Below are 57,081 nucleotides of genomic sequence, written 5' to 3'. Positions count from 1 at the left end.
CATCCCACATTGGATCTCCATTGGTGCGGAGATCGTGTTACAGGATCCGCACACGCAACGAGCGGCCTTTGATCTTGCCGTCGTTCAAGCGCTGCAACGCCTGCTTGGCGATGCCGCGTTCCACGGCCACGAAGGCCTGGAAGTCGAAGATCGCGATTTTGCCGACCTGGGCACCCGGGATGCCGGCTTCGCCGGTCAATGCGCCGAGGATGTCGCCTGGGCGCACCTTGTCTTTGCGTCCGGCGGCGATGCACAGGGTGCTCATCACCGGCAGCAGCGGACCACCGCTTTGCGGCTTGAGGTTGTCCAGTTGGTCCCAGTTCAGCGGCGACTTCTGCAGTTGCTCGATGGCTTGGGCGCGGTGTGCTTCGGACGGCGCCACCAGGCTGATGGCGATGCCGGTCTCACCGGCGCGACCGGTACGGCCCACGCGGTGGATGTGGATTTCCGAGTCGCGGGCCAGTTCGACGTTGATGACCATGTCCAGCGCGTCGATGTCCAGGCCGCGGGCGGCGACGTCGGTGGCCACCAGCACCGAGGTACTGCGGTTGGCGAACATCGCCAATACCTGGTCACGGTCGCGCTGTTCCAGGTCGCCATGCAGGCCGACGGCGGAAATGCCCTTGGCCGTCAGGTGGTCGACGGTTTCCTGCACTTGCTGCTTGGTGAAGCAGAACGCCACGCAGGAGGCCGGGCGGAAATGCGCCAGTACCTTGGTCACGGCGTCCATGCGTTCTTCCGGGGAGATCTCGTAGAAACGCTGCTCGATCTGGTCGTCGGAGTGGAACGCTTCGGCTTTCACTTGCTGCGGCGCGCGCATGAATTTCGAGGCCAGTTGCTTGATGCTCACCGGGTAGGTGGCCGAGAACAGCAGGGTCTGGCGGCGCGGCGGGGTCTTGCTGATGATGTCTTCGATGGCGTCGTAGAAGCCCATGTCGAGCATGCGGTCGGCTTCGTCGAGGATCAGGGTGTTCAAGCCGTCCAGCACCAGCGAACCCTTGCGCAGGTGTTGCTGGATACGGCCCGGGGTGCCGACGATCACGTGGGCGCCGTGCTCCAGGGAAGCGATCTGCGGGCCGAGGGACACGCCGCCGCACAGGGTCAGGACCTTGATGTTGTCTTCGGCGCGGGCCAGGCGGCGGATTTCCTTGGCGACCTGGTCGGCCAGCTCACGGGTCGGGCACATCACCAGGGCCTGGCAGCCGAAGTAGCGCGGGTTGATCGGGTTCAGCAGGCCAATGCCGAACGCCGCGGTCTTGCCGCTGCCGGTCTTGGCCTGGGCAATCAGGTCCAGCCCCTTGAGGATCACCGGCAAGCTTTGCGCCTGGATCTGCGTCATCTCGACATAACCCAGCGAGTCGAGGTTAGCCAGCATGGCGGCGGACAGGGGCAAAGTATTAAAAGCGGTGGCGATGGTAGTCACGGGACTGGCTCTGCAAAACAAAATGTCGCGCAGTGTACCAGCCCTGTGGGAATTTCCCCGCAAGTTCTAGACGAGACGCCGGTTAATGCTCGATATGCTGTTCCGGGCTGGCCGCCCGTTTGCCGTCTTGGGGCGACAGTTGCAGGAAGATCGCCGCCGCCAGCATTGCCATGATGCCCACGGTGAGGAAGGTCAGCTGGAACGCGCCGAGCACCGTGCTCACGCCGTCGTTGCCCGACTCGGCGGTAAACCCGCCGAGCAATGCACCGGCGCAGGCCACCCCCAGGCTCAGGGACAGTTGCGCCACCACCGACAGCAGACTGTTGCCGCTGCTGGCCTGGGCGTCATCGAGGTCGATGAGGGTGACGGTGTTCATCGCAGTAAATTGCAGCGAGTTGATCGCCCCCAGCACCGCCAGCATGGCCAGCAGCAGCGGGTAGGGCGTCTGTTCGCTGACCAGGCCCATGCTCGCCAGCATGATGCCCAGGGCCAGGGTGTTGCCGGTCAGTACGACGCGATAACCCAGGCGCTCGATCAACGGACGCGCCACCGACTTGGCGAACATCGCCGCCGCCGCCAGGGGCAGCATGCTCATGCCGGCCTGGGACGGCGAGTACCCCAGGGCCACCTGCAGCAGCAACGGCACCAAGAACGGCAAGGCACCGCTGCCCAGGCGCGCGAACAGGTTGCCGAGGATGCCCACCGCGAAGGTGCGGGTCTTGAACAGCGCCGGTGAAAACAGCGGGTTATCGATATGCCCGGCGCGCAGCCAGTACGCCGCCAGGCACGCCAACCCGCCGAACAGCAGCAGCATCACCCGCAGGTGCGGCAGGTGCAGCTCGCCCAGGCCTTCCATGGCAATGGTGATCAGCACCATCGCCGCGCCGAACAACAGAAAGCCGAGGCCATCGAAGCGTGTGCGCTCGCTGCCGCGCAGGTCGGGGATGAATTTCCACACGGCGTAGCAACCGATCATGCCCACCGGCAGGTTGATCAGGAAGATCCAGTGCCAGGTCAGGTATTGCACCATCCAGCCGCCCATGGTCGGGCCGAGCAAGGGCCCGAGCAGACCGGGGATGGTGATGAAGCCCATGATCCGCACCAGTTCGGAGCGGGGGTAGGCACGTAGCACCACGAGCCGCCCGACCGGCAGCATCAGCGCACCGCCGAGGCCCTGGATGACCCGCGCGCCCACCAGCATGGTCAGGCTGCTGGACAGGGCGCACAGCAAGGAGCCGATGCTGAACAGCATGATCGCGCCAAAGAAGATTTTTTTGGTACCGAAGCGGTCGGCGATCCAGCCCGAGGCCGGGATCAGCAAGGCGACGGTGAGCATGTAGGCGATCACCACCCCTTGCATGCGCAGCGGGTTTTCTGCCAGGTCCCGGGCCATGGCCGGCAGTGCCGTGTTGAGAATCGTCCCATCCAGCGATTGCATGAAGAAGGCAATCGCGACCACCCAGGGGAGCCAGCGGGCGGTCTTGGCATCGAGAGGGGCACGATCTGGCATGGGGTACCTTTTTGTTAGCCGGCTATGTGTCGGCGATTATGCGCCATTCGTCGCTCCTTTTCCCACTGGCGGTTCATCTAAGTCCGACAAGTTCGCGTGCTCTCCCACCAGGAAATCCAACAACGCCCGGTGCACCGCCAAAGCCGCCTCGCGGGACTCCAGGTCGAGTAAATGCCCAGTGTGTTCGGCCACCGCAAAGCTGCTGTGGCCCACGTACTGTTTGAACAGTCGGGCCTCGGCGGCGGGGGTGTATTCGTCCAGCGCACCATTGAGAAAGTGCACCGGGGTTTCGATCTGCCGCAGCGCCGGCAGGTAGTTGCCATCACCCAATGCCAGCACCTGGTGGATATGAAAGCGCGCCTGACGGTACTCGGTGGTGGCCATGTTCGACAGGTGCCGATGGTTGTTGCGCTTGAGGCGTGGCGACAGGTATTTGCCGACGGTCTCGTTCAGCAGGTGGCCGACGGCGGATTTGTCATCGGCCTCGATCAGCACCCGCACGCGCTCCACATAGTCGAGCATGGCCTGGTTGAGGTTGGGCGCCAGGGCCATCACCACCGAGCTTTCGATCGACGGCGGGTTGTGCGCCAGGGTCAGCAGCGTGGAGATGCCGCCCCAGGAGGCCGAGACCAGGTGGTTGACCTGGAAGCGCTCGACCAGGGCGCGCAGGATTTGCACCTCGTCATCCTTGGTCACCAGATCCAGGTCGGTGTTGTGTTCGCGGGAATAGCCCGAGAAGGGCAGGTCGAACAACAACACATTGAAATGCTCGGCCAGGCATTTGCTGGTACGGGCGAATGAGCGTGTGGTGGACAGTGCGCCATTGACCATCAGGATGGTCTTCTTTTCCGAATCGTTTCCCAACTGCTCAACATGAACGTTGTAGTGCTTGAACAGCTTTTCTATGACAAAACTTCCATGGTTCATGTCAACGCTCCAGCTTGCCCTTCCCGGGCAAGGTCGTGCTCTCGTGGGTGAGGTGGCGGGGTGCCACTAACCGTTATAACGAGGTTTTCCGCAGGCGACAACAGGCTGCCCGTGCAGACTGGGAGGAAGAGAATCTACGGTAGGAAGGGCTGAAACCGGGATGTCTGAAATCAGCACAGGACAAGGTGGGAGAGGGCAAGCCCGCTCCCACAGGGGGGTGTATCTACAGGGTCAGGGTCAGGCGTTTAACCAGGGCACCCGGTAACAGGTTGGATGCGGTATTGCGCTGGCTATAAGTGCTGGCCGACAGCAGCAGTTCCCGCTCGGCGGTCAGCGCTTCCAGTTGCGAACCGAGCAACTGGTAGACGCTGTCATCAAAACGCATGGTGCTGACCGGCGCCTTGATCTCGCCGTCTTCCACCCAGAACGTGGCGAAGCGCGTCATGCCGGTCAGGCGTGCGGCGGGCAGGTCGGAGTAGTTCAGGTACCACAGGTTGCTGATGTAGAGCCCGGTGCCCAGTTGCTTGAGGATCTCGGCCTGGGCCAGGTTGCCCGCCGCGATCTGCAAGGCGCTCGGTGACTCATCGCCGCTGGCGCCGTTGGCGCTGAGGCCATATTCGGCGGCGCTGCGGGAGTTCACCAGTTGGCCCTCGGCCTGGCCGGCATTGATCAGGGTGACGTCACTGCGCGGGTAGCCTTCGCTGGAGAACGCCTGGCTCAGGGAGTCGGTGATATGTTCTTTCACCGTCACCAGGGGGCTCAAGGACTGCTCGCGGGCATACAGCCGTTGCAACGAGCTGCCTTTGCTGGCGATGGCCTGGGCGGAAAAACCACCCCAGGTGATGATGCTGATGATTTCTTCCAACGCCGCCGGCGCGAGGTAGGCGCGGTACTGCCCGGGCGCCACGGTGTGCAGCGGGCGGCCGAGGAATTCCAGCTGTTCACGCGCCAGCTGGAAGCGCCGGGCGAACTCGGCGCTGTCCCAGGCGTCGCCGGCGTAGCTGGCTTTTACCGCCTCGCCATTGGCGTGGAACAGGCTGAAATCGAAGTTGAAGCTATTGGCCTGATGCCAGCCAAACGCACCGTCCGAACTGGCGAAGCCCCGGCTGATCGGGCCGGCGGCATAGAAGCCGACCAGGTCGAGGCCATCGGCGGCCTGGCTGATTTCTTCCAGTACCTGGGCCAGGTCGGGCAAGGGGCGGGCCTGTTCGTGGTGGCTTTGCCAGGCGTTGTGGTTGAGCAGCAGGTACGGGTCATGGGGCAGCAGCGGCAGGGTTTCGCGCAATTGCCGCAGGCCGTCGGCGAGGCGCTGGAGATCCAGCTCGGGCTCGCCGGCCAGGGTGATGCCGAGGTCGGCATGGCGGCCATCGTTGATCAGCTTGAGGTTGAGGCTGGCCTGCTGCACGTGCCCGGCCTGACGCACCTTGGCGTGGTTGAAGCGCACGAACTCGGACGATTCTGCCGCATAGCCCAGGTGGAATTGTTCCTTGTCGGTGATGGCCTGCTTGAGCCACTGCACCAATGCCTTGAAGGTGTTCATTCGGCATCTCCTCCAAATACGTCAACGTTGCTGAACACACAGGCCGGCGACGCATGGCCGACGCGGATCACCTGGTTGGGCTCGCCCTTGCCGCAGTTCGGCGTGCCCAGCACCTTGAAGGTGCTGGCGTCGCCCACGGCGCTGAGGTTGCGCCAGAACTGCGCGGAAATCGCCCGGTAGTTGGGGTTCTTTACCACGCCCTTGAGCTCGCCGTTTTCAATCAACTGGCCCCACTCGCAGCCGAACTGGAACTTGTTGCGCGCATCGTCGATGGACCACGAGCGGTTGGTCGACATCAGGATGCCGCTGTCGATGCCGCCGATCAGTTGCGCCAGGCTCTTATCGCCGGCTTCGATATTCAGGTTGGCCATGCGGTCGATCGGCGCGCGGTTCCAGCTGCTGGCGCGGCTGTTGGCCACGCCGCCCATGCCCGAACGGAACTGCGACAACGCCCCACCCAGCGGCTTGAGCAGCAGCCCTTCGCGGATCAGGAATTGCTTGCTGGCGGCGGTGCCGTCGTCGTCATGGCCGTAGCTGGCCAGTTGCTCGGGAATGTCCGGGTCGAACGTCACGTTCAACAGCTTGGAGCCGTATTGCAGCTGGCCGAAGTCGCTGGCCTTCACAAAACTGGTGCCGGCGTAATTGCGCTCGTCGCCGAGAATGCGGTCGAGTTCCAGGGGGTGGCCGATGGACTCGTGGATCTGCAGGATCATCTGGTCGGGCATCAGCAGCAGGTCGCGCGGGCCCTGGGGCGTGTTGGGCGCCAGCAGCAGTTGCAGGGCTTCGTCGGCAATGCGCGGCGCGGCGCCCACCAGGCCGAAGCGGCTGATCACGTCAAACCCGCCTTGCTGGCCGAAGTTACTGCCGCCGAGGGTGCGCGATTGGCTGTCGGTGCCGTCGTAGGCGGTGACGTTGACGCCGGGGAACACAAACCGCTGGGCCTGGCGCAGTTCGGCGCCGGCACTGTTGAGGTAGATCTGCTCGACATGGGTCAGGCCGAGGCTGACTTCCCAGTTCACCAGGCGCTCGTCCTGGGGCACCGCAGAGGACTCATCGCCGAGCAGTTGGTAGCAGTCGCTCAAGGACGGGAAGGCGTGCTCGAGGTGCGGCGACAGGTAGTCGGCGACGTCGCTGGACACCGGTTGGTCGCGCAGGTCGAGCAGGGCGTGAGGTTTTATCAGGCGTGCTTGCTGTTCGGCGCGCTCGAGGGCGGCTTGCAGGCCAGGCAGGGAAATATCGTGGGTCGCGGCGTAGGTTTCCACACCGTTCAAACGCACGGTGAGCATGGCGCCTTCGTCGTGGTTCAGGTGCGGCGGTTCGGCGACGTTCTTGCGCACCGACAGGTACTGGCCGGACTCGCGCACGTAACGCAGGGAGAAAAATTCGGCGGTGGTGCGCAGGGCACTGAAGTGCTGCTTGAGTGTGGCGTGGTGTTCGAACATGGGGCCTTCCTTGTGGGCGGCTCAGCGCGGGCAGGCACACAGAGTAGGCCGGGGCTGGGGAGCGATCAAGGAGAGGTGATTCTTTGTGGCAAGTGCCCCTGTGGCGAGCGGGCTTGCCCCGCGTTGGGCTGCGCGGCGGCCCCCAAAATCTTGGGAGCGCTGCGCACTCCAGCGCGGGGCAAGCCCGCTCACCACAGAGTTTGGCGTTATTGCGCCAATGGTCCCACTTCACGCAACGGCTTGCCACGTACCGGCGCATCGCCGGCCACGTAGTAGTCGGCGGTGCTGCGCGGCAGCGGCTGGCGGCCACGGATCTTGTCGGCGATTTTCTCGGCGATCATGATCGTCGGTGCGTTCAGGTTGCCGGTGGTGATGATCGGCATGATCGACGCATCGACTACGCGCAGGCCCTGCATGCCATGCACGCGGCCTTCGCCATCGACCACGGCCATCTCGTCGTCGCCCATCTTGCATGAGCAGGACGGGTGGAACGCGGTCTCGGCGTGCTCGCGGATGAACTTGTCCAACTGCTCATCGGTTTGCACCTCGATGCCCGGGCTGATTTCGCGGCCACGGTACGGGTCCAGTGCCGGCTGCTGCATGATTTCACGGGTCAGGCGGATGCCGTCGCGGAATTCCTGCCAGTCCTGCTCGGTGGCCATGTAGTTGAAGAGGATGCTCGGGTAGTCCCGTGGGTTCTTCGACTTCAGTTGCACGCGGCCACGGCTCGGCGAGCGCATGGAGCCCATGTGCGCCTGGAAGCCGTGCTCTTTCACTCCGTTGCTGCCGTTGTAGTTAATCGCGACCGGCAGGAAGTGGTACTGGATGTTCGGCCATTCGAATTCTTCACGGGTACGGATAAAACCACCCGCTTCGAACTGGTTGCTGGCGCCGATGCCGGTGCCGTTGAACAGCCACTCTGCACCGATGGCCGGCTGGTTGTACCAGAGCAGCGACGGGTACAGCGACACCGGCTGGGTGCATGCATATTGCAGGTACAGCTCAAGGTGGTCCTGCAGGTTTTCGCCGACGCCGGGCAGGTCGTGGACCACCGGGATGTCGAGGCTTTCCAGCAGCTTGGCCGGGCCGACGCCGGAGCGTTGCAGCAGCTGCGGCGAAGCGATTGCGCCGCTGCACACCAGCACTTCTTTACGCGCACGGGCTTCCACGCGCTCTTCGGCGGCACCGATCAGGTAACGCACGCCAACGGCACGCTTGCCTTCGAACAACACCTTGTCGGTGAGGGCGTGGGTGACGATGGTCAGTGTGGAGCGCTTCTTGGCTATGTCCAGGTAACCGCGCGCGGTGCTGGCGCGACGGCCGTTAGGCGTGACGGTGCGGTCCATCGGGCCGAAGCCTTCCTGCTGGTAGCCGTTCAAGTCTTCGGTGCGCGGGTAACCGGCCTGCACGCCCGCTTCCACCATGGCGTGGAACAGCGGGTTGTTGCCGGCTTTAGGCGTGGTCACGCTGACCGGGCCATCGCCGCCGTGCCAGTCGTTGGGGCCGATGTCGCGGGTTTCGGCCTTGCGGAAATACGGCAGGCAGTCGAGGTAGCTCCAGTCTTCCAGGCCTGGCAGTTTCGACCAGTTGTCGTAGTCCATGGCGTTGCCACGGATGTAGCACATGCCGTTGATCAGCGAAGAACCACCCAGGCCCTTGCCGCGACCGCATTCCATCCGGCGGCCGTCCATGTGTGGCTCCGGATCAGTTTCGTAGGCCCAGTTGTAGCGCCGGCCTTGCAGCGGGAAGGCCAGGGCGGCGGGCATCTGGGTACGGAAGTCGAGGCGGTAGTCGGGGCCGCCGGCTTCCAGCAGCAGGACGGTGACGCCTTCGTCTTCGGTCAGGCGGGTTGCCAGGGTGTTACCGGCGGAGCCGGCACCCACAATGATGTAGTCGTATTCTTGGGACATAAATGCACCCTCTTTGAAGTGTGGTCAGCAGGTCGGGCCTCATCGGGGGCCTGCCCCGATGACGGCCTCAAAGGCACGACAAAACCCGGGTCTTAGAACACCGAGGCGTAGTCGCCCAGCTCAACCTGTACCGATTTGATGCGGGTGAAGTTGTTCAGCGAGCTGATGCCGTTTTCACGGCCCACACCGGATTGCTTGTAGCCACCCACCGGCATCTTCGCGTCGGATTCGCCCCAGGCGTTGATCCAGCAGATGCCCGCTTCCAGCTGGTGAATCACGCGGTGGGCGCGGTTCAGGTCCTTGGTCACAAGGCCCGCAGCCAGGCCGAAGTCGGTGTCGTTGGCGCGGCGGATCACTTCTTCTTCGGTTTCGTAGGTGAGGATGCTCATCACCGGGCCGAAGATTTCTTCACGGACGATGGTCATCTCGTCGGTGCAGTCAGTGAACACGGTCGGGGCCACAAAGGCGCCTTTGGCCAGGTCGCCGTCGGTCAGGCGGTCGCCGCCGCACAGCACGCGGGCGCCTTCTTCCTTGCCTTTGGCGATGTAGCCCAGCACGCTTTCCATGTGGGCGAAGCTGACCAGCGGACCGAAGTTGGTGTTGGCGTCCTGCGGGTCGCCAACGCGGATGCGCGCAACACGCTCAACGATCTTGGCTTCGAATGCCGCTTGCAGGTGCTTGGGCACGAACACGCGGGTGCCATTGGTGCAGACCTGGCCGGAGCTGTAGAAGTTGGCCATCATCGCGATGTCGGCCGCACGATCCAGGTCGGCGTCTTCGAACACGATCAGCGGCGACTTGCCGCCCAGTTCCATGGTCACTTCCTTGAGCGACGAGCTCGAAGCGCTGGCCATGACTTTCTTGCCGGTGTCGGTGCCGCCGGTGAACGAGACTTTCTCGATGCGCGGGTGCTCGGTCAGCCAGGTGCCGACTTCACGGCCGCTGCCGGTCAAGACGTTGAACACGCCTGCTGGAACGCCGGCTTCGGTGTAGATCTCGGCCAGTTTCAGGGTGGTCAGCGAGGTGACTTCGCTTGGCTTGAAGATCATCGCGTTGCCGGCGGCCAGGGCCGGTGCGGATTTCCACAGGGCGATCTGGATCGGGTAGTTCCAGGCGCCGATACCGGCGACCACGCCCAGGGGCTCGCGGCGGGTGTAGACGAACGAGGTGTCGCGCAGCGGGATCTGCTCGCCTTCGATGGCCGGTACCAGGCCTGCGTAGTATTCCAGCACGTCGGCGCCGGTGACGATGTCGACGTACTGGGTTTCGGAGAAGGCTTTACCGGTGTCCAGGGTTTCCAGGGCGGCCAGTTCGTCGTTGCGCTCGCGCAGGATGTCGACGGCACGACGCAGGATGCGCGAACGCTCCATGGCGGTCATGGCGGCCCAGATTTTCTGGCCTTTTTCCGCGCTGACCACGGCACGTTCAACGTCGTCGAACGTGGCGCGTTGCACTTGGGCGAGAACTTCACCGTTAGCCGGGTTGATGGCGTCGAAGGTGGCATCGCTGCCAGCGTCGCTGTAGCCGCCGTCAATGTAGAGTTTTTGCAGGTCGAAACGGGCCATAAAGTCCTCGCAAGTGCATAAGTGGTTGGCGTTACCCACCGCAAAGTGGGCCATGAGGGTGTGGCAACACTGGGCGGCGGACGTTCAGGGGTTGAGCGTTTATAAGGGCTCTAACTCACCTGCTTGGCCAATTGGAAATCCATGTATTCGTAAGCGATCCGTTGCGCCTGCGCCGTGTCGAAAGCGTCCCCCGACAGGGCACCGCGCAACCACAAACCGTCGATCAGGGCCGCCAGGCCTCTGGCTGCTTTGCGTGCGTGCGGCAGCGGCAGCACTCGGCGGAACTGGCAGCACAGGTTGGAATACAGACGTTGATCGTTGATCCGCTGCAACCTGTGCAATGACGGGTGATGCATGCTGGTGGCCCAGAAGGCCAGCCAGGTTTTCATTGCCGGGCCATTGACCTGGCTGGCGTCGAAGTTGCCCTCGATGATCACCCGAAGGTGCGCCCGTGGGCTGTCGTCCTTCAGCGCAAGCCTGCGTTCGTGGACGTTCTCGATCAGCATGTTCATCAGGTAGCGCATCGTCGCGGCGATCAGGCCGTTCTTGTCCTGAAAGTAGTGACTGATGATGCCGTTCGAGACCCCGGCCAAACGGGCGATCAGCGCAATGCTGGCATCTCCCATTCCGACCTGGTCGATGGCCGTCAACGTGGCTTCGATCAACTGTTGGCGGCGTATGGGTTGCATACCGACCTTGGGCATGTAGCACCTCTCCTTAGGCCTGCCGACGGGCGATGAACGTTCGTCGACTTGAAGGCCAGTCTATTTTGTTTTGATTGAACGTTCAATCAACAAAGAATAAGCTCTGCGACAAATGGTCGCTGTCTACAGGTATTTCCTACGTGAGGGCCGCGACATCCGGCACCTGCAAAAACCTTTGAAACAGGCGGTATCAAGGCCTGCCCACTGCCTGGTGGGGCTCAAGGATTTTCGGGGTGTCTTTATAACACCCGTCCGTCGACTGCCGAAAAATCGATAGGTCGGGATAACCGCTGCCTTGTGTTTCTCTCTCGCACTGCCCGGAGCATCTGCGCCATGAGTTCTGCCTCTCTTATAAAGACCCCGCCGGAAAAGGTACGGGTCAACGGTTGGGTGTTCTACACCTCCACCGCACTGATTCTGTTGTTGACCGCCATTCTGATCATCGCCCCGCAGGAGGCCGGGCGCATGCTCGGCGTAGCCCAGGCCTGGCTTTCCAAAAGCTTCGGCTGGTACTACATGGTGGTCATCGCCGCTTACCTGGTGTTTGTGGTCGGCCTGGCGTTTTCGTCCTATGGCAAGTTGAAACTGGGCAGCAAGGACGACACCCCGGACTTCAGCTACGGCGCCTGGGCCGGCATGCTGTTCTCGTCGGGCATCGGTATCTCGTTGCTGTACTTCGGTGCCTCCGAGCCGCTGGATCACTACTTCAACCCGCCCGAAGGCGCCGCCGCCAGCAATGGCGCGGCACGCCAGGCGTTGCAGTTGACCTTTTTGCACTGGGGCCTGCATGGCTGGGCGATCTATGCGCTGGTCGGCCTGGCGGTGGCGTACTTCGCCTACCGGCATAACCAGCCGCTGGCCTTGCGTTCGGCGTTGTACCCGCTGGTGGGTGAGCGTTGGGTGAAGGGCGCGGCCGGTCACGCGGTGGACGGTTTCGGCATGTTCGTGACCCTGCTGGGCCTGGTAACGAACCTGGGCATCGGTTCGATGCAGGTGTCGTCCGGCCTGGAAAACCTGTTCGGCATGGCGCACAGCAACACCAACCTGCTGATCGTAATCATTGTGATGAGCACCGTGGCGACCATCGCCGCCGTGTCGGGCGTGGAGAACGGCATCCGCCGCCTGTCCAACCTCAACATCGTGCTGTTCAGCGGCTTGCTGATCTTCGTGCTGCTGTTCGGCCCGACCCTGCACCTGCTCAATGGCCTGGTGCAGAACACCGGCGACTACCTCAACGGCATCGTGCTGAAAACCTTCGACCTCTATGTGTACGAAGGCGACGGTGACAAGACCGAACGCTGGATGGGCCTGTGGACCCTGTTCTACTGGGCCTGGTGGATTTCCTGGGCGCCATTCGTAGGCATGTTCATCGCGCGGATTTCCCGTGGCCGCACGGTGCGTGAACTGGTGGCCGGCGTGTTGCTGATTCCCCTGGGCTTTACCCTGGCGTGGCTGTCGATCTTCGGTAACTCGGCGCTGGACCTGGTGTTGAACCATGGTGCGGTGGAGTTGGGCAAGACGGCGCTGGAACAACCGTCCATGGCTATCTACCAGTTGCTGGAGCATTACCCGGCGTCGAAAATCGTTATCGGCGTGTCGATCTTCGTGGGCTTTGTGCTGTTCCTGACCCCGGCGGATTCCGGCGCGGTGATGATGGCCAACCTTTCCTGCAAAGGCGGCAATGTGGATGAAGATGCGCCGCACTGGCTGCGCATCTTCTGGTCGGCTGTGATCACCCTGGTGACCATCGGCCTGCTGTTTGCCGGCAACTTCGAAGCCATGCAAACCATGGTGGTGCTGGCGGGGCTGCCGTTCTCGGTGGTGCTGATTTTCTTTATGTTCGGTTTGCACAAGGCGATGCGCCAGGACGTGGCGATCGAACAGGAGCAGGCGCAACTGGCTGAACGCGGGCGTCGTGGCTTCAGCGAGCGCTTGACGGCACTCGACCTGCAACCGAGCCAGGGCACTGTGCAGCGCTTTATGGACAAGCACGTCACGCCGGCGCTGGAAGAAGCGGCGACGGCGTTGCGTGAACAAGGTTTGGAAGTGCAGACGCTGCTGGGTAAATCCAAGCGCTGCATCGGTGTTCGCATCGAGATGGAAGAGGGCAACCCCTTCGTTTATGAGGTGAGCCTGGATGCTTACTCGTCGGCACCGAGCGACCTGCCCGAAGAAGAACGCACCCGCTATTACCGGGCCGAGGTGTACCTGCACAACGGGCCTCAGGAATACGACCTGATGGGCTTCGCCCAGGAACAGATCACCCGGGACGTGCTCGATCAGTTTGAAAGCCATCGGCAGCTCCTTGGCCGTGTCTATAGCTGATGCGTTGAAAGCCCGGTGGTGTCACTGACGCCACTGGGGCAAAAAATGTGGGAGGGGGCTTGCCCCCGATTGCAGTGTGTCAGTCAGTCCATCTGTTACTGATCCACCGCTATCGGGGGCAAGCCCCCTCCCACAGTTGTTTTGCAGTGTGTGTTAGCCCAGGTTTTTGCCCAACAGGGCGTGGTAGAGCTCACTGTCGCCGAGGATCCCCACCACCTGGTTGTTGTCATGCAACACCAGCTTGTTCCCCGTCTGGTAACGAATCTGCAGCGCATCACGCATGCCGATATTCGAATCCACCAGGGTCGGTACCCGGCCCAAACCTTCCACCGGTTGCCCCGGTGCCCAGTTTTGCAGGTTCATCACCACGCCATTCTGGCGGGCGCCCTGGATGGTGTTGCCTTCGGACAGGTCCAGCCACGAATCGCCGCCCGGGTCGAGGCACACCGAGCCGTTGACGCGTTTGCAGTTGTCCAGCGTGCGCATCAGGCTGCGGCCGCACAGCACGTTCAGCGGGTTGGTATGGGCGACGAAGGTGCGTACGTAGTCGTCCGCCGGGTTCAGCACGATCTCTTCCGGCACGCTGTACTGGATGATCTTGCCGTCTTTCATGATCGCGATGCGGCTGCCCAGCTTGAGTGCCTCGTCGAGGTCGTGGCTGACGAACACGATGGTCTTGCTCAGTTTGCTTTGCAGTTCCAGCAACTCGTCCTGCAGGCCCTGGCGGATCAGCGGGTCGAGGGCGGAGAAGGGCTCGTCCATCAGCAGGATGTCGGCATCCATCGCCAACGCGCGGGCCAGGCCGACGCGTTGTTGCATGCCGCCGGACAGCTCATCGGGCTTCTTGTTGCGCCACTGGGTCAGGCCCACCAGCTCGAGTTTCTCGTCCACCAGCTTGCGCCGTTCTTTTTCCGGGCGGCCCTGCATTTCCAGACCAAAGCTGATGTTCTCGCGCACCGTCAGCCAGGGCATCAGGGCAAACTTCTGGAACACCATGGCGATGCGCTTGGTGCGCATCATTTTCAGCTCGGCGGGGCTGCAGGAGGCGATGTCGATCTGGCGACCTTCATGCTCGACGAACAGCTGGCCACGGCTGACGGTGTTGAGGCCGTTGATGCAGCGCAGCAGGCTCGACTTGCCGGAGCCCGACAGGCCCATCAGCACGCAGATCTCGCCTTTTTCCACATCCAGGCTGGCCTTTTCAACGCCGACAATCTGCCCGGTCTTTTTCAGGATTTCGTTACGGCTCATGCCCTGGTCCAGCAGCTTGAGCGCTTCGCGTGGGTCTTTGGAGAAGATCACGTCGACATTGTCGAATCGGATAATGCTCATGCATCACCCCCTACTTTGGCGTCGGGTTGTTTGCAGATGCGGTCGAGCATGATGGCCAGCAGCACAATCGCCAGGCCGGCTTCGAAGCCCAGGGCGATATCGGCGGTGTTCAGCGCGTTGACCACCGGCTTGCCGAGGCCGTCGGCGCCCACCAGGGCGGCGATCACCACCATCGACAACGACAGCATGATGCATTGGGTAATACCGGCAGCGATGCTCGGCATGGCGTGGGGCAGTTCAATGCGCGAGAGCAACTGACGGCGCGAGCAGCCAAAGGCCTTGCCGGCGTCCATCAACTCTTGCGGTACATCACGGATACCCAGGTAGGTCAGGCGGATCGGCGCGGCAATCGCGAACACCACCGTGGAAATCAACCCAGGCACCACACCCAGCCCGAAGAGGGTCAGGGTAGGGATGAGGTAGACGAAGGTCGGTACGGTCTGCATCAGATCGAGCACCGGCCGCATCATGGTGTAGAACAGCGGTTTGTGCGCGGCAACAATGCCCAGCGGCACACCGATGACCACGCAGACCAGGGTGGCGAACAGCACCTGCGCGAGGGTCTCCATGGTTTCCTGCCAGTACCCCAGGTTGAGGATCAGCAGGAAGGAGGCGATGACAAAAACAGTCAGTCCCCATTTACGTTGAATAAAGTGAGCCAGCAGCGCAATCAGACCGATCAATGCCAGCGGATTGAACCAGGTCAGCGCGAACGTCACGCCGTGGATCATCGTTTCCAGTGTCGATGCGATTGCGTCGAAGTAGTTGGCGCCGTGTTGGGTCAACCATTCGACGAAGGCAGCGATGTACTGGCCTAGTGGGATTTTCTGTTCAGTCAGCATGGTAGTGAATGTCCACATGCGAAGAGGGAAAACATCCCGGGGCAGCGCACCGCCCCGGGGTCAGCGGGATTACTTGGCGAGATACGCTTTGACGGCCTCCAGGCCTGGTTTGCCATCGACGGTATTGACTCCGGCGAGCCAGGTGTCGAGGACTTGCGGGTTCTTTTTCAGCCAGGCCTTGGCGGCGGCATCGGGCTTCATCTTGTCGTCCAGGACGTTACCCATCAGGGTGCTTTCCATGTTCAAGGTGAACACCAGGTTTTTCAGCAACTGACCGACGTTGCTGCATTCCTCGGTGTAGCCCTTGCGGGTGTTGGTGTAGATGGTGGCCTGGCCGTAGTTGGGGCCGAACGAATCGTCACCCCCGGTCAGGTACTTCATCTTGAAGCGGGTGTTCATCGGGTGCGGTTCCCAGCCGAGGAACACGATGGCCTGGTCACGCTTGGTGGCGCGCTCAACCTGGGAAAGCATCCCGGCTTCGCTGGATTCGACCACTTTGAAACCGGCGGTCTTGAGGCCGAAGGCGTCTTTGTCGATCAGCGTCTGGATGGTGCGGTTGCCGTCGTTACCCGGCTCGATGCCGTAGATCTTGCCGCCCAGCTCATCCTTGAATTTGGCGATATCGGCGAAGTCTTTCAGGCCCTTGTTGTACAGCGCCTCGGGTACCGCCAGGGTGTACTTGGCGTTTTCCAGGTTGGCGCGCACGGTTTCCACGGTGCCGGCATCACGGTACTGCTTGATGTCGTTTTCCATGGTCGGCATCCAGTTGCCGAGGAACACGTCCATGTTCTTGCCGTCGGCCAGGGACTTGTAGGTCACAGGAACGGAAATCATCGTGGTCTTGGTCTTGTAGCCCAGGCCCTTGAGGATTTCGCTGGTGGTCGCGGTCGTGACGGTGATGTCGGTCCAGCCGACATCGGAGAAGTTGACGGTCTTGCACTGTTCCGGTTCTGCGGCGTGCGCCATGACTGGCAGACTCAGCATGGCGGCCAACAACAACGAGGGTGAACCTTTCATCTGGGTAGACTCCTGTGTTTTTTCTGGCGGCATTCGCCGCGCTTTATAAGTGTTGCGGTTGGAGCGTGCGGCAACAGCTCTGCCACGGTGCCTTGCAAACGAGTCGAGACTGATCATGTACCAGTGAAAATCTGACGCCTACAGGGGGCGTCGTATCCAGTACAGGGAGGGTCGTATCCAGTGTCGGTGACGTCGCTTACAGGTTTTTCCCAAGGTAAAACCGCTGTTTTTGCCCATCTGCACCGCTAAAAACGGCTGAAACAGGCGATCGCACGGGAGCGACGCTGGTGAGCATGGGTGCGTCGGTGTGAGACGCCGTGAGCGACAGCAAAAGCTTGATGATGCCGCCATCTGGGCGATCTGAGCGTAGCACCTCGTTCAAGCCTGGCCGTGCTTATCGAGGAGTTCTACCGCAATGGCTATCAGTGTTTTCGACCTGTTCAAGATCGGCATCGGGCCTTCCAGTTCTCACACCGTCGGCCCTATGCGCGCCGCGGCGTTGTTCGTCCAGGGGTTACGTGAACGTGAACTGTTGGAACAAGTCAGGCGTGTCGAAGTTCAGCTGTACGGTTCGCTGTCCGCCACCGGCATCGGCCACGGCAGCGACACCGCCACCATCATGGGCTTGATGGGCGAGTGGCCGGACGCGATCGATCCGTCGCAGATCGGCCTGCGCATCCACACCCTGCGCGAAACCGACACATTGCTGCTCGACGGGCGTTTGCCCGTGCCGTTCGTGTGGGCCCGGGACATGCGCCTGCTCGACGAAAACCTGCCGTTCCACCCCAACGCCATGACCCTGCTGGTGTACGGCGATGAAGGCGAGCTGCACCGCGACACCTACTACTCAGTGGGCGGTGGTTTCGTGGTGGATGAATCCCAGGCGCAGAGCGGCGTGGCAGACATGGACCGCACCGAGTTGCCCTATGATTTCTCCAGCGCGGTGGAACTGCTGCACTTGTGCAAGACCCACAACCTGCGCGTTGCCGAGTTGATGCTGGCCAATGAAAAAGTCTGGCGCTCCGAAGACGAAATCCGCAGTGGTCTGATGAAACTCTGGCGCGCTATGCAGGCGTGCGTGGAGGAGGGCCTCAAGCACGAAGGCATCCTGCCCGGCGGCCTCAATGTGCGCCGTCGCGCCGCCAAGTTGCACCGCAGTCTGCAGGAGTTGAACAAGCCCAATGTGATCGGCTCGACCTTGAGTGCGATGGAGTGGGTCAACCTGTTCGCCCTGGCGGTGAATGAAGAAAACGCCGCCGGTGGACGCATGGTCACGGCGCCCACCAACGGTGCGGCGGGGATCATTCCGGCGGTGCTGCACTACTTCATGAAGTTCAGCGACGAAGTCACCGAAGCCAACGTGGTCGACTACCTGCTCAGTGCGGCGGCGGTGGGGATCCTGTGCAAGAAGAACGCCTCGATCTCCGGCGCCGAAGTCGGTTGCCAGGGTGAAGTGGGTTCGGCCTGCGCCATGGCCGCTGCCGGGCTGGCGGAGATCCTCGGCGCAACCCCGGAGCAACTGTGCAACGCCGCCGAGATCGGCCTTGAGCACAACCTCGGCCTGACCTGCGACCCGGTGGGCGGGCTGGTGCAAGTGCCGTGCATCGAGCGCAATGCGATTGCCGCGGTGAAGGCGATCAACGCGGCGCAGATGGCCCTGCGCGGTGATGGCCAGCACTTTATCTCCCTGGACCGCGTGATCCGCACCATGCGCGATACCGGGGCGGATATGCATGACAAGTACAAGGAGACGTCCCGGGGCGGGTTGGCGGTCAGTGCGGTGGAGTGCTGATTAGCTTGTTGTGATGAACAGGGCCTTTGTGGTGAGCGGGCTTGCCCCGCGCTGGGTAAAGGCACCACATAGTTTCAGATAAAACCCGGTCGCCTGATTTTGGGGCGGCTTCGCCACCCAGCGCGGGGCGAGCCCGCTCACTACAAGTGAACACACCAACCAAAATCGCCACCTTTTAGCGCGTCGCAAACAGATAAGTAGCTTCCAAACGATTTTCCCCTCGACCACCCGTCACCTGTGCGTGCGGTGACAGACTTTTCCTACGCGCTGAAAGCGCCTTCCCACAAGTGATACCGAACTGCTCACACACCTTGAGCAGGGCCGCTCCGACGTCTATTTCAGCCATATCCCGTACTCCTCGCGTGGGCTTATTTAGACGCGTCATCAGGTCGTTTTCAGGATTTGTTGAATGGCCATTCAAATTTAGGCATGGCATTTGCTCTACCAATTCAAAGCCTCTCGCCTTGCCGGATGAAGAGCGCAATAACAAGAGCCTCGCCTGAGGCCATCACCCGCTTTGTGTGAGGAGATACCGCGATGACGTCGTTCAACTCAGGGGCCCAACCCCAGAACCGTGCGCCTCAATCCATCGGCTTTTTGCTGCTGGACAATTTCACGCTGATTTCCCTGGCGTCGGCCGTGGAACCGCTGCGCATGGCCAACCAGCTGTCCGGCCGCGAGCTGTATCGCTGGACAACCCTGAGTGTCGACGGCAACCAGGTATGGGCCAGCGACGGTCTGCAAATCACCCCCGATGCCTCCATGCACAAAGCCCCGGCCCTGGACACTGTGATTGTGTGCGGCGGCGTGGGTATCCAGCGTACCGTGACCCGTGAGCATGTGTCGTGGCTGCAAAGCCAGGCGCGCCAGTCCCGTCGCCTTGGCGCGGTGTGCACCGGCAGCTGGGCCCTGGCCTGTGCCGGTCTGCTCGACGGCTTCGATTGCAGCGTGCACTGGGAATGCCTGGCGTCGATGCAGGAAGCCTTCCCGCGTGTGTCGATGAGCACCCGTTTGTTCACCCTCGACCGCAACCGCTTCACCAGTTCGGGCGGCACCGCGCCGCTGGACATGATGCTGCACCTGATCAGCCGCGACCACGGCCGCGAACTGTCGGCGGCTATCTCCGAGATGTTCGTGTACGAGCGCATCCGCAACGAACAGGATCACCAGCGTGTGCCGCTCAAGCACATGCTGGGCACCAACCAGCCGAAGCTGCAGGAAATCGTCGCGCTGATGGAAGCCAACCTCGAAGAGCCGATCGACCTCGACGAACTGGCGGTGTACGTCGCCGTGTCGCGTCGCCAGCTGGAGCGGCTGTTCCAGAAATACCTGCACTGCTCGCCGTCGCGCTATTACCTCAAGCTGCGCCTGATTCGCGCGCGGCAGTTGCTCAAGCAAACGCCGATGTCGATCATCGAAGTGGCCTCGGTGTGCGGGTTTGTCTCCACGCCACACTTCTCCAAGTGCTACCGCGAATACTTCGGCATTCCGCCACGGGATGAGCGCGTAGGCTCCAACACCACCCAGCAGGTGGCGATGATGCCGATTCCGCAGGCGCTGGTGTTGTCACCGCTGTCGGGACCGATGGCGGCGCTGAGCCAGGCGCGCAATGAGTCGACGTTTGCGAGCGTACGGCTCTAAACCGAGTTGACTGCATCGGGGGCAAGCCCCCTCCCACACTTGACCGAGTTGTCATGACGAACATGGCCAGATGTGGGAGGGGGCTTGCCCCCTGATAGCGGTCTGTCAGGCGCCGGAGTTCTGCTTGAACTGCATCAGCGCTGGTAACAACTGCTTGTCGATCGCCTGGCGCACCGCCGGCAAAATCGTCGCACTGCCAGTGTACATCTGCTCAACCATACCCTTGAGGGCCTTGGCCCGCGCTTCGCTCAAACCGCGTACCGCGCACTCGCAAGCCTGTTCGGCGCTGGCGCCGCTGGACACCTCGAAACCCAGGGAGCGCAGTTGGCTCAGCAGGTCATCCTGGTCAATCAAATCCGCATGCATCATGACGTTTATCCTGGTGAAGGGAGCGGGGATCGACTTGGATTCTGGTAGGCCCCCGGCCGGTCGGCAAGGGCAGAATGCACGAATGGCTCAGATGGCTATGAGCGTGTCGTTTTCGGGCCATTTACCCACTGAAGTAATAGGCACACTGTCCATCAGCAAGCAGCTTGAAGGTTTGGTCACCCTCGGGATGTACGGCTCACACAAGGCACTCTGCCCCGATCCAGTCACGGCTGGACCGGGGCTTTTTTAGCGCTGCAGCACCAGGATTCGTGAAAGCAGTTCGTCCCGGTCGATATAGCAACCCTGAAAGTGCCGCGCCCCGGAGGTGGGATCAAACGCATTGCGCGCATGCAACGTGCGGCGGTTATCGAAGCACCACAGCTCGCCCGGGTCCAGGCGCTTGACCAGCCGAAAGCGCGCCTCGCGCGTCATCGCGATAAAGCGTCGATAAGCCCGATACAGCAACGGCATCTGCGCCACCGACGTCTCGAACGGCCCACGCAAGAAGTTGGCCATGCGAATCTCTGCCACATCCCCCAAGGCGTCCAATGCGATGATCGGCGCGAGGCGACGATAGTCGCTGTGGCGGTCTTTGTTGCGAAACTCCACGGGTATTTCACACAAGGCACGAAACGCTTCGGGATCTTCCTCGCGCAGGGCATTGGCGATGGCAAACCCATCGACAAAAATACTTTCGCCCCCGTCGGCATCGTTGACCAGGCAATGCAGGAATTGCAGCCCCGGTTGCAGCTCCCGGGTCGGCAAATCACTGTGCAAGGGCAGGTTGAAAGCGGTGTAGGCATTGCTGTCGGCATCGGCCTTGGATTGCACGTTGAACAGCACGCCGAAATTGCTCTCGCGGATAAATGAAATACGCTGGGCGACACGCGCCAGGGAGCCGGGTTCGGTGGGTACGCCGCGCATTTGCGTCAGGCCCGCGTCACGCAAGGCCAGCAGCCATTGCAGCAGCGCCGCAGGGTCTTGCATGACCGCCGCGTAGTCGAATATAGGCAGTTCGAAGGTGTTGTCCCAGAGCCGCGATTTTGCTTTCGCCGCCCGGCGTTCGGCGCGGGATTCATCGTCGTAGGCATGGGCCCGCAGCCAGCCGGGATCGTACCGGCTGCGATGACCGCCGTGCCATTCCACGCTGAGGAGGCCCTGGTCGATACGCACGCTGATGGCGCCGAGGTTTTCATCCACATCGACAATTTCCAGCACTTGCTCGCGGGTCACGCTGTACACGCATTGCGTGCACGGGCAGTTGTCCCGCAGCCACTGATGGTGAAACGGGCTGACCCGACCATCGGCCCATATCACGCGAACCTGATCGTCCAGCACCTGTGCATCGGAGAGGTCGCAGAGTTTCGGGTAAGTACGGAAATCGGCAACAGCGGCGGCGGTTTGCATGATGGTTCCTTATTTTTTCGGGGGCAGTCCAATCACTCGGCCGAGGAGGGCGGGCCTTGGCAGGTCGGCTTGCTCAGCGCTGATCGCAATGAGTTTCTCCAATGTCGCCTCGGCAAACGGGGCCGAATGCGGACCGGCCAGGTCGACGTGCAGCAGCATCTGTTCGTTGCCGGCCAGTTCTTTCTCATCGCCCACTAAATGCAGGCTGTGATAAAGGTGCAGGCGCTTGGCATCGTGGGCGATCAGTTGCGTGTGCACCTCCACTTCGGCACCGAGTTTCACTTCGTGCAGGTAGTTCAGGTGCAGTTCCAGGGTGAACAGCGAATGGCCGCTGGCTTCGCGGTTTTCGCTGTCCAGGCCGAGGGTGTCCATCAGCGCGTCGGTGGCGTAGCTGAAGATCAGCAGGTAGAACGCGTCGCGCAGGTGGCCGTTGTAGTCCACCCAGTCGGCAAGGACTGGGGTGGTGTAGGTGGTCAGTGCAGGCATGGTGAGGGTTCCGTTATTCGGCGAAGGTCATGCCGTGCTTGGCTTTGGTGGTTTTCACCGCTTCCAGCACCGCCAGCAGGCAATCATCACGATAGCGTTCCAGCGCCGAAATGCTGTGTTTGCCCAGCTGGTCGCTGGTGCCATCGACCACATCGTCGATCAACTTATCGGTCAACTCCGGAGCCGGCAGGTAGGTCCACGGCAATTGCAACGCCGGGCCGAACTGCGCCATGAAGTGGCGCATGCCCGCATCGCCACCCGCCAGGGTGTAGGTGAGGAAGGTGCCCATGAACGACCAGCGCAGGCCGGCGCCAAAGCGGATGGCATCGTCGATCTCGCCAGTGGTGGCCACGCCGTCATTGACCAGGTGCAACGCCTCGCGCCACAGGGCTTCGAGCAAGCGGTCGGCGATAAACCCGGGGACCTCCTTGCGCACATGCAGCGGGCGCATGCCGAGGGATTCATACACCTTGATCGCGGCCTGGATCGCTTCCGGCGCGGTGTGCTTGCCGCCGACCACTTCCACCAGCGGCAGCAGATAGACCGGGTTGAACGGATGGCCGACCACACAGCGTTCCGGATGGGTCGAGCCCTCGTAGAACTCACTCGGCAACAGCCCCGAGGTACTTGAACCGATCAATGCGTCGGGCTTGGCCGCGGCGCTGATCCTGCTGTGCAATTCCAGCTTCAGTTCCAGGCGTTCCGGGGCGCTTTCCTGGATGAAGTCGGCGTCTTTCACGCATTCTTCGATGGTGGCCACAAAGCGCAGGCGGTCTTGGGATGCGCCGGGTGCCAGGCCCTGTTTTTCCAGGGCGCCCCAGGCATTGGAGACGCGCTTGCGCAGCGCCGCTTCGGCACCCGGCGCCGGGTCCCAGGCCACCACATCCAGGCCGTGGGCCAGCGCGCGGGACACCCAGCCGCTGCCGATGACACCGCTGCCCAGGGCGGCGAAGGTTTTGATCTCAGTGATAAAGCGCATGGCAAATTCCTAAAGCGTTCGGTGGTTCCCTGTGGGAGGGGGCAAGCTCCTCCCACATTTTTTGATTCGGTTAGCCGCGTTTGGTCAGGCCCATCTTGATGCGACCCTCCGCCGGGGTCATGACCCGCGCGCCCAGGCGACTGAGGATTTCGCCGGCGCGTTCCACCAGTTGACCGTTGGTGGCGAGTACGCCCTTGTCCAGCCACAGGTTGTCCTCCAGGCCGACCCGCACGTTGCCGCCCAGCAGCACCGCTTGCGCGGCCATGGGCATTTGCATGCGGCCGATCCCGAACCCGGCCCACACCGCATCGGCCGGCAGGTTGTCGACCATGGCCTTCATGGTGGTGGTGTCGGCCGGCGCGCCCCATGGGATGCCCAGGCACAGTTGGAACAGCGGGTTGTCGAGCAGGCCTTCCTTGATCATCTGCTTGGCGAACCACAGGTGGCCGGTGTCGAAGATCTCCAGCTCGGCCTTCACGCCCAGTTCCTGGATGCGCTTGGCGCCCGCACGCAACTGCGCCGGGGTGGAGACGTAAATCGTGTCGCCGTCACCGAAGTTCAGGGTGCCGCAGTCCAGGGTGCAGATTTCCGGCAGCAGCTCTTCCACATGGGCCAGGCGGGTCAGCGGGCCGACCAGGTCGGTATTGGGACCGAATTCCATCGGGTGCTCGCCGCCGCCGATCTCGAGATCGCCGCCCATGCCGGCGGTGAGGTTGACGATGATGTCGATGTCGGCCTCGCGGATGCGCTCCATCACCTCGCGGTACAGGGCGACGTCGCGGCTGAACTTGCCGGTCTCGGGGTCGCGCACATGGCAGTGCACCACGGTGGCGCCCGCCTTGGCGGCTTCCACCGCAGCGGCGGCGATTTGCTTGGGGGTGACCGGCACGTGTGGGCTTCTGGCGGTCGTGTCGCCAGCACCGGTGAGTGCGCAGGTGATGATGACGTCGTGGTTCATGAGGCAGGTTCCTTACAGGCGTGGTGATGCCGTTCGCGGTCGGTAGTGACCGCGAAACGGTGATTCGAAGAAGGTTATTTGCTGGTCAATTGCAGGTTGGCCGCCGCCGGTTTGCCGTCGAAGGTGGTCACGCCTTCGAGCCAGCGCGCCTGGTCCTGGGGGTGATCCTTGAGCCACTGCCGGGCGGACTCGAGGGCGTCCTTGTGATCCAGCAACGGCTGCATCATCCGGCTCTCGTCGGCGGCGGTGAAGGTCAGGTTGGTCAACAGCTTGTGCACGTTGGGGCACTGTTCGGCGTAGGTCGGCGCGGTGACCGTCCACACGCTGGCCATGCCTTCGTTCGGGCCCAGGGCGTCGTCGCTGCCGGTGAGGTAGGTCATCGCGATATTGACGTTCATCGGGTGCGGCGCCCAGCCGAAGAACACCACGGCTTCCTTGCGGCGTACCGCACGGTCCACGGCGGCGAGCATGCCGGCCTCGCTGGATTCCACCAGTTGGAACTTGCCCAGGCCGAACTGGTTCTTGGCGATCATTGCCTTGATCTGGGTGTTGGCCCCCGAGCCCGGCTCGATGCCGTAGATCTTGCCGCCCAGCTCCTTCTCGAATTTGGCGATGTCGGCAAAGGTCTTCAGGCCTTTGTCCGCCAGGTAAGTCGGCACCGCGAGGGTCGCGCGGGCGTCTTCCAGGCTGGGTTTGTCGAGGACTTTGATTTGCTTGGCGTCGACGAACGGCGTGATGGTCTGGGTCATCAGCGGGTTCCAGTAGCCGAGGAACAGGTCCAGGCGCTGGTCACGGATACCGGCGAAGATGATTTGCTGGGAGGCGCTGGTTTGTTTGGTCTTGTAGCCGAGGCCGTCGAGCAGCACTTGGGTCATGGCGCTGGTGGCGATGACGTCGGTCCAGTTCACCACGCCCATGCGCACGTTCTGGCAGGATGCCGCGTCGGCAGCCCATACGTTCGTGCTCAAGATCGCGCTGGCGCTGAGTGCAAGCACGCAGCGGCGAATCAGTCGGTTCATGGTGGATCCCTCGGCAGGTCGTTATTGTGGGGGCCGGCGTCTTTGTGCGCCGTGAGGCCAAGTTACGTAGCTTTGGAGGCGACAAAACGCACGGCGGCGACCAGCTCTTGCACTGCAGCGACCTGCCCCCTTGAATCCACCCGAGAACGGGAGTATCACAGTGCCACGCTGCCCGTCCTACGAGAGCGCCACCATGTCCCAGGATTTCTACTTTCTGCTGATGCCGGGGTTCTCGGCCATCGGTTTTATTTCTGCACTGGAACCTTTACGCGTGGCCAACCGCTTTCGTGGCGAGTTGTACCGCTGGCATGTGCTGAGCGCCGATGGCGGCGCGGTGCTGGCGAGCAATGGCATGTCGGTCAACGCCGACGCCGCGCTGGAACCGCTGAAAAAGGGTGCGACGCTGTTGGTGGTGGCCGGCTTCGAACCGCTGCAGTTCGCCACGCCGGCGCTGGAGCACTGGCTGCGCCGTCTGGACCATGACGGCGTGACCCTCGGCGCCATCGACACCGGCGCCTGCGTGCTCGCCGAAGCCGGCCTGCTCGACGGTCATCGCCTGACCCTGCACTGGGAAGCCATCGATGCCTTCAAGGAGTCGTACCCGCACCTGAGCGTGACCCAGGAACTGTTCGAAATCGACCGCCGCCGCATCACCTGCGCCGGCGGTACCGCCTCCATCGACCTGATGCTCGACCTGATCGCCCAGGCCCACGGCGCCGACCTGGCGATCCAGGTCTCCGAACAGTTCGTACTCGGCCGCATCCGCCCGCGCAAGGACCACCAGCGCATGCAGATCGCCACGCGCTACGGCATCAACAACAAGAAGCTGGTGCAAGTGATCGGCGAGATGGAGCAGCACACCGAACCGCCCCTGAGCACCTTGGCGTTGGCCGACGCGATCAAAGTTACCCGGCGCCAGTTGGAGCGTCTGTTTCGCCTGCATTTGAACGATACCCCGAGCAACTTCTACCTTGGCCTGCGCCTGGAAAAAGCCCGGCAGCTGCTGCGCCAGAGCGATATGAGCGTGCTGGAGGTGAGCATTGCCTGCGGGTTCGAGTCGCCGTCGTATTTCACCCGGAGTTATCGGGCGAGGTTTGCCAAGTGTCCGAGGGAGGATCGGCGACGGGAGGTGGTTTGACGAACAATTATAGTGAATTATACTCATCACTATAATTTATAGTTATTTTCATAATTGAGTATAAATCCATGTCCAAGCACAGCGGCTTCGTGTTCCGTCGCCCCGCCCTGGCAAGCAGTATTGCCGATGGCCTGGTGGGCGCCGGTATTCAGGATTTCACCTCTGGCCTGTTCCTCGCGGCGCCCCGTCGCACCGGCAAAAGCACTTTCCTGCGCGAAGACCTGATTCCGGAATGTCAGCTCCGGGGTTGGCTGGCGGTGTATGTGGATCTCTGGGCTGACAAGGAGAAAGATCCTGCGGAGTTGATTGCCAGTGCTATTGCGGCTGCCCTGGTTCCCTATGAAAAGGGCATCCGCAAACTGGCCAAGAATATTGGCATCGAGAAACTGAGCTTTCTGCGGACGCTCTCCTGGGACTTTACCCAGCCACAATTGCCTGTCGGTGCGACGCTGACCCAAGCCCTGGAATTGCTCCACAGTGCTGCAGAAAAACCCGTTGTGCTGGTGATTGACGAAGCGCAGCACGCCTTGACCACCGAGTCGGGTATCAATGCGATGTTCGCGTTGAAGGCTGCCCGGGATCAGCTCAACCAGGGCCGTGACGAAGAGGGCAGCGGCTTGCGCCTGGTGTTTACCGGTTCCAATCGCGACAAACTCGCCCATTTGGTATTGGGTAAAAGCCAGCCGTTCTTCGGTTCCAGCATCACGCCGTTTCCGCTGCTGGGTAAAGAGTTCACCCAAGCCTACACTGTGCACCTCAACGCGCACCTGGCCGAGACCAACCAGTTCAACGCGGCTGATATTGATGAGGCGTTTGAGCTGGTAGGCCGGCGTCCCGAGATGTTGCGCACGATCATCGGTGAAGTCGCGTTGGAACTGGGCGAGGCGAGCAATCTGGGCCAATTGCTGCACAGTCGCGCCGAACTGCTGCGCGCGGGTGTATGGACCGAGTTCGAAAGCGCCTGGAACGCCCTGACCATCCCGCAGCGCGCCGTGCTGGAGGTGATGGTGGAGCGCTCCCAGAACAACGAACCCTTCGCGCCCTTCACCGACAGCACCCTCACGGCTGTCAGCAAGGCGCTGGAAGCCATGGGCAGTGACGTGGTGCCGGGTACCCAGACCGTCCAGGCCTGCATCGATGCCTTGCGCGACAAGGAGTTGGTGTGGAAGTCGGGCCGCGGTGGTTATGCCCTGGAAGACAAGTCGTTCGGGGATTGGCTGCGGCACAAGCGCCATACACCCCACTGAAAACACCCCACATCTAATGTGGGGGCTTGCTCCCGATGACGGACTGTCAGTTGATACAGCTTTGGCTGACTCACCGCTATCGGGGGCAAGCCCCCTCCCACATAGGATTGTGGTGTAGCTTACTTCTTCAGCAGTGCCGAACACGCCGCCTTGAAGGCCTCATGCTGATATTTGTTCAACGTCGCCGGCAGTTCAAAGTTGTGCTTCTTGTTCTGCGCATTGATGGTCTGCGGCGACAGCAACGTCACCTCAACCCCCTCCAGCAATTGAAACACCCCTTCAATCTTGAACGTGGTCGGGCCACCGGCGAATTCGCCTTTTTTGCTGCGCTTCTTGATCGCGATGCGAGTGACGGCGTTGGCCTGCACGAAGGCCTTCACCTGGGCGGCAAAGGCTTTGACGTTGGCCGCTTCATCATCGTCTTCAAGGGCGATTTTCTTGGTAGCCAGGGCGACGTGGCTCAGCGCCTGGTTGTCCAGGGAGGCGACAGCGATGATGGCTTCGCTGCCTTTGATTTCGATGCCACAGATAGTCATGAAGGGCCTTGGTTCAAAGAGAAAGTGGCCGGATTGTCGCTTATTCCTGCCCAATCGACTCCAAAAACTCCGACCGCTCATCACTCATCCGCGCCAGGCAGTCATTTTGCGCAATCGCATAGGCTTTGGTGCCGGTCACTGCCGGGAAGGTGTCCACCGCGCAGTCGGCGTCACGCAGTTTTTCCCATTTCTGCTGGGCATCCTTCAGACGAGCGGTAATGTCGGCGAGCTTGGTCTTGTCGCTGCCATAGGTGGAATGCATGCGTTCCAGCAGGCCTTGATAATTATCCTTGAGCAATTGCTCGGCAGTGGTTTTGTTATAGGTGGCGCATTCCAGGGTTTGCTTGTCGTTTTCGATGCCATCGCACGGCGTGCTGTCGGTGTCTTCGGCCGCGTGGACGCCGGTTGCGATGAGTGCCAAAGCCAGGAAAATCGATTTCATTGCGCCGTCTCATATCAGGTGATGCGGGAATTCTGGCTCAAGCGTAAGACAAATAACAGCCGCCAGTCAGACCACTCATAACAGCCTTTGTCGTGGATTGACGCTTTCGGCAATTCCCCTGTCGTTTTTGCACCCGGCTCGGTCGGCCCCTGGGCATATGCTGGCCCCAAAGCGCCGGCAGACGATTCGGCGCATGAATCGCCAAAATAAGGGGACGCCTGATGAGCCCAGCCGAATTGCACGCCGACAGCATCGTTATCGACGGGCTGATCATTGCCAAGTGGAACCGCGACCTGTTCGAGGACATGCGCAAAGGTGGCCTCACCGCCGCGAACTGCACCGTGTCGGTGTGGGAAGGGTTCCAGGCCACGATCAACAACATCGTCGCCAGCCAGACCCTGATCCGCGAGAACAGCGACCTGGTGATCCCAGTGAAAACCACCGCCGACATCCGCAAGGCCAAGGAACAGGGCAAGACCGGCATCATCTTCGGCTTCCAGAACGCCCATGCATTTGAAGACCAGCTCGGGTATGTGGAGATCTTCAAGCAGCTCGGCGTCGGTGTGGTGCAGATGTGCTACAACACCCAGAACCTGGTCGGCACCGGTTGCTACGAGCGCGACGGCGGCCTGTCGGGCTTCGGGCGCGAGATCGTCGCCGAGATGAACCGCGTCGGCATCATGTGCGACCTGTCCCACGTCGGCTCCAAGACCAGCGAAGAAGTCATCCTCGAATCGAAAAAACCGGTGTGCTACTCCCACTGCCTGCCGTCCGGCCTTAAAGAACACCCGCGCAACAAGTCCGATGAAGAGCTGAAGTTCATCGCCGACCACGGCGGTTTTGTCGGCGTGACCATGTTCGCGCCGTTCCTGGCCAAGGGCATCGATTCGACCATCGACGACTACGCCGAAGCCATCGAATACACCATGAATATCGTCGGCGAGGACGCCATCGGCATCGGCACCGACTTCACCCAGGGCCATGGCCAGGATTTCTTTGAAATGCTGACCCATGACAAGGGCTACGCCCGCCGCCTGACCAGCTTCGGCAAGATCATCAACCCGCTGGGCATCCGCACCGTCGGCGAGTTCCCCAACCTGACAGAGACCCTGCTCAAGCGCGGCCACCCCGAGCGTGTGGTGCGCAAGATCATGGGCGAGAACTGGGTCAACGTCTTGAAGGACGTTTGGGGCGAATAAGCCAAGCACCCACGGGCTACACCACAACGAATTTTTCTGGAGTTAAGTTTCCATGGCCAAGATCGCCCCGCAATTGCCTATTGAAGTCGACAGCGAAACCGGTGTCTGGACGTCCGACGCCCTGCCGATGCTGTACGTGCCGCGTCATTTCTTCGTCAACAACCACATGGGTATCGAAGAGGTGCTGGGCGCCGAGGCCTACGCCGAGATCCTCTACAAGGCCGGCTACAAATCCGCCTGGCACTGGTGTGAAAAAGAAGCCGAATGCCATGGCCTGGAAGGCGTCGCGGTGTTCGAGCACTACATGAAGCGCCTGTCGCAACGCGGCTGGGGCCTGTTCAAGATCCAGGACATCGACCTGGATAAAGGCACCGCCAGCGTCAAGCTCGAACACTCGGCCTTCGTCTATGTGTACGGCAAGGTCGGGCGCAAGGTCGACTACATGTTCACCGGCTGGTTTGCCGGCGCCATGGACCAGATTCTGCAAGCCCGTGGCAGCCAGATCCGCACCGTGGCCGAACAAGTCTACGGAGGCTCCGAAGAGGGCCACGATGACGGCTTGTTCACCGTCAAGCCGTTGTAAGCCGAGGACCGTGCCATGGCTTTCGAAGCAATGTTCCAGCCGATCCAGATCGGCAAACTGACCATCCGCAACCGCGTGCTCAGTACCGCCCACGCCGAGGTGTATGCCACCGACGGCGGCATGACCACCGACCGCTATGTGAAGTACTACGAAGAGAAAGCCAAGGGCGGTATCGGCCTGGCGATCTGCGGCGGTTCCTCGGTGGTCGCCATCGACAGCCCCCAGGAATGGTGGAGCTCGGTGAACTTGTCCACCGACCGCATCATCCCGCACTTCCAGAACCTGGCGGATGCCATGCATAAGCATGGCGCCAAGATCATGATCCAGATTACCCACATGGGTCGTCGCTCCCGTTGGGATGGCTTTAACTGGCCGACCCTGATGTCGCCGTCCGGCGTGCGCGAGCCGGTGCACCGTGCCACCTGCAAGACCATCGAGCCGGAAGAAATCTGGCGCGTGATCGGCAACTACGCCCAGGCCGCGCGGCGTGCCAAGGCCGGTGGCCTGGACGGTGTGGAACTGTCCGCCGTGCACCAGCACATGATCGACCAGTTCTGGAGCCCACGGGTCAACAAGCGTACCGACGAGTGGGGCGGCACCTTCGAAGGCCGCATGAAGTTCGGCCTCGAAGTGTTGAAGGCCGTGCGTGCCGAAGTCGGTGACGACTTCTGCGTGGGCATGCGCCTGTGCGGTGACGAGTTCCATCCGGACGGCCTGTCCCACGAGGACATGAAGCAGATCGCCAAGTATTACGACGACACCGGCATGCTCGATTTCATCGGCGTGGTGGGCTCGGGTTGCGACACCCACAACACCCTGGCCAACGTGATCCCCAACATGAGCTATCCGCCGGAGCCGTTCCTGCACCTGGCGGCCGGTATCAAGGAAGTGGTCAAGGTTCCGGTGCTGCACGCACAGAACATCAAGGACCCGAACCAGGCCACGCGCATCCTCGAAGGCGGCTATGTGGACATGGTCGGCATGACCCGTGCGCACATCGCCGACCCGCACCTGATCGCCAAGATCAAGATGGGCCAGATCGACCAGATCAAACAGTGCGTCGGCGCCAACTATTGCATCGACCGCCAGTACCAGGGCCTGGATGTGCTGTGCATCCAGAACGCCGCGACGTCCCGTGAGTACATGGGCGTGCCGCATATCATCGAGAAGTCCACCGGGCCGAAACGCAAGGTGGTGGTGGTCGGTGCCGGCCCTGCCGGGATGGAAGCCGCGCGGGTGGCCGCCGAACGTGGCCACGACGTGACCCTGTTCGAGAAGAAAGAATTTATCGGCGGGCAAATCACCACCGCCTCCAAGGCGCCGCAACGCGACCAGATCGCCGGTATCACCCGCTGGTTCCAGCTGGAGCTGGCGCGTTTGAAAGTCGACCTGCGCCTGGGCGTGGCCGCCGATGCCGAGACCATCCTGGACCTGCGTCCGGACGTGGTGGTGCTGGCGGTCGGCGGGCATCCGTTTATCGAACAGAACGAACACTGGGGTGCCGCCGAAGGCCTGGTGGTGAGCAGCTGGGACGTGCTCGACGGCAAGGTCGCACCGGGCAAGAATGTATTGGTGTACGACACCATTTGCGAATTCACCGGCATGTCGGTGGCGGACTTCCTGGCCGACAAAGGCTGCCAGGTGGAAATCGTCACCGATGACATCAAGCCGGGCGTAGCCATCGGCGGTACGTCGTTCCCGACCTACTACCGCAGCATGTACCCCAAGGAAGTGATCATGACCGGCGACATGATGCTGGAAAAGGTCTACCGCGAGGGCGACAAGCTGGTGGCGGTGCTGGAGAACGAATACACCGGCGCCAAAGAGGAGCGGGTAGTGGACCAGGTGGTGGTGGAAAACGGCGTGCGTCCGGACGAAGCCATTTACTACGGGCTCAAGGAAGGTTCGCGCAACAAGGGCCAGATCGACGTCGAAGCGCTGTTCGCGATCAAGCCGCAGCCATGCTTGAGCGAGGCGGGCGAGGGGTACTTGCTGTTCCGTATCGGTGACTGTGTGGCGCAGCGCAATACCCACGCTGCCATCTATGACGCCCTGCGCCTGTGCAAAGACTTTTGATGAGGTGAACACGGTCAAATGTGGGAGGGGGCTTGCCCCCGATAGCGGTGGTTCAGCGACAACTGTACCAACTGACAGTCCGCCATCGGGAGCAAGCCCCCTCCCACATTCGGGCCAGTTTCACAGTAGACCTGTGCGGTCTGTGGGAGCTTCACCATGTTGAACACCTTGCTGCCTATTCTCTTATTTACCGCCCTGGGCCTTGCCGTCCTCGGCGCCCTGCGCCGTGTGAACATGTGGCGCCGCGGCCGAGCCTCCAAGGTCGACCTGCTGGGCGGCCTGCTGGCCATGCCCAAGCGCTACATGGTCGACCTGCACCACGTGGTCGCCCGCGACAAATACATCGCCAACACCCACGTCGCCACGGCCCTGGGCTTTGTGCTGTCGGCGCTGCTGGCAATCCTGGTGCACGGCTTCGGCCTGCATAACCGTATCCTCGGCTACGCCTTGCTGCTGGCGTCAGTGTTGATGTTTGTCGGCGCCACCTTCGTTTACCTGCGGCGGCGCAATCCACCGTCGCGCCTGTCCAAGGGCCCGTGGATGCGCCTGCCGAAAAGCCTGATGGCGTTCTCGGTGAGTTTCTTCCTGGTGACGCTGCCGGTGGCGGGGATCCTGCCCGCCGACTTCGGTGGCTGGCTGCTGGCCGCGCTGCTGAGTGTGGGTGTGCTGTGGGGCGTGTCCGAGATGTTCTTCGGCATGACCTGGGGCGGCCCGATGAAACACGCCTTCGCCGGTGCCCTGCACCTGGCCTGGCACCGTCGCGCCGAACGCTTTGGCGGTGGTCGTTCCACTGGTTTGAAACCCCTGGACCTGAGCGACAAGAGCGCCCCCCTGGGCGTGGAAAAACCCAAGGATTTCACCTGGAACCAACTGCTCGGTTTCGACGCCTGCGTGCAGTGCGGCAAGTGCGAAGCGGCGTGCCCGGCCTTCGCCGCCGGCCAGCCGCTGAACCCGAAAAAGCTGATCCAGGACATGGTGGTCGGCCTGGCCGGCGGCACCGATGCCAAGTTCGCCGGCAGCCCTTATCCAGGTAAACCGATTGGCGAGCACAGCGGCAACCCGCACCAGCCGATCGTCAACGGCCTGGTGGACGCCGAGACCCTGTGGTCGTGCACCACCTGCCGCGCCTGCGTGGAAGAGTGCCCGATGATGATCGAGCACGTCGACGCCATCGTCGACATGCGCCGCTACCTCACCCTGGAAAAAGGCGCGACCCCGAACAAGGGCGCCGAAGTCCTGGAAAACCTGATCGCCACTGACAACCCCGGCGGCTTTGCGCCGGGCGGTCGCCTGAACTGGGCGGCGGACTTGAACCTGCCGTTGCTCAGCGAAAAAGGCAGTGCCGACGTGGTGTTCTGGGTCGGCGACGGTGCCTTCGACATGCGCAACCAGCGCACCCTGCGGGCGTTCGTCAAAGTGCTCAAGGCGGCCAAGGTCGACTTCGCCGTACTGGGCCTGGAAGAGCGCGACAGCGGTGACGTCGCACGGCGCCTGGGCGATGAAGCAACGTTCCAGCTGCTGGCCTCGCGCAATATCCAGACGCTGGCCAAGTACAGCTTCAAGCGCATCGTCACCTGCGATCCCCACAGCTTCCATGTGCTGAAAAACGAATACGGCGCCTTCAACGGCAACTATCTTGTGCAGCACCACAGCACCTTCATGGCCGAGCTGATCGGCGAAGGCGCGCTGAACCTGGGCCAACACAAAGGCAACAGCGTGACCTACCACGACCCGTGCTACCTGGGCCGCTACAACGGCGAATACGAGGCGCCGCGCCAAGTGCTGCGGGCGCTGGGCATCGAGGTCAAGGAGATGCAACGTTCGGGTTTCCGCTCACGCTGCTGCGGCGGCGGTGGCGGCGCGCCGATTACCGACATCCCCGGCAAGCAACGTATCCCCGATATGCGCATGGAAGACATCCGCGAGACCGGCGCCGAACTGGTAGCGGTCGGTTGCCCGCAATGCACGGCGATGCTCGAAGGTGTGGTTGAACCGCGCCCGTTGATCAAGGACATCGCCGAGCTGGTGGCCGATGCATTGCTGGAAGACGTCGCACCGGCCAAAGCTCCCAACAAGCGTGAACCTGCGGAGGTGCACTGATGAGCGACATTATCCGCCGCGACCCACGGGCCGAATGGATCGCCCGCAACCGCCTGCACCCGCTGCATGCGGCGATGCAGCCGCTGCAACACAGTTGGATGGGGCCTAACGGCGTCATCCGCAAGAACGTGCATGGTGTCGGTTTTATCGGCCCCAACGGCATCAAGCGCATCGACCGCAGCGGTGCCCAGCAGGGCGGTGCGGCCAAGCGTACGGCGGCGATTGAAGTGCAGTTGCCGCTGCATCAGGTGCCTGCGCCTGCGTTCTACATCAACGTAGTGCCGGACATGGTCGGTGGCCGCTTGAGCAGCCACGACCGCGACCTGCTCGGCCTGGCGCGGCAACTCGCCGGCAACGACGGCGCGGTGCTGGTGGTGGTGTTTGGCGAACACAAGGAAAGCGCGTTTGCCACGGCCGGTGTCGATCGCCTGCTGGTGCTCGACGGCCACGAATTCGACGGTTATTCACCGGAGCAACGCGTGCAGGGTTTGCGGGCTGTGGATAACCAGTTCAACCCGCGCCACTGGTTGCTGCCCGACAGCCGCAGTGGTGGCGGCGAGTTGGGTCGGCGCTTTGCCGCCAGCCTCAAGGAACGCCCGGCCACTCGCGTCTGGCAGATCAAGGGCGATGAGTGCATCGGCCGCGCCGGTGCGGGCCGGGAAGACTTGGCGCGGCCGCTGCCACGCCTGATTCTGGCCGCCGCCGAATGCGCCGATCCGGTCAGCGACACACGCCATGAAGTGCTGCCCGTGGAGTTATCCACAAGCCTGGCGCGCAGCCTGCCGCGTATCGAGGATCTCGGCGCGGTGGCGGTGGACCCGGCGGCGATTCCCATGGCCGAGGCCGAGTTTATTTTCTCCGGCGGCAACGGCGTGAAGGACTGGGCGCTGTTCCACCAGACCGCCGCGGCATTGGGGGCCACCGAAGGCGCCTCGCGGGTGGCGGTGGACGATGGATTCATGGCCCGTGATCGCCAGGTCGGCGCCAGCGGTACCTGGGTGACGGCGCGGGTGTATGTGGCCGTGGGGATTTCCGGGGCGATCCAGCACCTGCAAGGCATTGGCGCCTGCGACAAGGTGGTGGCGATCAACCTCGACCCGGGCTGCGACATGATCAAGCGTGCCGACCTGTCGGTGATCGGCGAAAGCGCCGCGATTCTGCAAGCCTTGATCGCTGCGGTCGAGGCCTACCGCAACGGCGCCAAGCGCGATGCGGCTTGAGGACATGACCATGACCACGAATGTAATCAGCCTGGTGTCCATCGGCGCCCACCCCACCTCCGGCCGGCCACGCCGCGCCGAACAGGATGCGCGCGCCGTCGAACTGGGTCTGCAGATGGCTGGGGATAAGTTGCAGGTGCTGCACGCCGGCAATATCGCCGAACCGACCTTGCGCAGCTACCTGGGCATGGGCCTGCCACAGTTGCACGTGCTGGAACAACCGGAGGGCAGCGATGCGTTGCCGGTGCTCGGCGAGTACCTGCGCCACGCCGGTGCCCAGGTGGTGCTTGCCGGCAGCCAGGCCGAAACCGGTGAAGGCTCGGGCATGTTGCCGTTCCTGTTGGCGGAGCAATTGGGCTGGCCGCTGATTGTCGGGCTGGCCGAGGTGGAGTCCATCGACGGCGGCGTAGCCCATGTGCTGCAAGCCTTGCCCCGTGGGCAGCGCAGGCGCTTGAAGGTGCGCCTGCCATTCCTGGCGACGGTGGACAACGCCGCGCCCAAGCCTCGGCAGAGTGCCTACGGCCCGGCACAGCGCGGTGAATTGGCGGCCCACGAAGTGGAAGTCGAGCAGGACGCGCTATTCACAGGCGCCGTGCTGCAACCGGCCAAACCCCGGCCCAAGCGCCTCAAGGTGATCAAGGCCAAGAGCGGCGCCGACCGCATGAAAGCCGCCACCGCCAAGGCCAGTGGTGGCGGTGGGCAGGTGCTCAAGGGTGTGAGCGCCGAGGAAGGTGCCCAGGCAATCCTCAAGTTGCTCATAGAAGAAGGCGTCGTGCGCTAACCCACCAACACTGCAAAACAAATGTGGGAGGGGGCTTGCCCCCGATAGCGGTGCTTCAGTTAAAGATACTGAGACTGACACATTGCAATCGGGGGCAAGCCCCCTCCCACATTGGATCTTCATTGGTGCGCAGGTTCGGGCGCAGGCTTGGGCACCAGATCCGGCAGCGGTGGCGGCAGGGGTTGCCAGGTGGCATCCGGCTGTTGCATCGGCGGTGGCAGCGCCGGCGTGGGGTCGCCGCCAATCGGCTTGAGGATCATTTTGTCGGTGGTGTCGCGCAGGATCATGCCCTGGGTCGAACTGCGCGCCTCGGTGCCGCTGTGGAAGGTACTGATCTGGGCAATCGGCAGGTCCAGGTTGCGTTCGATCCTCGGGGTCAGCAGCAGAATGATCTCAGTCTTCTGCTGGGTATTCTGGTTGGTGCCGAACAGCTTTTTGCCGATCCACGGGATCTGGCTCAACCACGGCAAACCCGAGCCCTCGTCGACGTCCGCCGTGCGGATCAGCCCCGAGACGATCTGGGTTTCATTGTTGCGCGCGGTCAGCAGGGTCTTGGTGGCCCGTGAGCCGAGTTCGAAGGTGGCCGGTACGTTTTCCGAGCCGGGAATACGCTTGGTGATATGGCTCATTTCCACGTTCAGCTCCAGGTTCACCTCATCGCTCAGGCTGATATTCGGCTTGACCGTGATCTGCAGCCCGACGTCCTGGTAGGACACCGACGAGGTGGTGATCTGGTTGGCGGTGGTGGTGGTCACCACGGGGATCTTGTCGCCGATGTTTACCTGGGCTTCTTCGCGGTTGCGCACCCGCACCCTGGGGTTGGCCAGGGTCACGGTGTTGCCGCTGCGTTGCAGCATATTGATGCGCGCCGAGGTACTGCCCGCGTCGAGCAGGATGTTGTCGCCATTGATCCCGCGCAATGCGCTGAGCGGGATGCCTGCCAGCCCGGCAGGCACGTTGGCCAGGTTGCCCACGGACAGGCCGATGCTCTCCGGGTACTGGATGCCCAGGTTCAACTCGTCGGTCAGGCTGACCTCCAGCACCTGGATGTCGATGGTCACTTCCGATTGTGCGATATCAATGGCTTCCACCAGTTTTTCCACCGCGCTCAGGGTGTCCAGTCCATCGCGCACGATCACCGCGTTCAGGCGTTCGTCCACCAGCACCTCCTTGGGCTTGAGCACCTGTTTGATCTCGGCGGCGATGACCTTGGGGTCGCCATGGCTGAGGTAGAAGGTGCGCACGGCCAACTCGCGGTATTCCCGTTCCTTGTCCGGGCGGCGGGGGTAAACCAGGATGGTGTTGGCGTTGAGGACCTTCTTGTCCAGCCCCTGGGTGGTCAGCAGCAGGTTCAGCGCGTCTTCGGCGGTGGTTCGGCTCGCGGTCATGCTCGCCGAGGCACTGGGATTGACGTCCTTGTCGATGACGAAGTTGACCCCCGACAGGCGCGCAATGGTCTCGAAAATCGTGGTCAGGCTTTGGGCGCTGAACTCCAGGCTCAGGGGTTTGCGCATGGCCTCGGAGAGGTCGGCGCTGAGGTAATCGGCGCTCACCAGTTCACGGGTCAGGGCATTGCGAAAGTCCAGGGCCTCTCGGTAGTTGGGCTTTTGCGCGATGATCCGGCGCACCAGGTTGAGGGCTTCCACCGGGTTGGAACGCTTCATTTCGTAGGCCTGGGCCAGTTGCGGGCGCAGTTGTTTCATCGCCTGGATGCTCTGGATTTCCTGGCGCGCGCCGAGGTTGCTGGGGTCGTATTTGAGGATGGTTTCCAGGGCGCGGATGGCAGCGGCATCGTCGCCACGCATCAGCGCGGTGCTGGCTTCGCGGCTGTATTGGGCCACCAGCAATTCCAGCTTGCTGAAGTTGGCGGTGCGCAGTTGCACATCGTCGGGGGCCTGTCTGGCTTCGGCTTGCAGCACTTCGACCGAACGGATGATGTCGCCCTTCTGGCGCAACTCGTCGCTCTCCTTGATCGCCCGTTGGGTCTGGCAGGCGCTGAGCAGGGCCACGGCCAGGCTCAAGGGTATCCACGTGCGTATGGCCATGATCGTGTCCTGCGCCGGTCAGTGAGTGTCCAGCCGCAAGGTGCTGACATGCTTGAGGGGCATGTAGGTCAGCACCACGGCGGTGTCGGTGAGTTTGTCCAGCCGGTAGTGCGCGTCGAGCATCTTGCCGGGCACGATGCGCCCGGGTACCGAGCAACGGTTGCACAGGGTGTACTGGCTGCCATTGCCGCTGAGCACGACGATTTTCGCCTGGTTCTCGTAGCGCCATTGCGCGCTCACGGTGAAAGGCAGGGGCGGTGGCTTGGGCGCTGAGGTGTCGACCGGTATGGGCGGCGGTGCAGGTGTCCAGGTCTGGGCGGGAAACAGGTCGATGGCTTCGGCCACCGCCGGTGCCGGTGCGGCAACCGGTGCCGAGGGCACCTGTACAGGGCGGGCGATCACTGGCACCGGCGAGGGTGCGGGGTTGTCCGCAGTGTCCTGCCAGAACAGCCAGCCGCAGCCGATCAAGGTCAGCAACAACAGCACGCGCAGATACAGCGGCAGCGTCATTCCACCACCCCCAGCACACTCACCTTGAGGCTGATGTTCAACATGCCGCTGGTGATTTCCTTGCGCTCCAGGGCCAGGCGTTCGATGCGCACGGCCGGCTCGTTGGCGACGTCGACCAGGGCATCGCGCAGCAAGGCGTAGGGGCCGACGAGTGGAATGTCCACGTCCAGCCGTTGCAGCCCGGTGTCGCTAGGCGCGGAGTAGGCCAGGGTGGTCTGTTCGATGATAAAGCCGCGCCGGGTGAGGACGTCCAGCAGCTTTTCCAGGCGTGGGGCGAAGTCCTGTGCACTGGGCAGGCGTTCGACCACGGCCGGTTCGGTCACCTGCACATCCTGGGGCTGCTCGGCGATACCGGCCTCCAGTTCCTGGCGCCGCAGGCTGTCGGCAATGCCTGCCGGATGAATCACTGTGACTTCGATCAGCAACGTTGCCGCCATCAGCCCCAGCGCCAGCAGCCCCCAAAATCCCAGGCGCTGTTGCCATTGCATCAAGTGCCAGCGCACGCGCGGGAGGTGGCGGGTCAGTGCGTCCATGGGCGACTACCCTGCACCAACCGCAAGTTTGACCTGCACCGGGTGTTGCGGGTCATTGGCCTTGCGTGCGCTTTGTTGCAGGTTCACGTGCACCCCTGGCTGGGCCTTGAGCCGTTCGACAAAGCGAAAGGCATCGCCCAGCACCTTGGCTTCCAACTCCAAGTGAATCAGCCGGGCCTGGGTGTCGACCTCCACGCGCGTCAGCGCGACTTCCGCGGACCAGGCCCGGGCCACGGCGTCCATCAGCGCGAAGGGCGTGTCCTGCTGTCGGGAAAAGGCGGCCAGTTGTTGTTTCTGCTGGGGTGACAAGCGAATGGCGGCCTGGATCAATTGCTCCTGGCGACGTGTCAATTCGATAAAGCGCTGCTCCAGTGCGTCGGTCTGTTGTTGCTGATGCTCCATGCGCTGCCAGTGTTGCCAGGTGACGAAGACAAGCCCGGCGGCGACCAGCCACAACCCACTCACCAGCGGCCGATAGACGGCGTTAGGGTGCAGGAAGTCGACGCCCGGCGCCTGCCGCTGTCGCCAGGCACCGGCGAGTTGTGATTTCAGCTGAGCGATCATGCCAGCGGCTCCCCCAGCCAGGGATGCAGTGGCCCCAGCCAATGTTCAGTGGGGTGATTGGCGACGACCCATGTGGCCGCCGCGTGCCGTTGCGCCAGCAGGTCGGCGGTGAACAGGTTGTCGCTCAAGTGGCTGCCGGGTGGGGTTTGCAGCACGCAGACTTGTTGAGCCACACCCCGTTGCCGGTAAAGGCAACTGAGACCTCGCGCCTCAGGTACCGCCAGCACGCAATCGTCAGGCAATTGCTGCCAATACCGTTGGGCCACGGCCGTCAACAATGGCGTGCATGTCACCAGCGGCAGGTGCTGTTGCTTGAACAACTCCCGCAGGTCTTGCAGCAAATTCCGTGGCGTCGCGACCGCCAGGCGTTCATCTCCAAAGGTGCTGTTGGCGACTTGCACTTGCCACTGTCCGGGGTCGATGCCTGCCTGTTGGTTGAAGGTCACTTCGGCCAAGCCTTGCCAGTCGGCCTGGCTGTACAAACCGGTTTGCCACGCCAGCATCAGGTAGTGCACATGGGGGAAGCCCAGCAGCACCGTGGCCCGGTCCAGAAACCCGATGCGGCCGCGCGGCGCCTGTTCCAGCCGTTCGGCACAGGCGGCCAATGGTTCGCCAGCCTGTTGCGCACGCCATACTGCTGCACCGCGCCAGCGCGGCCGTGCAGCCCATTCGGCGCCGTCGCTGTGCAGCCACACCACATGCTCAATAAAGGGAAATGACACGGTGGATCTCCTTGAGCGTGGTGTCGCCGTGGGCGGCGTGGGCCAGGGCGATGTCGCGGATAAACACGTGGCCGGCTTCACGGGCCAGTTCGCGCAGGGTGGAGGCCGAACTGCGGTTGAGCAGGCCCTCCTTGATGCTGTCGGTCAGTGTCAGCACTTCGGCCAGGGCGAGTCGGCCGCGATAGCCGGTGTGACGGCAGGCCTCGCAGCCTTTGCCCACGCGGTAGTGACCCTGTTGGAGTTGAGCCTCGGCGAGTTGGGCGAGCTGGGTGATCTCGGGGTCGGGGGCGGCATCCGTGCCGCAGTCCGGGCAGATGCGCCGCACCAGGCGCTGGGCGACCACGCCGTTAAGGGCTTCGACAAAGCTGGCCGGGTCCACGTCCATGTAGGTGAAGCGCTCCAGCACACTGAACGCGCTGTTGGCGTGCACCGACGACAGCACCAGGTGCCCGGTCAACGCTGCCTGCACCGCAATGCCGGCCGTTTCACCGTCGCGTATTTCCCCCACCAGGATGGTGTCCGGGTCGTGGCGCAGGATCGAGCGCAGGCCACGGGCAAAGGTCAGGCCCTTCTTGTCGTTCACCGGGATTTGCAGGACCCCGGGCAGTTCGTATTCCACCGGGTCTTCGATGGTGATGATCTTTTTCTCGCCGGTATTGGTCTCCGACAGGGCGGCATACAGCGTGGTGGATTTGCCGCTGCCGGTGGGGCCGGTCACCAGCAACATGCCATAGGGTTCGCCGGCCAACACACGGATGCGCGCGATGGTCTCGGCGTTCAACCCCAGGGTTTCCAGGCTCAGGGACTCGCCGCGCTGGGACTTGTCGAGAATCCGCAGCACCGCATCCTCACCGTGGATGCTGGGCATGATCGACACGCGAAAGTCCACTTCGCGACCCTGGATTTTCATCTTGAAACGCCCGTCCTGGGGCACCCGCCGCTCGCCGATATCCAGCTCCGACAACACCTTGATCCGCGACAGTGCCTGCTCGGCCATGTCCATGCCGCTGGCCTGGCCCATCTGCTGCAACACGCCGTCGATGCGGTACTTGATCACCAAGCCCTGGGGCGTGGTTTCCACATGGACATCGCTGGCGCGGCTTTGCAGGGCATCGAACAGCATGGAGTTGACCAGGCGCACCACCGGGTTGTCGTCGCGGGCGATGCTGCTCAGGGAAATTTCCTGGGCGGCCTGGCCGACGCGGGCATGCTCGTCGTCCTCACCGAAAGGTTGCATCACCCGTTGGCTGGCTTCGGCCAGGCTCAACTGGGCCTTGACCGCGCCGGGCAGGCTCATGGCCAGGGGCAGTTGACGCAAGGTTTTCGAGGATTGCAGCCAGTGCCGGCTGGCCAGGGTGAAAGGGTCTCCCAGTACCAGGCACGGCTGGCCGTGGTTATCCACCGGCAGCACGTTATGGATCAGCGCCTGGGGCAGTGCCAGCAGGTCGAAGCGCCAGTGTTCACTGAGGTTTTCCGGGGGGATGGCAAGCAGGCCCAGGGGCTGGGCGATCGTGCTTAATTGGTCGGGCGCCTTCTCCAGCACCTCCAGCAGGTAATTGGACAAGCTCAGCCCGCGTTGCTCTGCAAGGGCCTGCCATTGCCGTGTCTGTTCGCTCATCGCACTACCCCTGGATGGAGCCCGCCAGTTCGAAAATCGGCATGTACAACATGAATACGATCAGGCCGATCAGCCCGCCCACCACCAGCATCAACAAGGGCTCGAAGACTTTGCTGAACAGCTCGATGGCACGCTCCAGCGCTTCATCGTGGAACTGCGCGATGCGCTCGCACATCGCCGCCAGCTCGCCGCTTTGTTCACCCACGCGTAGCAGGCGTTCGGCGACGGCGGTGGTCAATCGATGGCGGGCGAGGGCAGTGGACAGTGGCTGGCCGGCCTGGATGTCGGTCATGGCCTGGCGCAGGTCCGCCTGGTGTTCCACGGGCAGCAGCGCACCGGACAGCTCCACCGCAGTAACCACCGGCATGCCGCCCATCAGCAACATGCCGGCGGTGCGATAAAAGCGCGCGAGGATAAACAGCGTGCGCTGGGCGCCCAGGCTGGGGATCTTCCAGAACAGCTGGGCGATGCGGCGCTTGAAGCCGGCGCTGCGCAACAACAGCACCAGCGCGGCAATCGCCAGCACCAGGCCAAGCAACAACTCCATGCCGTGCGCGTCTACCAGTGCGCCCCACCACACCATAAAGCGTGCCGTGGCCGGCAGGTCGGCCACGGCGTCGAACACCGAGGCAAAGCGCGGGATCACGAAGAACAGCAGGAACAGCAGGATCAACGCGCCGACGCTGAGTACCACCAAGGGGTACATCAGGGCGCCGCTGACGCGCTTCTTCACGGTTGCCAGGTGGGCTTCAAAATGATGGTAACGGCGCAGGGCCACGGCCAATTGGCCGCTGTGTTCCGAGGACGCCACCGTGGCAATCAACAGCGGCGGGAAGGTCTGCGGCTTGAGCAGCATCGCCCTGGACAGCGAGTTGCCCTCATACATCGAGGCGAGCAGCTCGCTCATGACCTGCCGGTTGATGCCGGCGGGCGCCTTGTCGCGCAGGGTCTCCACGGCTTCCACCAGCACCAGGCCGGCATCGAGCAGGACTACCAGCTCCTGGATAAACAGGCCGAGGGCGAACGTACTGCGGCGGCTGGGGAGTTTGAGTGGGCGGCGGGCTTTCAGCGAGATGACCTGGGCGCCGTCGGCCTGCAGTTGCTGGCGCGCCTGGGCGACGTCAACGGCTTGCAGGCGCAGGGTCTGCACATGGCCGTCACGGATGATGCGCACGTCAAAGTCGGTCATGGCATTTGCCCCGCCCGTTGTTGGCGCTGTTGCAACAACACCGCGTAGTAACGCCACACCGCCAGGGCGTAGCGTGAGCGCCGTGCTTCCCGGTCCGGCTTGGCCCCGGCGTTATAGGCGCCCACGGCCTGCCAGCCATAACCCTGCTCGCGGATAAACCCGGCAAGAATCCACGCGCCCACCATGACGCTGGTGCAGGGCTGGGTGGTCAGGTGCTGCTCGGTGATACCGAACCGGGCCAGTGCGGGCAAGTGGCGGCTGTTGATTTGCATCAGGCCGATATCCTGGCTGCCATCGCTGTTGAGGTTGCGTGCGCTGGGGTTGAGGCCGGATTCGACCTTGGCGATGGCGTACAGCAACAGCGGGTCGACGTGGTAGCGGCTGGCTGCCAGTTGCCAGCAGTTGGCCTGTGCGGTACCCGTGAGGCACAGCAGTATCAGGACCCGCCGCAGCGTGTGCATGTCACAGGCCGTACACAATGTCGGCGTAGGTATTCACCCCGCCGGCCTTGCCGTCACGACCCAGGCAGATGATCTCCGCATCGTTGGGCGGTGTGCCGGGGTTCTTGTAGAGATACGGGTTGCCCCAAGGGTCTGGCGGCAGCGTCTTCACATAGGGGCCCTGCCAATGGCTGGCGGTGGCGGGCCGGGTGGTGAGGGCGTCGAGGCCGAGGGTTTCGTCGGGGTAGTTGCCGTTGTCCAGGCGGTACTGGTTCAAGGCATCGGCAAGGGCTTTCATCTGGCCCTGGGCGGTTTGTACCTTGGCCAGTTCCAGGCGGTCGAACATCTTCGGGCCGACGTAGCCGGCGAGCAGGGCGATGATCAGCAGGACGACCAGCAGTTCCAGCAAGGTGAAGGCACGCTGGGGGCTGTGGATAAATGAGTGAATACGCATGGAAATACCCTGTTGGGAGTGCCAAGGTACGGCGGTTGTGTATAACTCTCCCGGCCCGCTGTGAAGCGGGCACCGCCGGTAGGACTGCGTTAGAACCTTTTCAATTCAAGTACATCTTCAACTGTAGCGTTGCTCGATATAAGGCGCCGTGAGGCGCCCTATAACGTTTGGCTCTTATGTTTATCCAGTAACTGAATATGCGTTCGAGCGGGTCATCGAACTTCGTCCCAGGCCTGGTCCCACGCTGTGCCCGTGCCGGGGGCATACGCCCATGCGGCGCCTGCACACCATGGGGTGTAGGGGTGAGGTTTGCATTTATAGTTTTTGCCGTTATTGGTCACGATGTCGCCGGCGTTGTACGCAGTGCCTTCTTTGTAGGCCGGATAGTCCCCGCCGCCACTGGAAGGGGTCACGGTAAAGGTCTGCCGCGCCAGGCCGGTCTTGCCATTCTGCTCGTCCCGTACCAGCAATCGCACCTCGTGCTGCGTCGGCTGAGGAACGTTAACCGCCACACCGCTTACAGTCATCTGGTTGTAGGGCCGGTTCATTCCGATAACAGTCCAGCTGTAGAGCAATGGACCGTTGTGCCCCACGGACTGACTGGCGCTGAAGGTAAACGGCCGGCCGGATTGCATGGTGGTGGGCCCGGTTATTTTCGCGACAGGCGCCGTAGGGTTTGTCGGGGTTTCGCTGCCAGGGATGATCGCCATTGCACGGCTGTAACCCTTCGCCAATGTGTAAACCGAGTTGGCGCTGGCATCGCTGGTATTGAATACAATATTGCCGGTTTTTTTCTCTCCTACCTTGGCAATGCTTGGGTTGATCTGATTCGCCAATTGCTGGCCCCATATGTTCGGGTCGAGGTTGCTCGCGGTAATGGGCAGGGTAATGTCCACCACTTCCCTGGCCGCCGGTGTGTTGTCGAGGATGCGGAAGTGGACTGAGTCACCCGGTTTGAGGGTCTCCATGACCTGATCGATGAATTGGCCGATATCGACCCACTGCTCCGGGATTCCGGCACCGACGATGTTGATGTCACTGCAGTTATAGAACCCTTCACCCGCTGGATCGATACGCTGCCACTGCACGAACAGCGTGGCTTTGCCCGTTTGCCCCGATGGGATAGGTACAGCGAACTTGAAGTACCCCGTGGCCCCCGCAATGATGGGTGGATCATTGCCCCAGTCGGTTTGCGCGATCTGGAACGGCTGAGTGTGGATGAGTGTCAGGTCATTCCAGGTCAGCGGCGACCTGGTCGGGTCAAAGCCCGGGTTTGTGAGAAAGACCTTTGCGAAACTGGGCACGTGTGGCGCAGTGCCGATGATGCGCACATCCATCATGCCATTGGTGGGCGTAACGTCGGTGCGATGCCACTGGTCCGACACAATGTTCAGGCCATCTTTCTTGCTGTCAGCCGCCGAACAAAGTTTGCCATCGGGCACTTCTCGTTTGACGATTTCAGGGTCGTTGTAACCCGGTTGCCTGATCAAATGGGCCACTTCATTCCATTGCTGGCCTGGATACTGCTTACTCACTTTAGACAGGGCCGCGCACCCTGCATCACTGGGGCTGCCTGACCAGAAATCCGGGAGTGCCCTGCAATAGACCTGTCGTGCGACGGGCGTGTCCACCGCACCGTGGGCCATGACCAGCGTCGGTGCCAACAAGACCGCCGCCAACAACCATTTCATTAAGCGCTGTAAGTTACTCATGCTTGATCCACCTCAATTCAGATAAACAAGTTCCGAACGGCTGGAACGATCAATGTGCTTATTCAATCGGCATCATTTGCTCAGTTGATCTCCCTTGGGAGCGATGCGGGTTGCAGGGTTGTTCTGCCCAGGGCCAAACAGAAACACCCACCCTTGATAACTGCCTTGTCCTGTAAAACTCTGGTTGATGACTGAAAAGTTGCCTTGTTTGAACGGTGTGCCCTTTGCCGTGCTGAACACACCCATGATGCTTTCGCCGGGCCCGGCCACCACGCCCCACTCGGCGTCGCCGGTCAGCGGGTCGGTATAGGCGCGGCGCAGATAGCGCTGGGGGGTGGGCTGGCGACGGTCGAGCAGCAGGTCTTCGAGGGACCTGGGGTAGGTATTGCCGGCGGCGTAGTACAGGCCGATCGCCCGGCGGATTTCATTGCCCCGCGCCAGCAGTTCCAGCTCGCGTTCGCGCTGCAGCACGCTGGACCACAGGGTGCCGACTTCCATCAGCATCACGGCCACCACCGCCACTGTCACCAACATGCCCATGAACACCGAGCCCTGCTGGCTGTGCTTACCAGTCGGCATAAGCGTTCCCGTTCGTGTCGGTCCCCGTGGCACCGCTGCGTACATCGCCCAGGCCTTGTTCGTCCGAAGGTTGCAGTTGCCAGGTATCACGCCTGCCGGTCAGCGGGTCCATGGGGATCTCGCGCAGGTAGCGGCGGTCGACCAGGGCTTGCAGGGACTCGGGGTTGGCGCCGTGGTCCTCGCGGTATTGGTCCAGGGCCTGGCGAATGGAAGACAGGTTGTGGCGCAGCACGGTTTCCTGGGCCTTGGTGTGCTGGCGGAAGTACTGCGGGGTGACCAGGGTCATGAGGGTGGCGATGATCGCCATGACCACCAGCAACTCAATCAGGGTAAAGCCCCGATCACCATTGGCTGTATGACGTTCCATTCAAGCTCTCCCGGGTGCTTCGGGATGAAACGTCGAATACATCTTCTCCCTCTTGTGGGTTATCCGCAGTGCTCTTGTAGCTGCGCAGTTGCCAGGTTTCTGCGGGCGCACGTTCAGGGCACTCGCACACGGGATCGCGGGGAATGCGTCGCAGGAAATAGAGTTTGTTGCCCTGAAGGTTGGTCTTGTCCGTCACCCCCTCGACCAATACGTGCAGGGAGGGTGGATAACCGCTGTCAGTGATGCTCTTTTCAATGCGGCCATCGTCACTGGCGTCTTTGTAGGCATCGATCGCACGCCGGATTTCCCGCAGCGAGCGTTGCAGGTCCAGTTCTCGATCACGTTTACCCATCAATGCTGTCAGCGGATAAGCCACTGTCGCAAGCGTGGCCAGCAGGGCCAGCGTCAGTAGTAATTCAATCAGCGTAAAACCTTTGGCGCAGTGATGGCTGGGTTTGCCCTGCCACATCACCGTTCTTCCTCCCGATCAGGCTGCCAAGGACTTCCGCGTTAACCCAGGCCATGGAATTGACTGCAAGGATGAGTGTAGATGCTGGGTGTTTTTTGTACAGGTTGTGGGTTTACCCACAAACGCTGTGAGCGTAGCTGTGGATAAGATGTTCGTGAGTCTCCACAACCCCCGTAAATCAACGTCTGTAAGCCGTTGTACGAAAAATAACCAAGCTAAGTCACGGTTTTTAGGTGCTTTTTCGTGTGGATAAGGTTGAAGGGGTGTTCGGACTTGCCCCCAAAGTCTGTTGGCGCTTCTGTGGATAAGATGTTTGCTATCCGCTACAGGCCTTATGAATAGAGGCTTTCCGTCGTCTGGTTGTTTATTGATCAAATTGCCGTTAAACCCCAGGAATATAGCTGAAACCCTTGGTATATGAAGGTTTGACGCGGTTTTCCACAGCGCTGCCGAAGTTGCCCCCAAAGTCTGTTGGCGGTTCTGTGGGTAAGGTGTTTGCGTACCGCTACAGGTCACGTTCTACGTGGCTTTTAGGGTTTTGATCAATAAATGATCAATATGCCGCTGGAACCGTCAACTTGAATAAGTCACGGATTTTCTTCAATTAATTTTGATGGGATAGCGCAGTTGCCCACAATTGCTGTGGGTGGCTTTGTGGATAAGTTGTTGGGTAAAGGCTGGAGGGCAGGCTGGCAGTGGTCTGCGAGACAGTCGATCAAATATTAAGCAGTGTGAGGTTCAAGTGTGGGAGGGGGCAAGCCCCCTCCCACAGTTTTGAGCTGTGGGTATCGGTTACTCGTGCGCAGCCACGCCTTTCAGGTAAGGCGCCGGCGCTGCGCCGAGGTTGTTCAACATGCGCTCGCTGTACCAGTCCACGAAGTTCACCACGCCGAACTCATAGGTCTTGGAGTACGGGCCAGGCTGGTAGGCGGTGGAGTTGATCCCGCGCTGGTTCTCTTCGGCCAGGCGACGGTCCTGGTCGTTGGTGGCGTCCCATACCTGGCGCATGCGCTCCACGTCGTAGTCCACGCCTTCCACGGCGTCCTTGTGCACCAGCCACTTGGTGGTCACCATGGTTTCCTGGGCGCTGATCGGCCACACCGTGAACACGATGATGTGATCGCCCATGCAGTGGTTCCAGGAATGCGGCAGGTGCAGGATGCGCATCGAGCCGAGGTCGGGGTTCTTGATGCGGCCCATCAGCTTGGCGCAGCCCTGCTTGCCGTCCAGGGTCATCGACACGGTGCCCTTGAGCAGCGGCATGCGCACGATACGGTTACGCAGGCCGAAGCTGGCGTGGGCGTAAGGGATCTTCTCGGCATCCCAGGCAGCGGCCGAAGCGGCGACATGGTCCTTGAAGGCCTGGTCGGCGCGTGGGTCGGTGACGTCGTCCCATTCCAGCAGGGTTTTCAACAGCTCGGGGTGCGACGCATTGCAGTGGTAGCACTCGCGGTTGTTTTCCAGCACCAGCTTCCAGTTGGCCTTTTCCATCAAGGTGGTTTGCACCGCCACCTTGGTGTTCTCCATGTCGTAGGGTTCCATGTAGTGGTTCAGCGTCGACAGGAAATCATCGATGGCCGGCGGGTTCTCGGCCAGGCTGATGAAGATGTAGCCGCCGGCGGTCTTCACGTTCACCGGCTTGAGGCCGTATTGCTTCATGTCGAAATCGGCGCCCATCTCGGTGCCGGCGAACAGCAGGCGACCGTCCAGCTCGTAGGTCCACTGGTGGTAGTGGCACACCAGCTTGGCAACCTTGCCCTTGTCGCTGGTGCACAGGCGCGAGCCACGGTGGCGACACACGTTATGGAACGCATGCACCACGCCTTCGGCGCCACGGATCACGATGATCGGGTTCTTGCCCACTTGCAGGGTCAGGTAGTTGCCCTTGCTGGGGATCTCGCAGGTCATGCCGGCGATCAACCACTCTTTCTGGAAGATCTCCTGCATGTCGATATCAAACAGCCGCTCATCAGAGTAGAACGGCTGCGGCAGCGAAAACGTGCGCTCGCGCTCTTGCAGCATTTGCGCGGTGGCCTTGCGTGCGGGTTCCAGCGGATCGCCCAAGCTTAAGGTTGCGGTGACGTCCATCGTGTGTGTCCTCATGGCCATTCTGTGTGGCCGACGAATAGTGGCTGATCAGGTTTGCAGCAAGGCGTAAAGAAAACGTCGTTGTTGGGAGCGAGTGTGGGGCTGCTGATGCGCCGAACCTTATCCATGAGCGACATGGCCCACTCTGTTCCCGACGCGCAACCCCCGTGGCATGGGGGCTGGTCGCGATAAGTATGTGAATGTCGCAGATAGGTAAATGGGCGGTTCCCGCGTTACGCAGAATCGCCACCATAAGGCCGACGTCGGCGGTGGAGAACAACATGTCCAATAATTTCCTGAATCCGGTAACCACCCAGACCTGGGCCAATGGTCGGCACATCGTCCGTTGCGTCAAAGTCATCCAGGAAACCTGGGATGTGCGCACCTTCTGCTTTATGGCCGACCAGCCGATCCTGTTCTTTTTCAAGCCGGGGCAGTTCGTCACCCTGGAGCTGGAAATCGACGGCCAGCCGATCATGCGCTCGTACACCATTTCCAGTTCGCCGTCGGTGCCCTACAGCTTCTCGGTGACCATCAAGCGTGTGCCGGGCGGCAAGGTGTCCAACTGGCTGCACGACACCCTGCATGAAGGCCAGGAATTGGCGGTGCACGGGCCGGTCGGGCTGTTCAATGCCATCGACTTCCCCAGCCCGAAAGTGCTGTACCTCAGTGGCGGCGTGGGGATCACGCCGGTGATGTCCATGGCCCGCTGGTTCTACGACACCAACGCCAACGTCGACATGACGTTTATCCACAGTGCCCGCTCGCCCAAGGACATCATCTACCACCGCGAGCTGGAGCATATGGCGTCGCGGATCGACAACTTCAGCCTGCACCTGATCTGTGAGAAGCACGGCCTGGGTGAGCCCTGGGCGGGTTATCGCGGTTACCTGAACCACAAGATGCTCGAACTGATGGTGCCCGACTTCCTTGAGCGCGAAGTGTTCTGCTGCGGCCCGACGCCCTACATGAATGCGGTGAAACGCCTGTTGGAAGTCGCCGGTTTCGACATGGCGCGCTACCACGAGGAATCCTTCGGCGCCACGCCGCCGGAAGCCCGCGCCGACGCGGTGGAGCAGGCCGAGCAAGCGGCGGATGCGCCGGAAATCGATCTGGCGGATCTGCACCAGGTGGAGTTCATCGCCTCAGGCAAGAGCATTCGCGTCGCACCTGGCGAGACCGTCCACGCAGCGGCGGCCAAGCTTGGGCTGTTGATTCCGAAAGCCTGCGGCATGGGGATTTGCGGAACGTGCAAGGTGATGAAGCTGGGCGGTGAGGTCGAGATGGACCACAACGGCGGGATTACCGAGGAAGACGAAGCCGAAGGCTACATCCTGTCGTGCTGCAGCGTACCGAAGGGCGATGTGCGCATCGAGTTCTGATTGCTCGAGCAGGCACAACACAATCCAAATGTGGGAGGGGGCTTGCTCCCTCCCACATTTGTTTTATGTACATCAGTGAGTCATTGTCAGGCGCCCATGACTTCGCGGATGTCTGCGGCCAATTCCCGTACTCGCTCTTCGTCGGTATCCCACGCGCACATGAACCGCGCCCCGCCTTTGCCGATGAAGGTATAGAAGCGCCAGCCCTTGGCCGTCAGCGCGGCAATCGCCGGTTCCGACAGTTGCAGGAACACGCCGTTGGCCTGCACCGGGAACATCAACTCCACACCGGGAATATCCGCCACCAGGCTGCTGAGCAATTGTGCGCAGTGGTTGGCGTGGCGCGCATGTTTGAGCCAGGCGTCGTTTTCCAGCAAGCCCACCCAGGGGGCGGAGAGGAAACGCATTTTCGAGGCCAGTTGGCCGGCCTGTTTGCAGCGGTAGTCGAAATCTTCGGCCAGCTTGTGGTTGAAGAACAGGATGGCCTCACCCACGGCCATGCCGTTCTTGGTGCCGCCAAAGCACAATACGTCCACTCCGGCTTTCCAGGTCAGGTCGGCGGGTGAGCAGCCGAGGAACGCACAGGCGTTGGAAAAACGTGCGCCGTCCATGTGCAGGTTCAGCCCCAGTTCCTTGCAGGTCGCACTGATGGCGCGGATTTCTTCCGGGGTGTAGACGCTGCCGACTTCGGTGGCTTGGGTCAGGGTCACTACGCGGGGTTTGGGGTAGTGGATGTCCTGGCGCTTGAGGGCGATCTCGCGGATCGATTCCGGGGTCAGCTTGCCGTTTTCGGTGCGGGCGGTGAGCAGCTTGGAGCCGTTGGAGAAAAACTCCGGCGCGCCGCATTCGTCGGTTTCGACGTGGGCGGTTTCCGAGCAAATCACGCTATGGTAGCTCTGGCACAAGGAGGACAGCGCCAGGGAGTTAGCGGCCGTTCCGTTGAAGGCGAAGAACACTTCGCAGTCGGTTTCGAACAGGTTGCGGAAACCGTCGGCGGCGCGGTGGGTCCATTCATCATCACCGTAGGCACGTTGATGACCCTGGTTGGCTTGTTCCATGGCGGCCCAGGCTTCGGGGCAAATGCCCGAATAGTTGTCACTGGCGAATTGTTGGCTCTTGTCGGTCATGGCCCATTCCTGTGGTCGATGTTGGTGCGCACTGTAACCAAGAAGGTTGGCGCTGCGCACGCACTGTAAATGCAAAGTCACTGGGGAATTATGCACGGTTCTGAAACGATGCCTGTCGGACGCGTCCGTGATGGCGCTTTGGATTTGCTCAAGTGGCTGGCGCTGCTGAGCATGGTGCTCGACCACCTGCGTTATGTCGGTTTGAGCCTCGATGGCCTGTATGTGCCGGGGCGCCTGGCGTTCCCGTGGTTTTGCCTGGCGATTGCGGCGAACCTGCACCGGGCCCGAAATGCGCCGGTGACCGGGCAATGGCGCTACCTGGGCTGGCTGTTGCTGTTCAGCGTGATCAGCGAAGTGCCGTATCGGCTGTTTATCGAGGATGCCGATACGTTGAACGTGCTGCCCACCTTGGCGTTGGGGCTGCTGGTTGCCCGAGGATGGCAGCAGAAGGCGTTTGTTGATCGAGGATTGGCGTTGATCGCCGTCACGATAGCGGCGGTATTTTCGTCGCACTTAATGTTCGGTTTCTTTGGTGTGTTGCTGCCAGTGGCGATGTTGCTGGTGTTTCGCCGGCCTTGGTACTTCAGTGTGTTGCCAGGATCGGTCTGCGTGGCCGCCAACCAATGGCAGATCCTGCTCAATAGCGCCACGCCGGTGGCGCACCTGGGATTGGTCGCGTGTCTGATCGCGCCATTGGCGGGCCTGGTCTTATTGCGACATGCCCATAGCACCTCGCCGCCAGCAATGCGCCGCTGGGCCTACGCCCTTTATCCGCTGCACTTCCTCCTGCTGCTGCTCCTGCGCCACATCATCGCCTGACACACCGCTGTCGGGAGCAAGCCCCCTCCCACATTTGTTTCGTGTTGTTCCGGCAATGTCGTAAACGCACCTTTGCGTGGCGTGCGCAGGCATTTGACCTGTCTGCGCCAGCCCTACCATCGCATCAAAGGGCCCTGCACGGGCCTCAACAATACGAAAGGCTGGGAGAGACGCGATGTTCAGCAAACAAGACCAGATCCAGGGATATGACGACGCACTGCTGGCGGCCATGAACGCCGAGGAGCAGCGTCAGGAAGATCATATCGAGCTGATCGCGTCGGAGAACTACACCAGCAAGCGTGTGATGGAAGCCCAGGGCAGCGGCCTCACCAACAAATACGCCGAAGGCTACCCGGGCAAGCGCTACTACGGTGGCTGCGAGCACGTGGACAAGGTCGAAGCCCTGGCCATCGAACGCGCCAAGCAGCTGTTCGGCGCCGATTACGCCAACGTACAGCCACACTCCGGTTCGTCCGCCAACAGCGCCGTGTACCTGGCGCTGATCAATGCGGGCGACACCATCCTGGGCATGAGCCTGGCCCACGGCGGTCACTTGACCCACGGCGCCAAGGTGTCGTCCTCGGGCAAGCTGTACAACGCGGTGCAGTACGGCATCAACACCGATACCGGCCTGATCGACTACGACGAAGTCGAGCGCCTGGCGGTGGAGCACAAGCCGAAAATGGTCGTGGCCGGTTTCTCCGCCTACTCCAAGACCCTGGATTTCCCACGCTTTCGCGCTATCGCTGACAAAGTAGGCGCGCTGCTGTTCGTCGACATGGCCCACGTCGCCGGCCTGGTCGCTGCCGGCCTGTACCCGAACCCGCTGCCGTACGCCGATGTGGTCACCACCACCACCCACAAGACCCTGCGCGGTCCCCGTGGCGGTCTGATCCTGGCCAAGGCCAACGAAGAAATTGAAAAGAAACTCAACGCCGCCGTCTTCCCCGGCGCCCAGGGCGGTCCGCTGATGCATGTGATCGCCGGCAAGGCGGTGTGCTTCAAGGAAGCGCTGGAGCCTGGCTTCAAGGCGTACCAGCAGCAAGTGATCGACAACGCCCAGGCCATGGCCAGCGTGTTTATCAAACGCGGCTACGATGTAGTGTCCGGCGGCACCGATAACCACCTGTTCCTGGTCAGCCTGATCCGTCAGGGCCTCACCGGCAAAGAGGCGGATGCCGCCCTCGGTCGCGCCCACATCACCGTCAACAAGAACGCCGTGCCGAATGACCCGCAGTCGCCATTCGTGACCTCGGGCCTGCGCATCGGCACCCCGGCGGTGACCACGCGCGGTTTCAAGGTGCCGCAGTGCATCGAGCTGGCCGGTTGGATCTGCGACATCCTCGACAACCTTGGCGATGCCGACGTCGAGGCCAACGTGGCCAAGCACGTGTCTGCCCTGTGCGCTGATTTCCCGGTTTATCGCTGAGCGCGGTTTTGGAGTAATGACTATGCAACGCTACTCGGGCTTCGGCCTCTTCAAGCACTCCCTCAGCCACCACGAAAACTGGCAGAAGATGTGGCGCACGCCGACCCCCAAGAAGGTCTACGACGTGGTTATCGTCGGCGGCGGCGGGCATGGTCTGGCGACCGCCTACTACCTGGCGAAAGAGCACGGCATCACCAACGTGGCCGTGGTCGAGAAAGGCTGGCTGGGCGGCGGTAACACCGCGCGCAACACCACCATCGTGCGTTCCAACTACCTGTGGGACGAGTCGGCGCACCTGTACGAACACGCGATGAAACTGTGGGAAGGCCTGTCCCAGGACCTGAACTACAACGTGATGTTCTCCCAGCGTGGCGTCTACAACCTGTGCCACACCCTGCAGGACATCCGTGATTCCGAGCGTCGTGTCAGCGCCAACCGCCTTAACGGCGTGGATGGCGAGCTGCTGAATGCCAAGCAAGTAGCCGACGAGATTCCGTACCTGGATTGCTCGAAAAACACCCGCTACCCGGTGCTCGGCGCCACCGTGCAACGTCGCGGCGGCGTAGCCCGTCACGATGCCGTGGCCTGGGGCTTTGCCCGCGCCGCCGACGCACTCGGCGTGGACCTGATCCAGCAGACCGAAGTGATCGGCTTCCGCAAGGAAAACGGCGTGTGCATCGGTGTGGAAACCAACAAGGGTTTTATCGGCGCCAAGCGCGTCGGTGTGGTGACCGCCGGTAACTCCGGGCACATGGCATCCCTGGCGGGCTTCCGCCTGCCGATCGAATCCCACCCGCTGCAAGCACTGGTGTCGGAGCCGATCAAGCCGATTATCGACAGCGTGATCATGTCCAACGCCGTGCACGGTTACATCAGCCAGTCCGACAAGGGCGACCTGGTGATCGGCGCCGGTATCGACGGCTACAACGGCTACGGCCAGCGCGGCTCGTACCCGGTGATCGAACACACCATCCAGGCCATCGTCGAGATGTTCCCGGTGCTGTCGCGGGTGCGCATGAACCGTCAGTGGGGCGGCATCGTCGACACCACGCCGGATGCGTGCCCGATCATCTCCAAGACCCCGGTACCGAACATGTTCTTCAACTGCGGCTGGGGCACCGGTGGCTTCAAGGCCACGCCGGGCTCAGGCAACGTATTTGCCGCCAGCCTCGCCAAGGGTGAAATGCACCCATTGGCGGCGCCTTTCTCCATCGACCGTTTCCACAACGGTGCGTTGATCGATGAACACGGCGCTGCGGCCGTCGCCCACTAACAGGAGAAATTCCCTATGTTGCATATCTTCTGTCCTCACTGTGGCGAACTGCGCTCCGAAGAGGAATTCCACGCGTCCGGCCAAGCGCACATCCCGCGCCCGCTGGACCCGAATGCCTGCACCGATGAAGAGTGGGGCGACTACATGTTCTTCCGCGACAACCCCCGTGGCCTGCACCACGAACTGTGGATTCACGCTGCCGGTTGCCGCCAGTACTTCAACGCGACCCGCGACACCGTGACCTACGAAATTCTTGAAACCTACAAGATCGGTGAGAAGCCTCAGTTCACCGCCAAGGCCTCTGGAGAGAAGGTATGAGCCAGATCAATCGCCTGTCCAACGGTGGCCGGATCGACCGTAACAAAGTCCTGACCTTCAGCTTCAACGGCCAGAGCTACAAAGGCTTCGAGGGCGACACCCTGGCCGCCGCTTTGCTGGCCAACGGCGTCGACATTATCGGCCGCAGCTTCAAGTACTCGCGCCCACGGGGCATCTTCGCCGCCGGTGCCGAAGAGCCGAACGCCGTGCTGCAGATCGGCGCTACCGAAGCCACGCAAATCCCTAACGTACGCGCCACGCAACAGGCGCTGTACCAGGGCCTGGTCGCCACCAGCACCAACGGCTGGCCGAGCGTCAACAACGACATGATGGGCATCCTCGGCAAGGTCGGCGGCAAGCTGATGCCACCGGGCTTCTACTACAAAACCTTCATGTACCCGCAATCGTTCTGGATGACCTACGAGAAGTACATCCGCAAGGCCGCCGGCCTGGGTCGCTCGCCGACCGAGAACGATCCGGACACCTACGACAACTTCAACCGTCACTGCGACGTGCTGGTGGTCGGCGCCGGCCCCGCCGGCCTGGCTGCCGCATTGGCCGCCGCCCGCAGCGGCGCGCGCGTGATCATCGCCGATGAGCAGGAGGAGTTCGGTGGTTCGCTGCTCGACTCCCGCGAAAGCCTCGACGGCAAGCCGGCCACCGAATGGGTTGCCAGCGTTATCGCCGAATTGAAAGCCCTGCCGGACGTGGTGCTGCTGCCCCGCGCCACGGTCAACGGCTACCACGACCATAACTTCCTGACCATCCACGAGCGCCTTACCGACCACCTCGGTGACCGTGCGCCGATTGGCGTGGTGCGCCAGCGTATCCACCGTGTACGTGCCAAGCGCGTGGTCCTGGCCACCGGTGCGTGCGAGCGTCCGCTGGTGTACGGCAACAACGACGTGCCGGGCAATATGCTGGCCGGTGCGG

General features: G+C 62.1%; 51 protein-coding genes (1 of these 51 cut by a window edge). 17 read left to right on the top strand and 34 right to left on the bottom strand.

Annotation, left to right across the window (positions count from 1 at the left end; genetic code table 11):
• Positions 1 to 37 precede the first annotated feature (37 nt).
• From dbpA to betI, 8 genes are all read right to left on the bottom strand, one after another.
• A complete protein-coding gene (gene dbpA, locus J1N02_RS11110) occupies positions 38 to 1,375 on the bottom strand; it encodes an ATP-dependent RNA helicase DbpA (protein ID WP_235865629.1) in 1,338 nt (445 codons plus the stop codon).
• Positions 1,376 to 1,505: 130 nt separating this feature from the next.
• Positions 1,506 to 2,933 (bottom strand): multidrug transporter subunit MdtD, encoded by a 1,428-nt coding sequence (mdtD, locus tag J1N02_RS11105; protein ID WP_027606026.1) that lies wholly within the window; start codon positions 2,931 to 2,933, stop codon positions 1,506 to 1,508.
• Between the two features lie 36 nt (positions 2,934 to 2,969).
• The gene (locus J1N02_RS11100; protein WP_027606025.1) at positions 2,970 to 3,860 is read right to left on the bottom strand and encodes an alpha/beta fold hydrolase; all 891 of its coding nucleotides are present in this window, start codon (positions 3,858 to 3,860) and stop codon (positions 2,970 to 2,972) included.
• Positions 3,861 to 4,083: 223 nt separating this feature from the next.
• Positions 4,084 to 5,400 carry a TldD/PmbA family protein gene (locus J1N02_RS11095; protein ID WP_421147353.1) on the bottom strand — a complete coding sequence of 439 codons (1,317 nt, stop codon included), beginning with the start codon at positions 5,398 to 5,400 and terminating at the stop codon, positions 4,084 to 4,086.
• The gene (locus J1N02_RS11090; RefSeq protein WP_027606023.1) at positions 5,397 to 6,842 is read right to left on the bottom strand and encodes a TldD/PmbA family protein; all 1,446 of its coding nucleotides are present in this window, start codon (positions 6,840 to 6,842) and stop codon (positions 5,397 to 5,399) included. The genes J1N02_RS11095 and J1N02_RS11090 overlap by 4 nt, the downstream gene beginning before the upstream one ends.
• Before the next feature lie 206 nt (positions 6,843 to 7,048).
• Positions 7,049 to 8,752 (bottom strand): choline dehydrogenase, encoded by a 1,704-nt coding sequence (gene betA / locus J1N02_RS11085; RefSeq protein WP_027606022.1) that lies wholly within the window; start codon positions 8,750 to 8,752, stop codon positions 7,049 to 7,051.
• A 92-nt stretch (positions 8,753 to 8,844) separates the two neighbouring features.
• Positions 8,845 to 10,317, bottom strand: a complete 1,473-nt coding sequence (betB, locus tag J1N02_RS11080; protein ID WP_027606021.1) for a betaine-aldehyde dehydrogenase — start codon at positions 10,315 to 10,317, stop codon at positions 8,845 to 8,847.
• Between the two features lie 110 nt (positions 10,318 to 10,427).
• Positions 10,428 to 11,021 (bottom strand): transcriptional regulator BetI, encoded by a 594-nt coding sequence (betI, locus tag J1N02_RS11075; protein ID WP_027606020.1) that lies wholly within the window; start codon positions 11,019 to 11,021, stop codon positions 10,428 to 10,430.
• A gap of 390 nt (positions 11,022 to 11,411) precedes the next feature.
• Here betI and J1N02_RS11070 point away from each other — a divergent pair, with 390 nt between their 5' ends.
• Positions 11,412 to 13,346 carry a BCCT family transporter gene (locus tag J1N02_RS11070; RefSeq protein ID WP_223841653.1) on the top strand — a complete coding sequence of 645 codons (1,935 nt, stop codon included), beginning with the start codon at positions 11,412 to 11,414 and terminating at the stop codon, positions 13,344 to 13,346.
• A 153-nt stretch (positions 13,347 to 13,499) separates the two neighbouring features.
• On the opposite strand, the gene choV is transcribed toward J1N02_RS11070, so the two are convergent.
• From choV to J1N02_RS11055, 3 genes are all read right to left on the bottom strand, one after another.
• Positions 13,500 to 14,678, bottom strand: coding sequence for a choline ABC transporter ATP-binding protein (gene choV / locus J1N02_RS11065; RefSeq protein WP_027606018.1), 1,179 nt, complete (start codon positions 14,676 to 14,678; stop codon positions 13,500 to 13,502).
• Positions 14,675 to 15,520: a choline ABC transporter permease subunit gene (gene choW, locus J1N02_RS11060; RefSeq protein WP_016972877.1), complete on the bottom strand. Its 846-nt coding sequence runs from the start codon at positions 15,518 to 15,520 to the stop codon at positions 14,675 to 14,677. Before choW ends, choV begins: the two co-directional genes overlap by 4 nt.
• A 69-nt stretch (positions 15,521 to 15,589) precedes the next feature.
• Positions 15,590 to 16,537, bottom strand: a complete 948-nt coding sequence (locus J1N02_RS11055) for a choline ABC transporter substrate-binding protein (protein ID WP_027606017.1) — start codon at positions 16,535 to 16,537, stop codon at positions 15,590 to 15,592.
• Between the two features lie 415 nt (positions 16,538 to 16,952).
• On the opposite strand from J1N02_RS11055, the gene J1N02_RS11050 reads away from it, so the two are divergent.
• Together J1N02_RS11050 and J1N02_RS11045 are read left to right on the top strand one after the other, a co-directional pair.
• Complete coding sequence (locus J1N02_RS11050) at positions 16,953 to 18,329, top strand: L-serine ammonia-lyase (RefSeq protein WP_098480798.1); 1,377 nt, start codon at positions 16,953 to 16,955, stop codon at positions 18,327 to 18,329.
• 537 nt (positions 18,330 to 18,866) lie between these two features.
• Entirely contained in the window at positions 18,867 to 19,970 is a 1,104-nt protein-coding gene (locus tag J1N02_RS11045) for a GlxA family transcriptional regulator (protein WP_065925468.1), read from the top strand.
• A gap of 105 nt (positions 19,971 to 20,075) precedes the next feature.
• Here the strand turns inward: J1N02_RS11045 and J1N02_RS11040 are convergent, their stop codons facing one another.
• From J1N02_RS11040 to J1N02_RS11015, 6 genes are all read right to left on the bottom strand, one after another.
• Entirely contained in the window at positions 20,076 to 20,339 is a 264-nt protein-coding gene (locus J1N02_RS11040; RefSeq protein WP_027606014.1) for a hypothetical protein, read from the bottom strand.
• 246 nt (positions 20,340 to 20,585) lie between these two features.
• Positions 20,586 to 21,746: a gamma-butyrobetaine dioxygenase gene (locus J1N02_RS11035; RefSeq protein WP_098480799.1), complete on the bottom strand. Its 1,161-nt coding sequence runs from the start codon at positions 21,744 to 21,746 to the stop codon at positions 20,586 to 20,588.
• Between the two features lie 9 nt (positions 21,747 to 21,755).
• Entirely contained in the window at positions 21,756 to 22,232 is a 477-nt protein-coding gene (locus J1N02_RS11030) for a thioesterase family protein (RefSeq protein WP_027606011.1), read from the bottom strand.
• Between the two features lie 13 nt (positions 22,233 to 22,245).
• Complete coding sequence (locus J1N02_RS11025) at positions 22,246 to 23,211, bottom strand: L-carnitine dehydrogenase (RefSeq protein WP_027606010.1); 966 nt, start codon at positions 23,209 to 23,211, stop codon at positions 22,246 to 22,248.
• 70 nt (positions 23,212 to 23,281) lie between these two features.
• Positions 23,282 to 24,169: a 3-keto-5-aminohexanoate cleavage protein gene (locus J1N02_RS11020; protein ID WP_027606009.1), complete on the bottom strand. Its 888-nt coding sequence runs from the start codon at positions 24,167 to 24,169 to the stop codon at positions 23,282 to 23,284.
• A gap of 74 nt (positions 24,170 to 24,243) precedes the next feature.
• On the bottom strand, positions 24,244 to 25,188 hold the full coding sequence (locus J1N02_RS11015) for a choline ABC transporter substrate-binding protein (protein WP_027606008.1): 945 nt from the start codon (positions 25,186 to 25,188) through the stop codon (positions 24,244 to 24,246).
• 193 nt (positions 25,189 to 25,381) lie between these two features.
• Here J1N02_RS11015 and J1N02_RS11010 point away from each other — a divergent pair, with 193 nt between their 5' ends.
• Together J1N02_RS11010 and J1N02_RS11005 are read left to right on the top strand one after the other, a co-directional pair.
• Positions 25,382 to 26,326, top strand: coding sequence for a GlxA family transcriptional regulator (locus J1N02_RS11010; protein WP_027606007.1), 945 nt, complete (start codon positions 25,382 to 25,384; stop codon positions 26,324 to 26,326).
• A gap of 68 nt (positions 26,327 to 26,394) precedes the next feature.
• A complete protein-coding gene (locus J1N02_RS11005; RefSeq protein ID WP_027606006.1) occupies positions 26,395 to 27,573 on the top strand; it encodes an AAA family ATPase in 1,179 nt (392 codons plus the stop codon).
• Between the two features lie 119 nt (positions 27,574 to 27,692).
• Here the strand turns inward: J1N02_RS11005 and J1N02_RS11000 are convergent, their stop codons facing one another.
• Positions 27,693 to 28,109, bottom strand: coding sequence for a DUF3010 family protein (locus J1N02_RS11000; protein ID WP_421147352.1), 417 nt, complete (start codon positions 28,107 to 28,109; stop codon positions 27,693 to 27,695).
• 40 nt (positions 28,110 to 28,149) lie between these two features.
• Positions 28,150 to 28,551, bottom strand: coding sequence for a lysozyme inhibitor LprI family protein (locus tag J1N02_RS10995; RefSeq protein WP_027606004.1), 402 nt, complete (start codon positions 28,549 to 28,551; stop codon positions 28,150 to 28,152).
• 221 nt (positions 28,552 to 28,772) lie between these two features.
• Here J1N02_RS10995 and J1N02_RS10990 point away from each other — a divergent pair, with 221 nt between their 5' ends.
• The 6 genes from J1N02_RS10990 (at position 28,773) to J1N02_RS10965 (ending at position 36,510) form a co-directional block, all read left to right on the top strand.
• On the top strand, positions 28,773 to 29,750 hold the full coding sequence (locus tag J1N02_RS10990) for a dipeptidase (protein WP_010207105.1): 978 nt from the start codon (positions 28,773 to 28,775) through the stop codon (positions 29,748 to 29,750).
• Between the two features lie 52 nt (positions 29,751 to 29,802).
• Entirely contained in the window at positions 29,803 to 30,333 is a 531-nt protein-coding gene (locus J1N02_RS10985) for a DUF5943 domain-containing protein (protein WP_027606002.1), read from the top strand.
• Positions 30,334 to 30,348: 15 nt separating this feature from the next.
• A complete protein-coding gene (gene dgcA, locus J1N02_RS10980; RefSeq protein ID WP_098480801.1) occupies positions 30,349 to 32,409 on the top strand; it encodes a dimethylglycine demethylation protein DgcA in 2,061 nt (686 codons plus the stop codon).
• 156 nt (positions 32,410 to 32,565) lie between these two features.
• Positions 32,566 to 34,509: a dimethylglycine demethylation protein DgcB gene (dgcB, locus tag J1N02_RS10975; protein WP_027606000.1), complete on the top strand. Its 1,944-nt coding sequence runs from the start codon at positions 32,566 to 32,568 to the stop codon at positions 34,507 to 34,509.
• Positions 34,509 to 35,729 carry an electron transfer flavoprotein subunit alpha/FixB family protein gene (locus J1N02_RS10970; protein ID WP_092355610.1) on the top strand — a complete coding sequence of 407 codons (1,221 nt, stop codon included), beginning with the start codon at positions 34,509 to 34,511 and terminating at the stop codon, positions 35,727 to 35,729. Before dgcB ends, J1N02_RS10970 begins: the two co-directional genes overlap by 1 nt.
• Positions 35,730 to 35,739: 10 nt before the next feature.
• Entirely contained in the window at positions 35,740 to 36,510 is a 771-nt protein-coding gene (locus J1N02_RS10965; protein ID WP_092490308.1) for an electron transfer flavoprotein subunit beta, read from the top strand.
• Positions 36,511 to 36,629: 119 nt separating this feature from the next.
• Here the strand turns inward: J1N02_RS10965 and J1N02_RS10960 are convergent, their stop codons facing one another.
• From J1N02_RS10960 to gbcA, 14 genes are all read right to left on the bottom strand, one after another.
• Positions 36,630 to 38,555, bottom strand: coding sequence for a secretin N-terminal domain-containing protein (locus J1N02_RS10960; RefSeq protein ID WP_098480803.1), 1,926 nt, complete (start codon positions 38,553 to 38,555; stop codon positions 36,630 to 36,632).
• An 18-nt stretch (positions 38,556 to 38,573) separates the two neighbouring features.
• Positions 38,574 to 39,065 carry a hypothetical protein gene (locus J1N02_RS10955; protein WP_065947488.1) on the bottom strand — a complete coding sequence of 164 codons (492 nt, stop codon included), beginning with the start codon at positions 39,063 to 39,065 and terminating at the stop codon, positions 38,574 to 38,576.
• Complete coding sequence (locus J1N02_RS10950) at positions 39,062 to 39,598, bottom strand: hypothetical protein (protein ID WP_414887623.1); 537 nt, start codon at positions 39,596 to 39,598, stop codon at positions 39,062 to 39,064. The genes J1N02_RS10955 and J1N02_RS10950 overlap by 4 nt, the downstream gene beginning before the upstream one ends.
• 6 nt (positions 39,599 to 39,604) lie before the next feature.
• Positions 39,605 to 40,162, bottom strand: coding sequence for a hypothetical protein (locus tag J1N02_RS10945; protein WP_166655291.1), 558 nt, complete (start codon positions 40,160 to 40,162; stop codon positions 39,605 to 39,607).
• Positions 40,159 to 40,884 (bottom strand): hypothetical protein, encoded by a 726-nt coding sequence (locus J1N02_RS10940; protein ID WP_421147351.1) that lies wholly within the window; start codon positions 40,882 to 40,884, stop codon positions 40,159 to 40,161. Before J1N02_RS10940 ends, J1N02_RS10945 begins: the two co-directional genes overlap by 4 nt.
• Positions 40,865 to 42,502, bottom strand: a complete 1,638-nt coding sequence (locus J1N02_RS10935; protein WP_414887622.1) for a GspE/PulE family protein — start codon at positions 42,500 to 42,502, stop codon at positions 40,865 to 40,867. The genes J1N02_RS10940 and J1N02_RS10935 overlap by 20 nt, the downstream gene beginning before the upstream one ends.
• 4 nt (positions 42,503 to 42,506) lie before the next feature.
• Positions 42,507 to 43,691, bottom strand: coding sequence for a type II secretion system F family protein (locus J1N02_RS10930; RefSeq protein WP_098480806.1), 1,185 nt, complete (start codon positions 43,689 to 43,691; stop codon positions 42,507 to 42,509).
• Entirely contained in the window at positions 43,688 to 44,152 is a 465-nt protein-coding gene (locus J1N02_RS10925) for a transglycosylase SLT domain-containing protein (protein ID WP_414887621.1), read from the bottom strand. The genes J1N02_RS10930 and J1N02_RS10925 overlap by 4 nt, the downstream gene beginning before the upstream one ends.
• 1 nt (position 44,153) lies before the next feature.
• The gene (gene gspG / locus J1N02_RS10920) at positions 44,154 to 44,585 is read right to left on the bottom strand and encodes a type II secretion system major pseudopilin GspG (protein ID WP_253492384.1); all 432 of its coding nucleotides are present in this window, start codon (positions 44,583 to 44,585) and stop codon (positions 44,154 to 44,156) included.
• A gap of 212 nt (positions 44,586 to 44,797) precedes the next feature.
• Complete coding sequence (locus tag J1N02_RS10915; RefSeq protein WP_414887620.1) at positions 44,798 to 46,297, bottom strand: lytic polysaccharide monooxygenase; 1,500 nt, start codon at positions 46,295 to 46,297, stop codon at positions 44,798 to 44,800.
• Between the two features lie 72 nt (positions 46,298 to 46,369).
• Positions 46,370 to 46,876, bottom strand: coding sequence for a hypothetical protein (locus J1N02_RS10910; protein ID WP_027605987.1), 507 nt, complete (start codon positions 46,874 to 46,876; stop codon positions 46,370 to 46,372).
• A complete protein-coding gene (locus J1N02_RS10905; protein ID WP_027605986.1) occupies positions 46,863 to 47,243 on the bottom strand; it encodes a type II secretion system protein in 381 nt (126 codons plus the stop codon). Before J1N02_RS10905 ends, J1N02_RS10910 begins: the two co-directional genes overlap by 14 nt.
• Positions 47,218 to 47,712, bottom strand: a complete 495-nt coding sequence (locus J1N02_RS10900) for a prepilin-type N-terminal cleavage/methylation domain-containing protein (RefSeq protein WP_027605985.1) — start codon at positions 47,710 to 47,712, stop codon at positions 47,218 to 47,220. The genes J1N02_RS10905 and J1N02_RS10900 overlap by 26 nt, the downstream gene beginning before the upstream one ends.
• Before the next feature lie 792 nt (positions 47,713 to 48,504).
• Positions 48,505 to 49,800 carry a glycine-betaine demethylase subunit GbcA gene (gene gbcA, locus J1N02_RS10895; protein ID WP_027605984.1) on the bottom strand — a complete coding sequence of 432 codons (1,296 nt, stop codon included), beginning with the start codon at positions 49,798 to 49,800 and terminating at the stop codon, positions 48,505 to 48,507.
• Positions 49,801 to 50,081: 281 nt separating this feature from the next.
• On the opposite strand from gbcA, the gene gbcB reads away from it, so the two are divergent.
• Entirely contained in the window at positions 50,082 to 51,182 is a 1,101-nt protein-coding gene (gbcB, locus tag J1N02_RS10890) for a glycine-betaine demethylase subunit GbcB (RefSeq protein ID WP_027605983.1), read from the top strand.
• Positions 51,183 to 51,268: 86 nt separating this feature from the next.
• On the opposite strand, the gene J1N02_RS10885 is transcribed toward gbcB, so the two are convergent.
• A complete protein-coding gene (locus J1N02_RS10885) occupies positions 51,269 to 52,309 on the bottom strand; it encodes a threonine aldolase family protein (protein ID WP_027605982.1) in 1,041 nt (346 codons plus the stop codon).
• Positions 52,310 to 52,399: 90 nt separating this feature from the next.
• Between J1N02_RS10885 and J1N02_RS10880 the strand changes: the two genes are divergently transcribed.
• From J1N02_RS10880 to J1N02_RS10860, 5 genes are all read left to right on the top strand, one after another.
• The gene (locus J1N02_RS10880) at positions 52,400 to 53,128 is read left to right on the top strand and encodes a TraX family protein (protein ID WP_092355580.1); all 729 of its coding nucleotides are present in this window, start codon (positions 52,400 to 52,402) and stop codon (positions 53,126 to 53,128) included.
• Positions 53,129 to 53,303: 175 nt separating this feature from the next.
• Complete coding sequence (gene glyA, locus J1N02_RS10875; protein ID WP_027605980.1) at positions 53,304 to 54,557, top strand: serine hydroxymethyltransferase; 1,254 nt, start codon at positions 53,304 to 53,306, stop codon at positions 54,555 to 54,557.
• 22 nt (positions 54,558 to 54,579) lie between these two features.
• The gene (locus tag J1N02_RS10870; protein WP_010207084.1) at positions 54,580 to 55,830 is read left to right on the top strand and encodes a sarcosine oxidase subunit beta; all 1,251 of its coding nucleotides are present in this window, start codon (positions 54,580 to 54,582) and stop codon (positions 55,828 to 55,830) included.
• Between the two features lie 15 nt (positions 55,831 to 55,845).
• The gene (locus tag J1N02_RS10865; protein ID WP_027605979.1) at positions 55,846 to 56,148 is read left to right on the top strand and encodes a sarcosine oxidase subunit delta; all 303 of its coding nucleotides are present in this window, start codon (positions 55,846 to 55,848) and stop codon (positions 56,146 to 56,148) included.
• Positions 56,145 to 57,081: the start of a sarcosine oxidase subunit alpha gene (locus J1N02_RS10860; RefSeq protein ID WP_414887619.1), read on the top strand. It continues 2,081 nt past the right edge of the window; only the first 937 of its 3,018 coding nucleotides appear in the window; its start codon is at positions 56,145 to 56,147; the stop codon falls past the right edge of the window. Before J1N02_RS10865 ends, J1N02_RS10860 begins: the two co-directional genes overlap by 4 nt.

The sequence above is a fragment of the Pseudomonas sp. NFX5 genome, from assembly GCF_049132125.1.
GTDB classification, from domain to species: Bacteria; Pseudomonadota; Gammaproteobacteria; order Pseudomonadales; family Pseudomonadaceae; genus Aquipseudomonas; species Aquipseudomonas marginalis.
This window is presented reverse-complemented; position numbering and strand designations above follow the sequence as displayed.

Coding starts and splice junctions, on each gene's coding strand:
- dbpA (WP_235865629.1), bottom strand. CDS start 1,375: ATGCTGGCTAACCTCGACTCGCTGGGTTATGTCGAGATGACGCAGATC.
- mdtD (WP_027606026.1), bottom strand. CDS start 2,933: ATGCCAGATCGTGCCCCTCTCGATGCCAAGACCGCCCGCTGGCTCCCC.
- J1N02_RS11100 (WP_027606025.1), bottom strand. CDS start 3,860: ATGAACCATGGAAGTTTTGTCATAGAAAAGCTGTTCAAGCACTACAAC.
- J1N02_RS11095 (WP_421147353.1), bottom strand. CDS start 5,400: ATGAACACCTTCAAGGCATTGGTGCAGTGGCTCAAGCAGGCCATCACC.
- J1N02_RS11090 (WP_027606023.1), bottom strand. CDS start 6,842: ATGTTCGAACACCACGCCACACTCAAGCAGCACTTCAGTGCCCTGCGC.
- betA (WP_027606022.1), bottom strand. CDS start 8,752: ATGTCCCAAGAATACGACTACATCATTGTGGGTGCCGGCTCCGCCGGT.
- betB (WP_027606021.1), bottom strand. CDS start 10,317: ATGGCCCGTTTCGACCTGCAAAAACTCTACATTGACGGCGGCTACAGC.
- betI (WP_027606020.1), bottom strand. CDS start 11,021: ATGCCCAAGGTCGGTATGCAACCCATACGCCGCCAACAGTTGATCGAA.
- choV (WP_027606018.1), bottom strand. CDS start 14,678: ATGAGCATTATCCGATTCGACAATGTCGACGTGATCTTCTCCAAAGAC.
- choW (WP_016972877.1), bottom strand. CDS start 15,520: ATGCTGACTGAACAGAAAATCCCACTAGGCCAGTACATCGCTGCCTTC.
- J1N02_RS11055 (WP_027606017.1), bottom strand. CDS start 16,537: ATGAAAGGTTCACCCTCGTTGTTGTTGGCCGCCATGCTGAGTCTGCCA.
- J1N02_RS11050 (WP_098480798.1), top strand. CDS start 16,953: ATGGCTATCAGTGTTTTCGACCTGTTCAAGATCGGCATCGGGCCTTCC.
- J1N02_RS11045 (WP_065925468.1), top strand. CDS start 18,867: ATGACGTCGTTCAACTCAGGGGCCCAACCCCAGAACCGTGCGCCTCAA.
- J1N02_RS11040 (WP_027606014.1), bottom strand. CDS start 20,339: ATGATGCATGCGGATTTGATTGACCAGGATGACCTGCTGAGCCAACTG.
- J1N02_RS11035 (WP_098480799.1), bottom strand. CDS start 21,746: ATGCAAACCGCCGCCGCTGTTGCCGATTTCCGTACTTACCCGAAACTC.
- J1N02_RS11030 (WP_027606011.1), bottom strand. CDS start 22,232: ATGCCTGCACTGACCACCTACACCACCCCAGTCCTTGCCGACTGGGTG.
- J1N02_RS11025 (WP_027606010.1), bottom strand. CDS start 23,211: ATGCGCTTTATCACTGAGATCAAAACCTTCGCCGCCCTGGGCAGCGGT.
- J1N02_RS11020 (WP_027606009.1), bottom strand. CDS start 24,169: ATGAACCACGACGTCATCATCACCTGCGCACTCACCGGTGCTGGCGAC.
- J1N02_RS11015 (WP_027606008.1), bottom strand. CDS start 25,188: ATGAACCGACTGATTCGCCGCTGCGTGCTTGCACTCAGCGCCAGCGCG.
- J1N02_RS11010 (WP_027606007.1), top strand. CDS start 25,382: ATGTCCCAGGATTTCTACTTTCTGCTGATGCCGGGGTTCTCGGCCATC.
- J1N02_RS11005 (WP_027606006.1), top strand. CDS start 26,395: ATGTCCAAGCACAGCGGCTTCGTGTTCCGTCGCCCCGCCCTGGCAAGC.
- J1N02_RS11000 (WP_421147352.1), bottom strand. CDS start 28,109: ATGACTATCTGTGGCATCGAAATCAAAGGCAGCGAAGCCATCATCGCT.
- J1N02_RS10995 (WP_027606004.1), bottom strand. CDS start 28,551: ATGAAATCGATTTTCCTGGCTTTGGCACTCATCGCAACCGGCGTCCAC.
- J1N02_RS10990 (WP_010207105.1), top strand. CDS start 28,773: ATGAGCCCAGCCGAATTGCACGCCGACAGCATCGTTATCGACGGGCTG.
- J1N02_RS10985 (WP_027606002.1), top strand. CDS start 29,803: ATGGCCAAGATCGCCCCGCAATTGCCTATTGAAGTCGACAGCGAAACC.
- dgcA (WP_098480801.1), top strand. CDS start 30,349: ATGGCTTTCGAAGCAATGTTCCAGCCGATCCAGATCGGCAAACTGACC.
- dgcB (WP_027606000.1), top strand. CDS start 32,566: ATGTTGAACACCTTGCTGCCTATTCTCTTATTTACCGCCCTGGGCCTT.
- J1N02_RS10970 (WP_092355610.1), top strand. CDS start 34,509: ATGAGCGACATTATCCGCCGCGACCCACGGGCCGAATGGATCGCCCGC.
- J1N02_RS10965 (WP_092490308.1), top strand. CDS start 35,740: ATGACCACGAATGTAATCAGCCTGGTGTCCATCGGCGCCCACCCCACC.
- J1N02_RS10960 (WP_098480803.1), bottom strand. CDS start 38,555: ATGGCCATACGCACGTGGATACCCTTGAGCCTGGCCGTGGCCCTGCTC.
- J1N02_RS10955 (WP_065947488.1), bottom strand. CDS start 39,065: ATGACGCTGCCGCTGTATCTGCGCGTGCTGTTGTTGCTGACCTTGATC.
- J1N02_RS10950 (WP_414887623.1), bottom strand. CDS start 39,598: ATGGACGCACTGACCCGCCACCTCCCGCGCGTGCGCTGGCACTTGATG.
- J1N02_RS10945 (WP_166655291.1), bottom strand. CDS start 40,162: ATGATCGCTCAGCTGAAATCACAACTCGCCGGTGCCTGGCGACAGCGG.
- J1N02_RS10935 (WP_414887622.1), bottom strand. CDS start 42,502: ATGAGCGAACAGACACGGCAATGGCAGGCCCTTGCAGAGCAACGCGGG.
- J1N02_RS10930 (WP_098480806.1), bottom strand. CDS start 43,691: ATGACCGACTTTGACGTGCGCATCATCCGTGACGGCCATGTGCAGACC.
- J1N02_RS10925 (WP_414887621.1), bottom strand. CDS start 44,152: ATGCACACGCTGCGGCGGGTCCTGATACTGCTGTGCCTCACGGGTACC.
- gspG (WP_253492384.1), bottom strand. CDS start 44,585: ATGCGTATTCACTCATTTATCCACAGCCCCCAGCGTGCCTTCACCTTG.
- J1N02_RS10915 (WP_414887620.1), bottom strand. CDS start 46,297: ATGAGTAACTTACAGCGCTTAATGAAATGGTTGTTGGCGGCGGTCTTG.
- J1N02_RS10910 (WP_027605987.1), bottom strand. CDS start 46,876: ATGCCGACTGGTAAGCACAGCCAGCAGGGCTCGGTGTTCATGGGCATG.
- J1N02_RS10905 (WP_027605986.1), bottom strand. CDS start 47,243: ATGGAACGTCATACAGCCAATGGTGATCGGGGCTTTACCCTGATTGAG.
- J1N02_RS10900 (WP_027605985.1), bottom strand. CDS start 47,712: ATGTGGCAGGGCAAACCCAGCCATCACTGCGCCAAAGGTTTTACGCTG.
- gbcA (WP_027605984.1), bottom strand. CDS start 49,800: ATGGACGTCACCGCAACCTTAAGCTTGGGCGATCCGCTGGAACCCGCA.
- gbcB (WP_027605983.1), top strand. CDS start 50,082: ATGTCCAATAATTTCCTGAATCCGGTAACCACCCAGACCTGGGCCAAT.
- J1N02_RS10885 (WP_027605982.1), bottom strand. CDS start 52,309: ATGACCGACAAGAGCCAACAATTCGCCAGTGACAACTATTCGGGCATT.
- J1N02_RS10880 (WP_092355580.1), top strand. CDS start 52,400: ATGCACGGTTCTGAAACGATGCCTGTCGGACGCGTCCGTGATGGCGCT.
- glyA (WP_027605980.1), top strand. CDS start 53,304: ATGTTCAGCAAACAAGACCAGATCCAGGGATATGACGACGCACTGCTG.
- J1N02_RS10870 (WP_010207084.1), top strand. CDS start 54,580: ATGCAACGCTACTCGGGCTTCGGCCTCTTCAAGCACTCCCTCAGCCAC.
- J1N02_RS10865 (WP_027605979.1), top strand. CDS start 55,846: ATGTTGCATATCTTCTGTCCTCACTGTGGCGAACTGCGCTCCGAAGAG.